This window comes from Bifidobacterium rousetti, assembly GCF_008698235.1.
GTDB lineage: Bacteria > Actinomycetota > Actinomycetes > Actinomycetales > Bifidobacteriaceae > Bifidobacterium > Bifidobacterium rousetti.
Window position 1 is genome coordinate 1 of the sequence record NZ_PEBH01000010.1, and the last position, 57,671, is coordinate 57,671.

Consider the following 57,671-nt stretch of genomic DNA (forward strand, 5'->3'; position numbering starts at 1 on the left):
ATCCCCGGCCCCGGCCCAGCAGCCGACGACGCAGACCGGTCCGATCCCGGCGCAGACCCCGGCCACCCCGGCCCAGCCGCAGCAGGTGCCGCCGTCCACGTCGCCGTTCACCTTCGCCCCGGCTCCGGGATACCCCTCGCAGCAGCCGTATCAGCCTCAGCCGTACCAGCCGTATCAGCAGCCCACATACGCGCCGGACCCGAACGATCCGGCGGGCGATCTCGACATCCCCGACTTCCTGCGCTGAGCCGCTGGCGCCGGGCGGAAAGACGAAAGCAACGAAAGGACAAGGACTTAAGACATGGCTGGGTTCATGAAGAACGCGATGTCCTATCTGGGCATGTCGGACGTGGCCGAGGACGATGACGACTTCGACGTCGCCGAGGAGCCGGAGACGCCCGTGGCGCCGGCTTCGACCTCGGCCCCGGCGTTCGACTCCGATCGTGTGGTGACCCCGATGCCGTCGACCAAGCCGGCGCAGTCGGGCCCGTCGCTGTCCGCGTCCTCCGGTTCCCGCGGCGCGAACCCGTTCCAGGCCCGCATGAACCGCATCACCACCATCCACCCGAAGTCCTATGAGGACGCGCAGATGGTCGGTCGCGCGATCCGCGACGGCGTGCCCGTCGTGCTGAACCTGACCGGCGTGCCTGAGGCCGTGGCCTACCGCATCGTCGACTTCTCCGCCGGCGTGGTGTTCGGCGTGCACGGTTCGATGGAGCGCGTCACGCCGCGCGTGTTCCTGCTGAGCCCCTCCCAGGTGAACATCAAGGTGGAGGAGCCGCTCGCCGCCAGCGGCGCGCAGGACCTGTTCGGCGACTGATCGACGCGTCGTCGACGTTCGTCAGCGTCCGCTCCCATACATTCGGCTCCCTTTTCCGGGAGCCGTTTGTGTTTGTTCCCAGCGAACGTTCCATGAATATTGGTACGGTGGCCGTATGCTTTTCATCATCCTGATGCGTCTGATCGACGGCCTCATCGACGCCTACATCACCGTGCTGTTCATCCGCATGATCCTCGACTGGGTCGCGATCCTCTCGCCGACGTGGCGTCCGCGCGGGTTCGTCTATACCATCATCGACATCGTCTATCGGATCACCGATCCGCCGCTACGTTGGCTGCGCCGCTACATCCCGTCGCTGCCGCTGGGGCCGGTGTCGCTCGATCTGAGCTTCATCGTCCTGTACTTCCTGCTGGTACTGCTGCGCGCGCTCATCTGACGCGCGCTCATCTGACGGAGCCCGTGACGGCGACAACATGCCTTGAATATCCCGCGAACACCACGAAAACTCCATAAAAGCTCAGGGTACGTGGTAAGGTCATGTGTGATACCAACGTAAGCGAGGCACAGCCCCAAAGCGAGGTGTAAGATTTATGGCTCTGTTGACGCCGAAAGACATCAGGGAGCGCACATTCCAGACGGTGCGTTTCAAGGAAGGATATGATGTCGACGAGGTCGACGATTTCCTTGATCAGGTCACCGAGACCGTTGAGGCGCTCGGCAAGCAGGCCGTCGCGGGAGGACAGGCGACCCAGTCGCTGGGCCCGGACGTCACCGCTCTCAATCAGAAGATCTCCGATCTCAACGCGCAGGTGCAGCAGCTGCAGGGCGAGAACAAGCAGCTGAAGGATGCAATGCAGCAGGGCGCCGGCAAGGGGGATCAGAACGCTCAGGTCGTCGCCGCGAAGCTGTCCGAGGCGGAGGAGTCCAACCGTGCGCTGACGTCGCAGAACGAGCAGCTCAAGGCCCAGACCGACCAGCTGAACGCGCAGATCGACCAGCTCACCGCGCAGGTCGCGCAGGCCTCCGGCAACCAGGATGCCGTCGCCCAGCAGATCGCCGCCATCCAGAAGGAGCGCGACCAGTTCCGCGCCCAGAACGAGGACCTGTCCCGTCAGGTGGCCGCCTTCCAGCAGCAGGCCGCCGGCGTGCAGCAGCAGGCGCAGCAGATCGCCGACCTGACCCGCAGGCTCGAGGAGTCCAAGCAGCGTGAGAACCAGCTGCGCGAGCAGGTCTCCAAGGTCGAGCCGAGCACCGAGACCGGCTCCCTGCAGAAGATCGCGGGCGCCGCGGCCGGTGCTGGCACCGAGCCCGAGCGCGCCACCGCCATGCTGACCCTGGCCATGCAGCTGCACGACCAGTACGTCGACAAGGGCAAGGCGAAGGCCAAGGAGATCTCCGAGAAGAGCCAGCGCGACTACAACGACCTCATCGGCAAGGCCAACGACTACTCCGACCGCACCCGCACCGAGGCTGACGACTACAACAAGCGCGTCCACTCCGACGCCGACGCATACTCCGACCGCACCCGTTCCGAGGCGGACGCCTACTCCGTCAAGACCCGTCAGGACGCGGACACCTACCTCACCGAGAAGCACAACGAGGCCGATCAGTACGAGGCCGAGGTGCAGCGCCGCGCCGCCGACTACGACAAGAAGGTCCGTGCGGACGCCGTCGCCTACGACAAGAAGCTGCGCGCCGAGTCCGATACGTACAGCAAGAAGACCCGTGCCGCGGCCGACGACTACGCGGATCAGGTGCGCACCAACCTGACCAACGAGTCCAAGCTCATCGAGGGCAACATCCAGGGTCTCAAGCAGTTCGAAGCCGAGTACCGCGCCCGCCTGACCGACTTCCTCGGCCAGCTGGTCAACCAGGTGTCGGATACGAACAATTACAGCCGAACCGAGCAGTCCGGCAAGTGATCTCGAGCTGAATCCACTCCATGGGACAGATTCGAAAGGGACGGCTGCGCGCACGCGTGGCCGTCTTTGCTTGTGTCGCCGTCGTCGCGCTGATCGTCGACCAGCTCACCAAACTGTGGGCGTTGGACGCGCTCGGCGACGGTCGTACGATCCCCGTCATCCCCGGCCTGCTGTCGTTCACGCTGGTGCGTAACCCCGGAGCCTCCCTCGGCTTCGGCTCCGGGTCCACGTGGATGATCTCGCTGCTGGCCATCGTCGCATGCGTGGCGTTGGTCGTGCTGGCCGTGCGCACCATCTCGCTGGGGTGGACCGTCGCGTTGTCGTTCGCGTTCGCGGGCGCGTTCGGCAACCTCATCGACCGTGTCGCCTACGCCGACGGCTTCCTCAACGGCAAGGTCGTCGACTTCCTCAACTACGGCTGGTCCGTGGGCAACGTGGCGGACGTGTATCTGGTCGTCGCCGGCGTCGTCATCGTCGTGATGCTCCTCACGAACGTGCCGTTCAGCCAGAAGGACCTCGACGAGAAGCGGGGTGCCGCCAGAGAAGGCGGGGCGGCATGAGCCGTCTGGTCCCGGCCCCCGATGCGCTGATCGGCAAGCGCTTCGACGTCGCGGTCTCCAAGATGCTGGGCGTCTCCCGCTCCAAGGCCGCCGAACTCATCGACTCCGGTCAGGCCCGTGTGCTCGACCGCAGCATCGCGAAATCGGGTATCCTCCAGTCCGGCGAGACCGTCGAATTCGACCTCGCCGAGGAACGCGAGGCGCCCGAGCCGATCGCCGAGGACATGGCCGTCGTCTATGAGGACGACGACGTCGTGGTGGTCGACAAGCCCGTCGGCGTCGCCGCGCACGCCTCCGTCGGCTGGACCGGTCCGACCGTGCTCGGTTCGCTGCGCGACCGCGGCGTACACATCACCTCGTACGGCGCCGCAGGACGCGAGGGCATCGTCTCCCGCCTCGACGTCGGCACGTCCGGCCTCATGCTCGTATGCAAGTCCGATCTCGCGTACGTCGAGATGCGACGGCAGTTCGCCGAACACGAGGTCGTCAAGACGTATCATGCGCTCGTGCAGGGCTCGCTCAAGCAGGACAAGGCGACGATCGAGGCGCCGATCGGCCGCGCGAAGGTGTCCGATTTCCGCTTCTGCGTGACTCCCGCCGGCAAGCCGGCCGTCACGCACTGGGATGTGATGGAGCGGTTCGGGGGAGAGGCGACGCTGGTGTCGGTCAACCTCGAGACCGGCCGCACGCATCAGATCCGCGTGCACTTCTCCTCGATCGGGCATCCGCTCGTCGGCGACCACATGTACGGCGCGAACCCGGTGCTCGCCGCCGAGGTCGGCCTCGACCGCCAGTGGCTGCACGCGATGCAGCTCGAGTTCCGCCACCCGCGCACCCGCGTGTGGACGACCGTCAAGTCGCAGTACCCCGCCGACCTCGCCCATGCTCTGGAGGTCATGCGCGCCCGCCACAAAAACGACGACGTGGTGGCCGCCGACTGACCCCCAACTCAGGCTCCCCTTGTCAGGGGAGCTGGCCCGCGAAGCGGGTCTGAGGGGTAGTTCATGTGGTGTGTTCCGTTACGGCATTGTCCGGTTAATACACCTGTAGAGTTGATGTCATCGGAATTGCGGTTCGTTGCATCGCAGCCTAGTACGTAATGGGAGGACTGTCGCGTGATCACAGGTCGCATCAAGAGCAAGGTGGATGATGTCTGGCAGCGCATGTGGGAGGGTGGCATCACCAACCCCATCGAGGTGATCACGCAGCTGACCTACCTCATGTTCATGAAGCAGCTCGACGACAACGACCTCGAGGCCGAACGTCTTGCCACCATGACCGGCCAGGAGTTCCACAGTGTGTTTCCCGACACTCCCGAAGGGCGGGAGATCCGCTGGCACGTATTCAAGACGATGCGCCCCGAGGACATGTTCGCCGTGGTGTCGGGCCGCGTGTTCCCGTTCATCAAGACGCTGCACACCGACAACGCGTTCGCCGAAAGCATGGAGGACGCCTCGTTCGGCTTCACCAAGCCGAAGACGCTGGAACGTGCCGTCAACGGCATCGACGACCTGCTCGACAACTATGTGACCGACCGGGACGATTTGGGCGACCTGTACGAGTACATGCTGAGCAAGCTCAACACGGCTGGCGCGAACGGCCAGTTCAGGACACCGCGGCATATCCGCGACATGATGGTCGCGCTCGTGGACCCGAAGCCCGGTCAACTGCTGTGCGATCCGGCGTGCGGTACGGCCGGGTTCCTCATCTCCGCCGCCGAATCGATCAAGGCGCGGTATGGCGACGACATGGATGAGAAGCAGTGGAACCTGTTCGAGGGACCTCAGTTCACCGGTTTCGACACGGATCAGACGATGGTGCGCATCTCCGCGATGAACATGCTGCTGCACGGTGTCACGCAGCCGGACATCCACAATCGCGACAGCCTCTCCCGCGCGAATACGATCCGCAACAGGTTCGACGTGGTGCTCGCCAATCCGCCGTTCACCGGTTCCGTGGACGTGGAGGGCGTGGACGACTCCCTCAAGGCCATCGTGGACACCAAGCAGACGGAACTGCTGTTCATCGGACTGTTCCTGCGCATGTTGAAGCCCGGCGGCCGTTGCGCGTGCATCGTGCCGAACGGTGTGCTGTTCCGCTCCAACGCGAAGGCGTATCGTCAGCTGCGTGAGGAGCTGGTGGAGCGGCAGAAGCTGGAGGCGGTGATCTCCATGCCATCCGGCGTGTTCAAGCCGTATTCGGGCGTGAGCACCGCAGTGCTCGTGTTCACCAAGACGGACACGCCCGGCAGCACCGGTGACGTGTGGTTCTACGACATGCGTCACGACGGGTTCACGTTGGACGACAAGCGCGACGAGGACACGATGCACAACGACATCCCCGACATCCTTGCGCGTTGGGCGGACCGTGACGGTGAGCGTGGGCGTGCGCGCACCGAACAGAGCTTTATGGCGCCTCGCGAGGAGATCATCGAGAAGGGTTACGACCTGAGCTTCAACAAGTACGTCGAGGTGGCGTACGAGAAGAAGGAGTATCCGCCGACCAGCCAGCTCATGGCCGAACTGCGCGACCTCAACGCGCGGTTCGTCAAGGGCATGGACGAGCTCGACGCCCTGCTCGCCAAGGATGGTGAGTGATGGATATGAAAAAAACTCGCTTGGGGGATGTAGTTACTGTCATCAACGGAAAAAACCAGCGTCTGGTGGAAAATCCTGCTGGTAAATACCCTATTTACGGTAGTGGAGGCGTAATGGGATACGCAGATTCCTTTATTTGTCCTCCAGATACTGTTGTTATAGGGCGTAAAGGAAATATCAACAAGCCAATATATGTAACAGAACCATTTTGGAATGTCGACACCGCATTTGGTCTTGTGAGTGATTCAAGCAAACTTCTACCAAGATATCTTTATCATTTTTGCCGTTTCTTTGACTTCGAGCGGCTCAATTCGACAGTGACTATTCCAAGTCTGACTAAAAGAAATTTACAGCAGGTGGAAATTCCCCTAGTTGATATAAGTGATCAGTATCATTTCGTGGCCATTCTTGATGTCATCGAACAGCAGATTACTTTTGCTAAGCAGATGCTGGCAAAGACCGACGAACTCGTACAGTCCCGCTTCATAGAGATGTTTGGCGACCCCATACAGGAGATCGACCGGTGGCCTCGTCGTAAGATGAATGATCTGTACGTCGTAACTTCGGCGAAGCGCATCTATGCCAAGGATTTGCAAACCAGCGGTGTCCCATTTTTGAAGCTTGGAGATCTGACCAGTCGGATCGCAGGAGACGAGTCGTTATGCTCCGGATATGTCGATTCTGAGACTTTTGCAAGGTTGAGAGCGAACGATCAGGTTCCGCAGGCAGATGACATTCTGGTAACCGCCCGTGGCACGATGGGACTGTGCTATGTGGTGAAGCCCACGGATGATTTCTACTTCCAAGACGGCATGATCACCTGGCTGAAGCAGCGGAAGGACAGTCCTGATCCGCTGTTCCTCGTTCATCTGTTCGCCATGCCATCATTCAGGAACCAGCTGTTGGGAATCACATCAGGTACAACGGTCTCGTATCTTTCCATCAAGGCGCTATCGAATACGGAGATACCTGTCCCGCCCATCGAACTGCAGCGAAAGTTCGCGGCGTTCGTGCGGCAGATCGAATCGCTGAAAACCGATCTGAACCAGCAGCTCGACCGCCTCAACACGTTGTACGATAGCCTTACACAGCGCTATTTCGCGTAGCCGGCGAAAGGAGTTGGCATGCCGATCGTGAGCATGTTCTACGGCATCATCGTGCGTATGTACGCAGATGACCACAACCCTCCCCATATGCACGTCGAATATCAGGGAACCAAGGCCGTGTACTCCCTTGAAGGCGATGTGTTGTCCGGTGAACTGCCCCGCAAACAGCACAGGCTAGTGGCGGCGTGGGCGGCGATCCACGAGGATGAGCTCAAAGCCTCGTGGGAAGTGTGCCATGCCGGCGAACAGCCGATGCGTATCGATCCGTTGCGTTAGAGGGAGCCGATGATGTCGTTTCTTGATTACCTGTGCGATGTGACCGAAGTGACGCCTCTGGACGGATACAGGCTGAAGGTCGCCTGCTCCGACGGCGCCCATGGCGTGTTCGACATGTCGAAATACCTCGATCAGGGTGACTTCCGAGCGTTGCGCGACAGGTCCGTCTTCCGTGGCGTGAGACTCGTGGCCGGCGCCCCGACTTGGCCGAATGGCATCGACATCGCCCCGGAACGCGTCCGTTCCGACATGGTCGTCGACTAGGGGAGTCGGCCGATAAAGGGCAGAGAAGGCAGGGAAGGCAGAGCGATGGGCAATTTCACGTACCTCCTGAACAACGCCGAATACGGGATGTTCGCACAGGCGTGCGTGGACGCGGAGAATGCGTTCTATCTCTCGCCGACGATCAGCGCGATGGCCACGCGCCGCGCCTTCGAACTCGCCGTCAAATGGATGTACGCCGCGGACAGCGCGATCACGCCGCCGTACAAGGACAACCTGCAATCCCTCGTGCATGAACCCACGTTCATCCAAGCCATCGGCAACGAACAACTGTGGCAGTCCTTCCAATACATCATCAAGAACGGCAACATGGCCACCCACCGCGAGGTGAGGATCAAGCCCGAGAACACGCTCTTCGCCCTGAAGCTCCTCTTCACGTTCACCCAATGGATCGACTACACGTACGGCAGCGATTACCGACGCCGCACCTTCGACCCGAAACAGATCCCCACCGTCACCTACACGCTCTCCGCCGAGGAGATCAAACGCAAGGAGGAGGCCGCCCGCAAGGAGTATCAGGCGCAGATCGGCGAGAAGGACGCGCACATCGAAGCCCTCGAACAGCGCGTGCGCGAGCTCTCCGAACAGCTCGCCGAGCGCAAGGCGGCCCCTCACACGACACAGGAGCCCGAGCCGTCGATCGACCTCAACGAGTACGAGACGCGAGTGCAGTTCATCGACCAGGACCTCGCCCGCGTCGGATGGGACATGGATCGCGACGTCATCCGCGAACGTCCCGTCAACGACATGGACGGAGAGCCCGGCAAGACCGGAAGAATCGACTACCTGCTCAACGGACGCAACGGTAAGCCCCTCGCCATCATCGAGGCGAAACGCACCTCGCGGGACGTGCGGGAAGGACTCACCCAGGCGCTCCGGTACGCCGACTGCATCGAACGCGAATATGGCGACCGGCCGCTCGTGTTCCTCTCCAACGGCTATCAGACCCAATACGTGGCCGGCGCCCATGGCAACCCGAGGCCCGTCGGCGGGGTGTTCTCCCGCGCCGATATGGAACGCATCATGCAACGCCGTAAGAGGGAAACACGACCCTCCACTGTCCCCGTCGACCTGAACATCGCAGGCAAAGGGCGTCCCTACCAGATCGAAGCCATCAGGGCGATATGCGACACGATCGAGCAGGGACAGCGTCGCGCCCTGCTCGTCATGGCCACCGGCACCGGCAAGACCCGCGTCTCGGCGGCGCTCACCGACGTGCTGATGAGAGCGAACCTCGTCACCAATGTGCTGTTCCTCGCCGACCGCGTCACCCTCGTCGAACAGGCCGCAAACGACTACGGCGAATACCTGCCCAACCAGTCGCTGTGCAACATGTGCGGCAAGAAACGCGACCTCACCGCACCCATCGTGTTCTCCACCTACCAGACCATGGTCAACGCCATCGATGCACAGACCGACGAAAACGGGCGCCAGGTCTTCTCTCCGGCACACTTCGACCTCATCATCGTGGACGAGGCGCACCGGTCCATCTTCAACAAGTTCCGCGTCATCTTCGACTATTTCGACGCGCTCGTCGTCGGACTCACCGCCACGCCGCGAGACGAGGTGGACCGCAACACCTACGAGTTCTTCCACGTCGAGAACGGGGTACCCACCTACGTGTACGAGTACGAGCAGGCCCTGAAGGACGGCGTGCTCGTGCCGTACCACAACATCGAGGCGTCCACGAAGTTCATGGACGACGGCATCGTGTACGACGATCTTCCAGATGACGAGAAACGACGCTACGAGGAGGATTTCGGCGAGAAGGAGCTCGGACTTGCGCCCGACGGTCGGGACATTGGCGAGGACGGTGAAGACGAAGAGGGCTGGAAGCGTGACGTGCCCGACCATGTGGACGCCGATGCGCTCAACCGGTTCGTGATGAACCCTTCCACCGTGGACGCCGTGCTTGATGATCTCGAGACCAACGGCATCAAGACGGCCGGCGGGGAACGTCTCGGCAAGACCGTCATCTTCGCCGTCAATCAGGCGCACGCCCACTACATCGTGCAACGGTTCGGCGAACGGTGGCCGAAACTCGCGGCTCAGGGATACATCGCCGCGGTCGTGCATGGCGACGACCATTCCCACCGTCTCATCAAAGATTTCAAACGCAAGCCCATGCCGGTCATCACCGTGTCCGTCGACATGATGGACACCGGCGTCGATGTACCTGAAATCGTCAATCTCGTCTTCTTCAAGAAGGTCCGTTCCAAGATCAAGTTCCTGCAGATGGTCGGCCGCGGCACGCGCCGTTGCGATGGCCTCGACTGCGTGGACGGCATCGACGGCGAATACGTGGATAAGCGTCGTTTCATCATCTTCGACTACTGCTCGAACTTCGCCTTCTTCCGCACCAACCCCAATACCGTCGACGTCAGCCCAGCCGGGTCGCTGAGCGAAGCTGTGTTCGCGCGCAAGGCGTCGATCGCGAGGACGCTCCAATCGGCGCCATACGCCGAAGACGCGGACCTGCGCGCATGGCGTCGGGAACTCGCCGATGACCTCCACGCCCGCGTGGCCGAACTCAACGACGCGACCGCGGCCGTACGGCTCAGGCGGGCCGCCGTCGAACCGTTCCGCGAACGGTCGCGATTCGATGTGATCAGCGAACTCGATCTGCATACGCTCACCGAGGATGTGGCGCCGCTCGTCCGCTACGACGAGTCCGATGAGGATGCGCTGCGCTTCGACTCGCTCATCTACGGCCTCATGCTCACGCGGATCAAGGACGGGTCCTCGAAGCGGAACTCCCGCTTCTTTGCCAGTCGCATACGCCGTTCCGTCTCCAGACTGAACGACCGCATGACCCTGGACCCGGTGCTGGAGCAGCGTGAACTCATCGAACACATCTCCTCCGACTCCGGGTATCTCATCGGAGCGGACCTCAAGGAGTTGGAACGCATCCGCGTCGCCCTGCGCGGACTCATCCGGTACACCGCCGGGGAAGGAGGACGACGCCTCATCATCACCGACCTGTCCGACCCCGTGACATGGCGAACGGAAGGTGAACCGTTCGACATGAGCGAGCACTACGAGGACTACAAGCTCAAGGTCAACCGCTACATCAACGAGCATCTCAACGAAGGGGTGATCGGCAAGATCCACCGCAACGAGCCGATCACGGCGGACGACTACGGCGATCTCCAGCACATCTTCGTCGAATACCTCGGCACGCGTGAGGACTACAAGGCCACCTATGCGGACAGCCCGTTCGGGCTGCTGGTGCGACGCATCGCGAAACTCGACCACAAGGCGGCCGAGGAGGCGTTCGCCGACTTCATCAACAAGCATCCGCTGAACCCCCAGCAGACCGCGTTCCTACACATGGTCGTCGCCTACATCGAAGCCAACGGGTATCTCGATCCAAGCGACCTCGGCAAACCTCGCTTCAGCCGACCCCGTCCCCTCATGCAGCTGTTCCCGGGCGGGCTCGCCGGGGACCTCATCGTCTGCATCAGACGGGTCATGGACAACGCGAAGATGCCCTCCGGCACGAAGTGACGGCAGACCCGACGGTATGCTGGAACGCATGGCTGATTCGGGAAACTTCGTGCATCTGCATAATCACACGCATTATTCGCTGCTCGACGGGGCGTCCAAGATCCCGGATCTGGCGAAGTACACGGCCGAACTGGGCATGCCGGCGGTCGCCATCACGGATCACGGCAACATGCATGGCGCGTACGAGATGTACACGAACTGCGTGGCCAACGGTGTCAAGCCGATCATCGGCATCGAGGCGTATGTGACGCCGGAGACCGCGCGTCAGGACAAGTCGCGCGTGCATTGGGGCACCGAGGAGCAGCGCAGTGACGACGTCTCCGGCGGTGGTCTGATCACGCATATGACGATGTGGGCGGAGAACGACGAGGGTCTGGTGAACCTCATCAAGGCGTCGTCGGTGGCGAACCTCGAGGGCCGCGTGCAGCGTTATCCGCGTATGGACAAGGAGGTGCTCGCGACCTATTCGAAGGGCGTGATCGCCTCCTCGGGCTGCCCGTCGGGCATCATCCAGACGAGGTTGCGTCTGGGGCAGTTCGATGAGGCGTTGCGTGCGGCGGGGGAGTTCCAGGACATCTTCGGGCGTGACAACTTCTACATCGAGCTGATGGATCACAACCTGGATATCGAGAGGCAGGTCACGTCCGGTCTGCTGGACATCGCCAAGCGGCTGAACGCGCCGCTGCTGGCCACGAACGACTCGCATTACGTGCATGCGGAGGACGCGGAGGCGCAGGACGCGATGCTGTGCATCAACTCGGGTTCGCATCTGGACGATCCGAACCGGTTCAAGTTCGACGGTACGGGCTATTACATCAAGCCGGCCGAGGAGATGCGTGAGCTGTTCCGCGAGTTCCCCGAGGCGTGCGACAACACGATCGAGGTGGCGGAGCGGTGCAACGTGATCTTCGACGATCACGAGGACGGCGCGTTCATGCCGCAGTTCGACTGCCCGGAGGGGTGGGACGAGGCGAGCCTGTTCCTCAAGAAGGTCGAGGAGGGCCTGGAGCGCCGGTATGACGGCAACGTGCCCGAATACGTCTCCAAGCAGGCGGATTACGAGTGCGGCGTGATCTGTCAGATGCAGTTCTGCGGCTACTTCCTGGTGGTGGCGGACTACATCCAGTGGGCGAAGGACCACGGGATCATGGTGGGTCCGGGGCGTGGTTCGGCGGCAGGTTCGATGGTCGCGTACGCGATGGGCATCACCGAGCTGGACCCGTTGAAGCATGGCCTGATCTTCGAGAGGTTCCTGAACCCGGAGCGTGTGAGCTTGCCGGATATCGATGTGGACTTCGACCCGGAGGGACGTCTGCATGTGATCGACTACTGCGGCGAGAAGTACGGGCGGGACAAGGTCGCCCAGTGCGTGATCTACGGCGTGATCAAGACGAAGCAGGCGTTGAAGGACTCGGCGCGCATCATGGGCTACGAGTTCGCGATGGGCGACAAGGTCACCAAGGCGCTGCCGCCGTCGAAGAACGGCAAGGACGCGAGCCTCAAGGAGATCTTCGACCCGGAGTCGAAGCGGTATGCGGAGGCGCGTGAGTTCCGCGAGCTGTACGAGTCGGACCATGACGTGCACATGATCGTCGACAAGGCGAAGACGATCGAGGGTCTGATCCGTCAGACGGGCGTGCACGCGTGCGCGACGATCATGGGTAGCGAGCCGATCACGGACACGTCCCCGTTGTTGGAGCGTACGGACGGCACGGTGACGACCACGTTCGAGTACCATACGTGCGAGACGCTGGGGCTGGTGAAGATGGACTTCCTCGGCCTGTCCAACTTGACGGTCATCCAGGACACGCTGAGGAACATCGAGGCGAACGGCAAGCCGGCGATCGACTACACGAAGATCCCGTTGGACGACAAGGCCACGTACGAGCTGCTGTCGCGCGGCGACACGCTGGGCGTGTTCCAGCTGGATTCCGATGGCATGCGCAGCCTGCTCAAGATGTTGAAGCCGGATAACTTCAACGACATCTCCGCATTGATCGCCCTGTACCGTCCGGGCCCGATGTCGATGGATTCGCACACGAACTACGCCAAGCGCAAGAACGGGTTGCAGAAGATCACGCCGATCCACCCCGAGCTGGACGAGCCGTTGAGGCAGGTGCTCGACGAGACGTATGGTCTGATCATCTACCAGGAGCAGGTGCAGTCCGCGGCCCGCATCCTGGCCGGCTATTCGTTGGGCAAGGCCGACGTGCTGCGGCGTGCGATGGGCAAGAAGAAGCCGGAGGTGCTGGCCAAGGAGAAGATCCCGTTCTTCGCGGGCATGAAGGAGCACGGCTATTCCGAGGAGGCGTCGCAGGCCGTGTGGGACGTGCTGGTCCCGTTCTCCGGGTACGCGTTCAACAAGGCGCACTCGGCCGCGTACGGCCTGATCTCCTACTGGACCGCGTATTTGAAGACCCATTATCCGGTCGAGTTCATGGCCGCGCTGTTGCAGGGTACGAAGGACAACAAGGACAAGACCGCGCTCTATCTGGGCGAGGCGCGGCGCATGGGCATCCAGGTGCTCTCGCCGGACGTCAACGAGTCGCAGTTCGCGTACTCGGCCGTGGGCGACGTGGTGCGTTTCGGCCTGGGCGCGATCCGCAACGTGGGCGAGAAGCCGGTGGCCGACATCATCGCCGAGCGGGAGAGCCCGCGCGGCAAGTACGTGAACTTCATGGACTTCATCCGCCGCGTGCCCCTGACCGCGCTCAACAAGCGCCTCGTGGAATCGCTGATCAAGGCCGGCGCGTTCGACTCCATCGACCCCAACCGCCGCGCCCTGTTCCAGATCCACGAGGCCGCGATCGACTCGGTCGTCAGCCTCAAACGCAAGCAGGCCGAAGGCCAGTTCGACCTGTTCTCCGACGACGAGGACGGGGGAGCGGAGGCGATGGGCGACGCGTCCGTCACCGTGCCCGACGTCGAGGACTGGGACAAGAAGACCAAGCTCAACTTCGAACGCGAGATGCTCGGCCTGTACGTCTCCGACCACCCGCTCTCGGGCATGACCGCCGTACTCGCCGGACTGCGCGAGATGTCCATCGCGCATCTGATCGACCGCGCCAGGACGATGGGCGAAGGCCAGCAGGTCACCCTCGCCGGCCTCGTCACCGGCGTCGACCGGCGCGTCTCCAAGAAGGGCAACGCGTGGGCGATCGTCACCATCGAGGATCTGGAAAGCTCCATCCAGTGCATGTTCTTCGGCAAGGTGTACGAGGCCGCGGCCGCCCAGCTCGCCGTCGACCAGGTCGTGCAGATCCGCGGACAGGTCGAGATGCGCGACGAGACCGTCTCCCTGCGCGCCACCGACATGCAGGTCCCCTCGCTCGAGGCGGAGGACGAACGGCCGTTCGTCATCACCCTGCCCGAAGTGGCGCTCGACCGGCAGCACATGATGAAACTCGGCCAGGTGCTCACCAACCACCCCGGATACTGCGAGGTCAAACTCGCGATCATGGACGAGAAGGGCAACGCGCAGGTGATGACCTTCGGCGACCGGTTCCGTGTCAAACGAGACACCTCCCTGTTCGCCGAGATCAAGATCCTCTTCGGCCCGAGCTGTCTGCCCGCCGCGTAGCGCCGGGACAACCGGAACGGGTCATGATCCCGGTTGCAGAACGGCGTACGATGGGCCTCGAACGGTCCGGGCGAGAGAAATCGGAACCGGCCCGGACCGGCATGCAATCATGCAAGGGGAGGTCCTGTCATGGCATTTGAAGCATCCGAGGAAACGACATTGCGTTCTCCGGAACTCGCGTTGAACGACGCGAACCACACCGTCATCCCGCAGATCGGATTCGGCGTGTTCCAGATCCCGCCCGAGGACACGCAGCGCGCCGTCGAGGAGGCACTGGCGATCGGCTACCGCCACATCGACACGGCGGCCGCCTACTACAACGAGAAGGAGGTCGGCGACGCGCTCAAGGCCACCGGCATGGCCGGCAAGGTGTGGGTCACCACCAAGCTGCGCAACTGCGATCAGGGCCGCGAACCGGCGCGCATCGCACTCGAGCGCTCGCTGGAGAAGCTCGGGCTCGACCACGTCGACATGTACCTGATCCACTGGCCGTTCCCCGCCGTCGACCTGTACCGCGAGACGTGGCGTTCGCTGCTCGACCTGCGTGACGCCGGACTCATCCGCGTGCCCGGCGTGAGCAACTTCCTGCCCGAGCATCTGCAGGCCATCATCGACGACTCCGGGGCCACCCCGGCCGTCAACCAGATCGAGGTCCATCCGCGCTTCAGCCAGCCGGACAACCTCGCCTTCTGCAAGGACCACGGCATCACCGTGGAGGCGTACAGCCCGCTCGGCCACGGCTCCGACATGGGCGCCGAACCCGTGCTCGAGGCCGCCAAGGCGCACGATGTCACGCCGGCGCAGGTCGTGCTGCGCTGGCATACGCAGGAGGGGCGCATCGTCATCCCGAAGTCGAAGCATCCCGACCGTATGAAGCAGAACCTCGAGGCGGCGTCGTTCGACCTCACGGACGCCGAGCTCGCGTCCATCGACGCGCTCCACGACCCGCACGGGAACGTGAGCGCGGACCCGGCGACGTTCGTGCAGTCCCAGTCCTGGGCCAACCAGCACTCGCGCGGCAACATCTGAGCTCATAGTTGGGGCGCCGCCGTTATGTGACGATGCGCGACACACTCAAGGCCGTTCGGCCAAGCCTACGGTCGCGCATCATCACATAACGGCGGCTTTAGTTTAGTGGTGAACTCACGTCACGCGATTCTGATTGAAAATCCCGTTAAGCGTCCGGTCACCACGGTTTTGAGGTTTGGTTCTGCTTGGCCTTTTTGTCGAGGTTCTGTTGGGTTGAGGTGCTGGTGTCGGTGGACTGCTGGTTCGCCTTGAGAAGCTGCTCGATCTGGGCCTTCTGCTGATCGGTCAGGGCCGGGCCGTCGTCCTTGCCCTGCGACTGGTCGGTGGCGGCTCCCGAATCGCCGTTCGATGATCCGCCGGAGCCACCGGAGCTGTTCGTGCCCTGTTGCTCGGCCAGACGCTGTTTGATCAGGGCAGTGAGCTTGCGGGAGACCTCGGTGTTCGTTGCGATCGACGATCTGACGTCGGGCAGCAGGACCGCGTCGAACGCGGCGGCGTCCTCGAACTGGGCGTCGGTCTGCTGCTGGCTGGCCTCGAGCGTGGCGAGATCCGCATCCTCCTTGACCGCCGCCTTGATGTTGCGGGTCAGCGTGGCGGTCGCCTGATTGAACTGGCCGACGGCCATGAGGTTCAGGCAGGCGAATCCGCCCACGCCGAGGACGGCCGCGGCGAGAACCGCCAGTACGATGCGCACCGGCAGGGACGCGCGGGCGCGGGGCTTCCCGCCGCCGTCCGTACGGAACTCCCGTGATGCCCGTGATTCCCGGGATCGTGCGTGCGTGCTCATATCAGCCTCCTCGACAGAACCAGTTGCGCGCCGAACTCCCACGTCAGCAGCACGGCCATCACGATGGCCAGCGGCCAGACGACCGGGGCGGTGCGCGTACGGGATTTGACGGTCTGCGTGAGACGCCACGCCTTGGACGCCTTGGACGATATGGCGTCCTTGGTCGTGTTCGTGGCGTCCATCGCCAGATACGTGCCGCTCATCTCGTCGGCGATGTCCTTGAGGTTCTGCTCGTCCATCTTCGAGATGCCCGGCTGGCCGGTGTCCGGGTCGGTGACCCACTCCTGGCTGTTCTGGCCGTTCTGCGCGGTCCCGTCGGTCACGCCGTCGGCGATCCTCGGGATGCGTCCGCCGGCGGTCGAGCCGACGCCCACGGTGAACGCGTCGGTCAGATAGCCACGCAGCGTGGAGAAGGTGCGCCTCGTCCTGGCGGAGGTCTGCTCGCCATCGGTGATGACGTACAGCACGATCGCGTCGTCGGGATGCCGGTCGCGGGTCTCCTTCAGCGTCGAGACCAGCTGGTCGAGCGGCGCGTCCAGCGACGAGCCGGACGACACGCTCGTCGCCTCGGGCGTGAGCGTCGCCGCCCAGTTGCGGATCGCCGGGGCGTCCGGCGTGAGCGGCACGTCCAGCGTGCCGGAGGCGCCGAACCGCATCGCGGCGAAACTCGCGTCCGGGTACAGTCCGGTCAGATCGTCGACGGCCTTGCGGGCCGCGTCCAGACGGGTGATGGTCTCGTCGGAGCCGTATTTCGCGTCCGCGACCGCCATCGAACCGGTCACGTCGACCGCCACGATCACATCCGTGGCGTTGACCGCGCGGGACGTGGTCGTCGACACCACCGACGGCGTCAGCACCATCAGCGCGGCCGTCACGCACATCAGCACGCGTCGCACGCACGCCGCGACCGTCTCGTCGCCGGCGGCTCCGCGCGCATGACGCACGATGCCGATCACGGCGAACACCAGCAGGACGGCGGCGACGAGCCCGCCGGCGATCCACCCGAGCGCGGGGGAGAGGGTCAAGGAACCAACATCGTTCATCGCTTCAGCCTCCAGACCGTCAACAGCCATGCGGCCAGCGCCACGACCATCGCGAGCGTCCACCATCCCGGCGCGTCGACGAGCGCGGCCTGATCGGTCTTCTGCTCCTTGGCCTTGCGCCGTCCGTCGATGTCGCGCACCAGCCCGTCCACGCTCGAACCGTTCGACTGCGTGAGGAACACGCCGCCGTGCGACTCGATGAGCTGCTTCATGCGCGTCGTCGTGTTCTCTCTCTCGCTCTCCTTTGGTCCGGAGAACAGGCCGTCGACCGTGATCCCGGCCTGCGCGGTCAGATCCAGCGCCTGCTCCAGGGTGTACGTCGGCGTGCCGGACACCACGTTGTCGGTGGCGAGCACGATCGACGCGGCGCGCGTGCGACCGGCGTCGCCTGACGAGCCGTCCGAGGAGCCGGACGAGCTGGACGAACCATACGTGAAACCGGGCAGCATCGCCGCGCACGACACCACGCCATCGCCGATCAGCGACGTCGTGTCCTTGCGGTTCTGCGTTCCCTCAAGCCAATCCGAGACCCGCTGGTAGTCGGCGTCGCTCATCTTGTCGATGTCGTCCTGCGATTCGACGCCCCTGAGCGTCTTCGACGCCTCCTCAAGCTGTTTGGCGACCAGATCGTAGTCGTCGGTCAACGGGAACACCGTGCGCGAGGTCGAGTTGAAGATGCTCATGCCGATGCGTTCGCCCTGGAACCGCGACACCAGATCACGGTAGGTGTCGATCACCTGACGGTCGTACGGCAACGTCGAACCGGAGACGTCGAGACACAGCACGATGTCGCGGCTCGACGAACGCTCCTCGCCGGAATCCACCGTCGACGGGCGCGCGACCAACGCGACCGCCAGCGCCAGCGCGAGCACGATGAACACCGCCGCGGCGCGGTTCAGCCACCGCCACTGACGGAACAGCTTCGACGCGGCCTCGGTGTTGAGATCGTCGTCCAGCGAGAACACGCGCATCGCGTCGTCCCCGCTTCCGTTTCGGCCGCGACGCGACAGCGCGACGATCAGGATGATGATCGCCACGACGGCGAGCGCACCGGCGAGCGCGGCCCAGGGCCATTGCCATGACAGCTGCATCAGCGGGACCACCTTTCCACCAGATTCGCCACCCATCCGGCGGCCTCCTCCACACTGGCCTCGCGGGCGTCGGGGTTGACGGCCGTATCCGCGAACTCCGGCGGGTAGAGGGCCGAGATCGTCATGCGCAGCAGGTCGAGCCCCTGCTTGGTCGATTCCGTGCGCGGTTCGCGGCGGATGTCCGCGAGCGTGTGGGAGGTGAGGTCACGCCCCGACGCCTCGGACGCGTAGTCGCGGGCGATGCCGGCCAGCGCGGCGAACGCCTCCTCGCGGTCCAGTTCGCCGGAGTCGTGCCGCGAGACCACCTCGTCGATGCGACGGTGCCATGCGCGGCGGTCCGCGGCACCCGTGTGGGCCCCGCGTGGCTGCGCCTTGGCCCGCGTCTTGCGCGGACGCGACAGCAGCACCACGGCGACGATGAGGATGACGGCCAGCGCGGCGCAGGCGCCGGCGACGATGGCGAGCATGGGTGTCAGGTCGAGCTGGCCGACCGGCGTGAGATCCGACGTCGTCATACCCTGCCTCCCGCGAGCGCGCGCGAGATCAATGCCACGAACGCGTCGAACATGGCCTCGCTGGATCCGGCGTGGATCAGGTGCCCGCCCACGCGTCCGAGCTCATGTTCCAGCGCGGCCGCCATGTACGCGCGATGCGTGTCCACCTGCTGCGCCGCACGGGGGTTCGCGAGGAACGCGGGCAGTCGTCGTCCGGACAGTCCGTCGAACACATGGGCGGAGATGCCCGCCGAGAACGGGTTGAGCGTCGCCACGTCGATGAGCACGATCGGATGCGTGCGGGCGATCAGCCGCAGCGTGCGCATATGCTCCTTGCCCAGCGCCTGCTCGTCGGTCGCGATCACCACCAGCGCGTCACGGTCCTTGATGCGGCGCGCGTAATCGAGCAGCGCGCCGATGTTGCGCCCGTGCGTCCACCTGCGGTTCAGCGCACCGTCCAGCGTGCGTTCGAACTGGGCGAACCCGCCGTGGAACGGCACGCGGGTGATGCTCGCCGCGTCGCCGAACACCAGCGAGACGTCGTCGGAACGACGCAGCGACAGCGCCGCGAACATGCGCAGCCCGTTCGCCGCGACCTCGTAGGCCCTCTCTCCCGACGCGCACGAACCGGTCATCTCGACGCCGGCATCGAGCAGCATCCACACGCGGGAGGTGACCAGACGCTCGCGACGCACCACCATGGGCCGTCCCTGACGGGCGCTGGTCTTCCATTCGATGAGACGCGCCTCGTCGCCGGCCTCATAGGCTCGCACGTCCATCAGCTCGTCCGAGCCGCCGGCGCGTCTCGACGTATGCTCGCCCTCGACCACGCCCAGCGCCCTGCGGACGGTGGGCAGCGTCATCCGCGTGCCCAGCGCCTCGATCCTGGCCCTGATCGGATCGTCGATCATGGAACGGGAACCGCCCTGACGATGCTGTCGACCACCTGATCGGCGGTCACGCCGTCCGCCAGCGCCTCGAACGTGAGCAGCACGCGGTGGCGCAGGATCTCGCGCATATGCGCCTTGAGATCCTCCGGGACCACATAGTCGCGTCCCGCCAGCAGCGCGCTCGCCTGACCGATGCGGATCAGCGCGATCGAGGCGCGCGGCGAGGCGCCGAGCCTGACCAGCGAACCCAGCGACGCCACCGGATGCGAGCCGGCGCCGCGCGAGGTGGCGGTCACATCGGCCGCATAGCGCATGATCGCGTCGGAGACGTGCACGCGGCGGGCCGAGGCGCGCAGGAACTCGACGTCGCGGATCGTGATCTGATCGGCCGTGAGCTGCGAGGGGTCGAACACGTCCGAGCCGCGGCGGGTAAGCAGCGCCAGCATGCGCGTCTCCTCGTCCGGCGTCGGATAGGTCATCATCGCCTTCATCATGAAACGGTCCATCTGGGCCTCGGGCAGCGCGAACGTGCCCTCCTCCTCGATGGGGTTCTGCGTGGCGATCACCATGAACGGACGCGGCAGGGGGATGCGCTGGCCGCCGATCGTCGTCGCGCCCTCGGCCATCGCCTCGAGCATCGCCGACTGCGTCTTCGCGTTCGAGCGGTTGATCTCGTCGAGCAGCACGAAATTGGCGTGGATCGGGCCGATCTGCGTGGTGAACTTCTGCGTGGAGAAATCGAAGACCTGCGTGCCGACCAGATCGGAGGGCATGAGGTCCGGCGTGCACTGCACGCGCTTGAACGTGCCCGACACGGAGGTCGCCAGCGTCTGCGCCGCCGTGGTCTTCGCCAGGCCCGGCACCGATTCGATGAGGATGTGGCCGCCGGCGACCAGGGTCAGGATCAGCGATTCGCGAAGATTGTCCTGGCCGACGAGCGTCTGGGAGAAACGGGCGCGGATGCGGTCGGCGAGCTCCTTGGAGCGCGCGACGTCATCGGCGGTCAGCGCGCCCGCCGACGCGGGGGATTGCATCGTCGGCATGGTCGGCATCGTCTGCATGGTCGGCATCAGAGGCGGTTGCGCAGGCTGCGAGGGCGTCTGCGGTTTGGGAGGGAAAATTGCCATGCGCTCCACTGTAACTAGGTGCGGTGACTGGGGTGGTGGGGAGGGGAGCGGATTATGCGATGCCCGACACACTCAAGGCACCCGGCTTTCGCCGGGCCTCGCAGCATAGCTGCTCGCCTCGCCTATGTGCAGTCCACTGGACTGCACATGTAACGGCTCAGCAGCCAGGCCTACGGTCGGTCATCGCATAATCCGCTCCCCACCAAGTTGCGTTTTCTCCGCACGGGTTAAGCGCGGGGCGAATTTTCCGGGAGGGGCTAGGGGAGTTGCCAGTCTATGGGGGTGGAGCCCATGGCGGTGAGGGCCTGGTTGGCTCGGGAGAAGGGGTGGGAACCGAAGAAGCCGCGGGAGGCGGACAGGGGGCTCGGGTGCGGGGATTTGATGATGACGGCGTTGGTCAGCAGCGGCTCCAGAGTCTGCGCGTTGCGGCCCCACAGGATCGCGACCAGCGGCCGCGGCTTGCCGCTCTCCGGGTCGACGCGGTCGTTGAGGGCGCGGATCGCTGCCTCGGTGACCTTCTCCCAGCCCTTGCCCTGATGGGAGTTCGGGCGTCCGACGCCCACGGTCAGGCACCTGTTGAGCAGCAGCACGCCGCGTTCGGTCCACGGGGTCAGGTCGCCGTTGGACGGTTCGGGCACGCCCAGATCGGAGACGAGCTCCTTATATATATTGATCAGGCTTTTGGGCAGTGGGCGCACGTCCGGGGCCACGCAGAAGCTCAGCCCCACCGGATGACCCGGCGTGGGGTAGGGGTCCTGACCCACGATCAGCACCTTGATCGAATCGAAGGGGATGGTGAAGGCGCGCAGGATGTTGTGGCTGGCGGGCAGCCAATGACGCCCGGCGCGGTTCTCCTCACGCAGGAACTCGCCCATGCGGTGGATGTCCGGTTCGACGTCCGCCAACGCGGCGGCCCAGCCGGGTTCGACCAGTTCACTCAGTGGTTTGACGCTCATGGGGTCCACTCTACGCGCGTCGCGGCCCCGAACGTGCATATCCGGTGGCGCACCGTGCGCCGTCATTGCATCCGGGGCGGCGCTGACGTTACACTCATGGGTAGTTCATATGGATGGAGGAATCACGAATATGGCGCACAGTGACAAGGACAACGGCGGATCCTACGAGCCGGACGTGTTCGACAACCCGCCGAAGGGGCCCGCCGGGGTGCACCGGGGCAATCGTTCCCTGTCCGCCCGCATCGCTCCGTTCATCGCCGTCGTGCTGGTCGCCGCGTTGGGCGGATTCGCCGCGTGGGGCGTCTTCTCCGGTGAGGTGAATCACATTCCATGGCCGTGGGCGTCCGATTCCTCGCAGAGCGCGTCGGCCGACGCCTCCTCGTCGGATTCGTCGTCCAAGTCGTCCGGCTCCTCCTCGACCGGAACGGATTCGTCGTCCAAGGACTCCTCGTCCGACTCGTCCGCTTCCTCCGATTCCTCTGACTCTTCCGGCAAGTCGGCGTCCTCCTCCGATTCGTCGGCGACCCAGCAGGATGCCACGGACCAGCAGTCCTCCGCCGACGCGCAGGCGCAGCAGGACGCCGCCCAGCAGGAGGCGCAGCAGCAGGCCCAGGCTCAGGCCCAGGCGGCCGCCCAGCCGGACAAGTCCGCCTCGGTGCGCGTGATCAACGGCACCCGCACCTCCGGCTACGCCGCGTCGAAGAAGAACACGCTCGCTGCCGCGGGCTACACGAACGTCGTGGCCGCCAACCCCCAGTCCTCCCTGCCGAGCTCCACCGTCGTGTGGTATCGCCGCGATGCGGACAAGGCCACCGCCCAGGACGTGGCCTCCACGTTGGGCATCTCCAACGTGCAGCAGTCCACGGCCATCTCCGCCTCCGTCGTGGTGGTGCTGATGAGCTGATCCCCATTCGTCAGGTCCCGTGGCCCCGTCTTTGAGCCGGCCGTACGGGGTCCATGAGGTCGTGAAGATTCCATGAATCCCGCCCATGCGTGGACCCCGCCTTGTCGTTGTTTTGGGTCGCGTCTATACTGACCCTTTAGTCGCGAGGCGGGGGGAGCGCGGTGTTGTGGTTGTAAGTCCCTCCGTGTCGGGAGAGATATAGAGCTCACACAGCTAAGGGAAGTGCAAACATGGCGCAAGGAACCGTAAAGTTTTTCAGTAACGGCAAGGGGTATGGCTTCATCACGCCGGAAGGCGGCGGCGATGACGTGTTCGTCCACTACTCGGTGATCCAGGGCGAGGGGTTCAAGACCTTGGACGAAGGAGACAAGGTCGAGTACGAGGCCGAGAAGGGCCCCAAGGGCATGCAGGCGACGAAGGTCACGAAGCTGTGATGATGTGATCTCGAGCGAGTGGTGCATCGCCCGGATATAAATGAAGAGTTCGTGAGGTTGAGGCTTCGGACACCTCAGGTCGCCCCGGTCAGTACGACGGGGCTTTTTTCATGCCTTTTTCGCCGTTCGGCGCATGCCGACGTGTGCCGGCGCACGTCCGGATTCATGCCCAAAGCGCAATCGCCGAACCGGATGTTGGCACTCGACGAGGCAGAGTGCTAATGTCTGGGTTAGCACTCGGAGGTCGAGAGTGATAACCCGCAGCTGACGGCGGGCGGTCATGCGAAACCGTACGGGTGGATAACCGGAACCGAATGAAGCCATTTGGAGGACACAAACCATGGCAAAGATCATCGCGTATGATGAGGAAGCCCGTCAGGGCATGCTGGAGGGCCTCGACAAGCTCGCCAACACCGTCAAGGTCACCCTTGGCCCGAAGGGCCGCAATGTCGTGCTCGACAAGACCTACGGCGCTCCGACCATCACCAACGATGGCGTCTCCATCGCCAAGGAGATCGATCTCGAGGATCCGTACGAGCGCATCGGCGCCGAGCTGGTCAAGGAAGTCGCCAAGAAGACCGACGACGTCGCCGGCGACGGCACCACCACCGCGACCGTGCTGGCCCAGTCCCTCGTGCACGAGGGCCTGAAGAACGTGGTCGCCGGTTCCAACCCGATCGCGCTGCGCCGCGGCATCGAGAAGGCCTCCGACGCCATCGTCAAGGAGCTCATCGCCGCCGCCAAGGACGTCGAGACCAAGGAGCAGATCGCCGCGACCGCCACCATCTCCGCCGCCGATCCCGAGGTCGGCGAGAAGATCGCCGAGGCCCTGGACAAGGTCGGCCAGGACGGCGTCGTGACCGTCGAGGACAACAACCGCTTCGGCCTTGACCTCGAGTTCACCGAGGGCATGCGCTTCGACAAGGGCTACATCGCCCCGTACTTCGTCACCAACGCCGACGACCAGACCGCCGTGCTCGAGGACCCGTACATCCTCCTGACCTCCGGCAAGGTCTCCAGCCAGCAGGACGTCGTGCACGTGGCCGAGCTGGTCATGAAGACCGGCAAGCCGCTGCTGATCATCGCCGAGGACGTCGACGGCGAGGCGCTGCCGACCCTGATCCTCAACAACATCCGCGGCACCTTCAAGTCCTGCGCCGTCAAGGCCCCGGGCTTCGGCGACCGCCGCAAGGCCATGCTGCAGGATATGGCCATCCTCACCGGCGCTCAGGTCGTCTCCGACGAGCTGGGCCTGAAGCTCGACTCCATCGACACCTCCGTGCTGGGCCACGCCAAGAAGGTCATCGTCTCCAAGGACGAGACGACGATCGTCCAGGGCGCCGGCTCCAAGGAGGACATCGACGCGCGCGTCTCCCAGATCCGCGCCGAGATCGAGAACACCGACTCCGACTACGATCGCGAGAAGCTGCAGGAGCGTCTCGCCAAGCTGGCCGGCGGCGTCGCCGTCATCAAGGTCGGCGCTGCCACCGAGGTCGAGGCCAAGGAGCGCAAGCACCGCATCGAGGACGCCGTGCGCAACGCGAAGGCCGCCATCGAGGAGGGCCTGCTGCCCGGCGGTGGTGTCGCCCTCGTTCAGGCCGCCGCCAAGGCCGAGAAGGACGAGTCCGTCACCTCGCTGACCGGCGAGGAGGCCACCGGTGCGGCCATCGTGTTCCGCGCCATCGAGGCTCCGATCAAGCAGATCGCCGAGAACTCCGGCGTGTCCGGCGACGTGGTGATCAACAAGGTTCGCTCCCTGCCGGAGGGTGAGGGCTTCAACGCCGCCACCAACACCTACGAGAACCTGCTGGCCGCCGGTGTCACCGACCCGGTGAAGGTCACCCGTTCCGCCCTGCAGAACGCCGCCTCCATCGCCGGCCTGTTCCTGACCACCGAGGCCGTCGTCGCCAACAAGCCGGAGCCGAAGACCGCCGCCCCGGCCGCCGGCGCCGACATGGGCTACTGATCGGCCGATCACGGACTAGCCGCATAGCGCGCATAGCGTAAGTGGTCCCGATCCCCGCATGGGGGTCGGGACCACTTGTCGTTTCGGGATGGGACGTGTTCCGTCGGCGACGGTTTCGCCCGGAAGGCGCTAAGGTGGGGTACATGATTTTCGTACGATTCGCGACGCCGGATGCATCCCGGCACGGTATCCGCAGGGCGTTCGCGGGTTTCGCGACGCTGCTGATGATGATCTGCCTGACGCTGGCGGTGGCGTTGGCGGCGGCATTGCCCGCGCCGTCGGCGTTCGCGGTGCAGACCGGCACGATGACCAATGAGATCACCGATCCGCAGAACCTGCTCGGCTCCAACGTCTCCACGGTGAGCGACAGGATCAAGCAGACCGAGGAGGAGACGGGCGTGCATGTGCACCTGCAGTACGTCGAAAGCTTCGGCGCCGACGACAAGCCGTCCCAATGGGCCAAGCAGGTGCTCGAGGCGACCAATCCCGAACCCAACACCGTGCTGCTCGCGGTGGCGTCGGGCGACGGGAACCTCGTCGTCGCGGTCTCGTCGAACTCCGACGAGTGGCTGCGCGACGAGAAGACGGTGGACGAGCTGAGCCGCGCCGCGACCGCGCCCCTCGCGAAGCAGGACGATCAGGACTGGTCCGGCGCCGCCATCGCCATGATGGACGAGATCAAGCAGCAGAAACAAACCTCCACCAACTCGCGCACCATCAGGATCGGCCTGATCGTGATGGGCTGCGTGCTCGTCCTGCTCGTCATCGTCATCGTGACGACGGTGACGCTGCGGCGCCGGAACAAGGCGAGGCGCGGTTCCGCGTCCAAGTCTAAGGCCAAGGGCAAGGCCGGCAAGACCGAGGCCGGCAAGACCGAGACGGGGAAGGCCGGTGATACACCGGCGACGTCGTCGGCGCAGCCTACGGGGCAGTCCTCGGAGCAGACCGCGGGGGAGACGACCATGACGGACCTGCTCAACGCCATCGAGCGGGAAGGCAGGTCCGGCGATGCCAAGCCGATGACCCGCCGCCAGCTGCGCGAAGCCCGCAAGTCAAAGAAGGGCTTCTTCAAGAAGTAAAGCCCCGCCTTCTGGCCCCCTCTGACGAGGGAGCTGTCAGCGAAGCTGACTGGGGGAGAGACAGACACCCGCAATCAACATACCCGCAAAGGCTAAAGAACACACAGATCCCTTTCAGGAAACCTCCAGACAAAGAGGCCAAGCTGGAAGCCATGAGCAAGCCTATTGAAGCAAACATCGTCGTGGTCGACGACGAACCGTCCATTCGTGAGCTGTTGGTCGCCTCGCTCCATTTCGCGGGCTTTGAGGTGAACACGGCGGCCTCCGGCTCCGAGGCGATCGAGGTCATCGAGAAGGTGCAGCCCGACCTCATCGTCCTCGACGTCATGTTGCCGGACATCGACGGCTTCACCGTCACCCGCCGCATCCGCCAGGAGGGCATCGACGCCCCGGTCCTCTTCCTCACCGCACGCGACGACACCCAGGACAAGGTCATGGGCCTGACCGTCGGCGGCGACGACTACGTCACCAAGCCGTTCAGCCTCGAGGAGGTCGTCGCCCGCATCCGCGCCATCCTGCGCCGCACCCGCGAGCAGGAGGAAGACGACCCGATCATCCGCGTGGCCGACCTCGAGATCAACGAGGATTCGCACGACGTGACCCGCGCCGGTCAGGCCATCGACCTGAGCCCCACCGAATACAAGCTGCTGCGCTACCTGATGGACAACGCCGGACGCGTGCTGTCCAAGGCGCAGATCCTCGACCATGTCTGGCAGTACGACTTGGGCGGCGACGCGGCCATCGTCGAAAGCTACATCTCCTACCTGCGCAAGAAGGTCGACGGCATCGAGGTCACCGACGAGAACGGCGAGAAGCACAAGGCCACGCCGCTGATCGAGACCAAGCGCGGCATCGGCTACATGATCCGCGAACCGAAGTCATGATCGTCCATCCGAAGAGCATGACACCGGGGCCGGCGGCGTCCGCCGGGCAGAGCGCCGCCGGCGGAACCGGTGCCAACCCGGGCGGTGCCAAGCCTGCCGGAGGACGCGGTGCCAAGCCCGCCGGCAAGGGCCCCATGCACCGTTTCGTCCGGTTCTTCCTCGACAGGATCGATCGCGTTTCGCTGAGCGCCAAACTCGTCGCCTGCACGCTGGTCATCCTCATCGTCGGCACCATCGGCATCTCCGCGACCATCAGGCAGCTCGTCAGCGGTTATCTGCTGGAGAAGACCGACACGCAGATCATGTCCCAGAAGGACATCGTCTTCCAGTACGTCCAGCAGAACCCCTCGCAGAAGAACAGCGGGCTCAACAGCTACTTCGTCGAAGTGCGCTACGCGAAGAACGGCAAGCTCACGGGCGTCACGAAGACCCCGTCGTACCCGGTGCTCGAAGGCAACGTCGTATCCGTGCCGCAGCTGCCGTCGAACGGCCAGCTGAACGACTCCATGCTCGGCAAGCCCTTCACCACCAGCGCGAAGGTCGTCACCATCCAGTCGATGACCCCGGATACGGGCGCCGATCCGAACGCCACGGACGGTTCATCCGGCGCATCGGGCGCGTCGGGCGACGGTTCGACGAGTCCGCAGGGGTCCGACGCCTCCGCGGGCGCGGGCGCGAGCTCCGGGGCGAACGGGACGGCCGACGGCAATGCGTCCGATCAGTCGACGCAGTCGGACGGCGCCGCCGGTTCGTCCGGCTCATCCCAGTCCACCACGTCGTCCACACCGAGCAAACGCACCCTGCAGGCCGCCGGTTCGCCGTGGCGCGTGGCCGCCTTCCAGTGGGAGGACCCCGCCTCGGGAGAATACCTGGGCGTCGTGTTCATCGGACTGTCCCTCGCGGACCAGATCGACATCATCAACACGCTCACGCGATACTGCGTCACCGTCGGCATCGCGATCGTCCTGCTCGGCGGGTCGTTGTCCGCGCTGATCATCCAGAACACGCTCAACCCGCTCAAGCGCATCGAGAAGACCGCAGCCAAGATCGCGGCCGGCGACCTGAGCCAGCGCGTGCCGTCCGCCCCGGAGAACACCGAGGTCGGGTCCCTGTCCGCGTCGCTGAACATGATGCTCGGGCGCATCGAACGCAGCTTCCACGAACAGGAACAGACCACGGCGAAGATGAAGCGGTTCGTCTCCGACGCCAGCCACGAATTGCGCACGCCGCTCGCCGCCATCCACGGCTACGCCGAGCTGTACACGATGCAGCGTGACATGCCCGGTGCGCTCGAACGCGCCGACGAGTCGATCGCGCACATCGAGCGCTCCAGCCAGCGCATGACCGTGCTCGTCGAGGACCTGCTCTCGCTGGCGCGCCTCGACGAGGGTCGCGGCATCGACATGACCCAGACCGTATCGCTCACCACGCTCGTGACCGACGCCGTCGACGACCTGCACGCGCTCGATCCGAACCGCGAGGTCACGCGCGGCACGGTCGTGTTCGAACCGTCCGCCGACATGATGCATCCCAGCGGCCTCGGCATCGAGGGGGAGCGGATGGCGCCTGTCGAGATCACCGGCGACGGGTCGCGTCTGCGTCAGGTCGTCACCAACATCGTGGGCAACATCCACCGCTACACGCCGGACGATTCGCCCGCGAGGGTGGGAATCGGCGTGGTGACCGCCTCGATCACGCCGGAACAGCTGTCGCGCATGCCATCCAATGACGATTCGATGCGGCGGTTCCTTGAGGCCGCCGAAGTCGGGCATTCGATGCACACCGGCACCAACTACGCGGTGCTGCGTTTCGAGGACCACGGTCCCGGCGTGCCAGCCGAATCGCGCGCCCAGATCTTCGAACGGTTCTACACGGCCGATCCGTCCCGCGCGCGGGAGAAGGGCGGCACCGGTCTGGGACTCGCCATCGCGCAGTCCGTCGTCAAGGCGCATCACGGCCTGATCTGCGCCACGGAGACGCCGGGAGGCGGACTCACCTTCACCATCATGCTGCCGTTGGGGCCCGCGACGTCGGATCTCGCGCCGGTCGCGGGCTCCACGGGCGCGGAGGCTGGTGCGGCGTCGAAGCAGGGCAGGAAGGAACGCAAGGACAAATCCGGCAGGACCTCCTGGTTCTCCCGCTGAGCCGAGTCGGGCTGAGTTGAGCTGAGTTGAGCTGAGCCGTTTCTGTGGTCCCTCGCCCGCGTGATATTCGCCACGGGCGAGGGAACCAAATCGTGTGACGGGGCGATGCGGTAGAATAAATCGGCTTAGCAATATCTGGAGTAGGAAAGCGAGAGTGTACGATGCCCACCGGTCGAGTTCGTTGGTTCGATGCCGCCAAGGGATATGGCTTCATCACCAGTGATGAAGGCGGGGACGTGTTCCTGCCCGCGGCCGCGCTGCCAGCCGGCACCACCACGTTGCGCAAGGGCGCAAAGGTAGAGTATTCCGTCGTCGAGGGGCGCAAGGGCCCGCAGGCCATGGACGTCACCCCCATCGCCTCGGCGCCGTCCCTGGTCAAGGCCACGCGCCCGAAGCCGGACGACATGGCCGCGATCTGCGAGGACCTCATCAAGATGCTCGATTCCGCCGGCAACACGCTGCGCCGTCACCGCTACCCCTCCACCGCGGAGAGCCACAAACTGGCCACGCTGCTGCGTGCCGTGGCGGATAATTTCGACGTACAGGACTGAACCACCATATGAGTGACACCAGCGAAACCAACATCACCGACGCGGGAGAGATGGCCGTGAACGAATCCGTGTCCCCTCGTGAGAGCGAACGCGAGCCGCAGGTCGATCCCCGCGACCTCGCCCGTTCCGTGGCCATCGAAGTGGCCGAGGAGCCGGAGCAGGTTGGCGATGTGGTCGACGCCATCGACCTCGGCGACGGCGTGACCGACTTCCGCATGACCGCGCACATCCGCGGATACGAGGGATGGCAGTGGTCCGTGACGCTGTACCACGACGAGGAGCTCGACCGGTGGACGGTCAACGAGTCCTCGCTCATCCCCACGTCCGACGCGCTGATGCCGCCGGCGTGGGTGCCGTGGAAGGACCGGCTGGAACCCACCGATCTCGCCCCCACCGATTCGATCGGCACCGACCCCGATGACCCCCGTCTCGAGGACGGTTTCCGCCGTACCGAGCCGAAGGGTGACGCCGCTGATTCCACTGATTCCGCCGCTGACGGCGAGGGCGCGGTTGAGAATGAGAACACGACCGATGATGCGTCCGACGTCGCCGCGGACTCCGCCGGCGAGAGCGGTGTCGATGATGGTGATGCCGACGCTGCCGCCGCCTCCGATGGCGAGGACGCGGTCAGGCCGGTCGATTCCGAGGAGGACATCGACGAGGCGGTCGAGGAGTTCGACCTGTCCCGTCGCCATGTGATGTCGCCGCTCGGCCGTGCGCAGACGGCGAAACGCTGGTACGAGGGGCCGCGTGGCCCCAAGGCCATGAGCACGAAGACCGCCGCCGGTAACTTGTGCTCGACCTGCGGGTTCTTCGTGCCGCTCAAGGGCGAACTGAACCTGCTGTTCGGCGTGTGCGCCAACAAGTGGAGCCCGGACGACGGCCGCGTGGTCTCGCTCGACCACGGCTGCGGCGAGCACTCCGAGATCGAGCCGCCGGAGCCCACCCATCTGTGGGTGCAGTCCAAGCCGGCCTTCGACGACCTGCACATCGACATCGTCGCTCAGCGCCCGCGCGAGGACCGCTCCCAGATCGAACTGCTCGAATCGCAGGACGATACCGCGGACGAGGTGGACGATACCGCTGACGATACGGATGACGCGGATGAGGCCGTTGAGACGGACATCGAGGAGAACACCGAGATCGACGCCGACTCCGAAGACGTCACCGACAACACCGTCCCCGACGACGACACCGTCCCCGAAGTGGAGGCCGTCATCGACCTGGCCGGCGAAACGGAAACGGACTCCGAGTCAGACCCGGACGACGAGGATGACACGGACGACATTGACGATGTCGATTCCGATGGTTCCGTGGACTCCGCAGATTCCGAGAACGAGGATGACTCCGGTGATGAGGATGATTCCGAATCCGCTGAGGGCGAACCTGCCGAGTCGGAGGGATCTGATCTGCCCGACGTCGATGACGACCCCGACGAAACCGTCACCGAACGGGCCGAATAACTGATAGAGACACCGAAGGGCTGTGTCGGTCATACCGACACAGCCCTTTTTCATAGATGGCAATAAACTCGCATGAGGAATGTGGTAGCTGAGCGAGATTTGCTGCCGTTCAGCGCGGGAATACGCATTATCTACGTTGAGTGGCAGAATCCGCTGCCGCTCAACAAAGATTTTCCTTTTTGCCGCGTTGAACGGCAGCACCACCCAGTCCATATGAAAACATCATGGCCAGAAACGGCCATTTTCCAACGATCTGACCGCAGCCATTCTTCGCGGTGCGATCGTATGCTGCCGTTCAACGCATAAAACCGCATTATCGACACTGACCGGCAGCAATTCGTGTTGGTCAGTGCCAGTCAGCGATGCAATTCCATTTCCTCACGCCGGGCGGCAGTCGGGTGGAACAGATGTGCCAGCGTCGAGGACACTGGCATGGTGAACAGAATGGACGCGACGCGCCATTCCAAGTCATCGAATCGTCAAATTCGTTGACCTCGCTGTTCGCGACGAGATAAGACTTTGCGTTTCTGCTAAGAGCAGCTGTCTCAGACGATCACTCGTTTGTCGGCGTCTGATCAGAGCCGAACCATTTCTCGTCGATGGCCTTAGATGTACCATCCTTGATGACTTCCTTCAACGCTTTGTTCACGTCGTCGCGCAGCTGGGTTTGGTCCTTGGAGAAGATGAGATAGCTGTAGCTGTCGGGAGAAAGTTCCTTCTGGGCGTCTTCGGACAGTTCGACTTGCTGCGCGTCGAATCCGACCTTCTTCTTCAGATAACCGAACGTGGGTTCGTCCAGCAGATAGGCGTCACCAGTGCCGTTTTCCACCTGTCGAATCGCGTCAGCGGTAGACAGCGGACTGTACACGAGATTCGACGCCTTATCAGGATGTTCTTTGTTGTATTTCGCCAATGCGAGTGACACGTTGCACCCTTCTGAACAGACCAGCACTTTCAATCCCGCCAAGTCAGCCAGTGAATTCAGCTTCGTGATTCCCGCGCGCTTGGAGAATACAGCGACGTAGCGGTTCGAATAGATCGGATCGCTGTACAGGTATTTCGCTTCACGCTCCTTGGTTTTACTCATGTTGTTGACGCCTATCTGATAACGTCCGGCGTCTAAGCCGGTGAGTAGCCCGGAGAAATCGGCAACATTCCACTTGAGTTTGTACTGTGGAAGATGCTTGAAGATTGCTTCGGTGAGCTCGATGTTCTGCCCGCTTACCTGTCCGCTTGCATCCTTGAACGTGAACGGCGCCGGCAAGCCGTAGGTTACGGCCTGAACGGTCCGGACTCCATTCTGCGTGTCTCCGGCATCATTGGACGATGAGCCGCTTCCGCAGGATGCCAAAGGCATGATCAAGGCCAAGCATGCAATAGCGGACAGAACCTTTCCGATTGTGCGATTGCTCATTTCGATGGACTTCCCTCTCTCGTATGTATTCCGCATTCGGGCATCCCCCTACCCAAAGCGTCAACGACAATGCTATGTCCCGATGATCATGCGACATGTCTACGTCGCATATCGGATATTAATAACCGGTTATCAAACCGGGGAAGAGCACCGGACATATGAGCCGGTATAGATTTTTCGTATGAATTCTATTGCATGCCCATATGTTGCCGTGTGATTATCTGGATGGGATGCAGACGATTGAGGAGGTGCGTCGATCGGCTGCCATTAATCTCGACGAACATCAGGGGGAACGACGATGGTGGGAATCACACTCGGCAGCCATAGGGTGGCTCAGGCATGCGGAGTACTGTTGAAAACCGACCGCACGGATAACGGCAACGCTACAAGCGATGGCTTGTTCGTCTGCCAACCGACGTATTTCGATCACAGATTCGGCTACGGAGAGGGAAATGTTCCGGTCATTCCGAACAGATACCGTCTGATAGGTGCACTCGAATGCGGTTGGAACCGGAGAGAACGAATCGCGATACGACTGCTCGGTCTGGACAAGGTCATCGCTGTAGAGAACCTTGAACCAGGGGATGCGTATGGATGGGCATTGACTCCGGACGGTTTGGGTTCCAAATTCGGTTACACAAGACTAAGTGAGTTTTATCGCGCGGGTGACCCCGGCTACACCGGTAAGGCGACATCACCTGCCGTGGTGGATGAGCTGACCGGCAAGGTCGTTTCGAATAACTACCACACGTTGCCGCTCGACTTCGAAACAGTTTGGAAGCCGTATTGGAAAGAGGACGCCCCGGACCTCTACCCCGAACCGTTACGCGCAGACATCGACCTGCTGAACCAGCAGATCTATGATGATATCAACAATGGCACGTATAAGGTCATCTTCGATGACTCGCTTGACGCTGCTCGCCGCGCCTATAAGGTGTTCGATGCCAGACTTGACGATTACGACTACCGTCTAAAAACACGGCGCTACCTGTTCGGCCCGAATCTGACTGACAGTGACATCCGCCTGTTCCAGACTTTATCCGCCTACGAATCGGTGTACCGTCCCGGCATTGCGCGGCGACTGGGCGATGATGCGCTGCATGTGTGGGATTACCCGAACCTGTGGGCGTACAGCCGGGATCTGTTCCAGACGCCGGGGTTCATCGATGACGAGGAGAAATACACGCTCGGCTTCATTCCTGACGACAACGGTGAATACTTCCTCTATTCGAAGCGCGATCTTGGTTTCGATTCACCGTTCGCGGGAGAGACCGAGGCGGGAACGCCGGAATACCTGCAACGTTGGCTTGAGCCAGTGGATCGGTCGGGATTGTCGGGGGACAGCCGGTACTCCGGCCCCGGCACTGCGGGGCTGGAGAAGCTCTGGAAATTCGCACGATAGGCTCGCGTGGGACGGATACATGTTCCTATTTGTCTAACCGATCCGGTTTGTTATCGGATTTGTTGTCAAAATGAAAAGGACCGTGAAATGTTGGAACTCCAGCAATTCACGGTCCTTTGCTCTCAAGTGCCCTCGGTGGGACTCGAACCCACACTGCGCAGATTTTGAGGCTGCTTCCTCTACCAATTGGGATACGAGGGCGATCCCGTGCAATTCGCGCCAAGCGGCTGAAAGCACTCGAGACAATGTACCACATTTTCGCGACCCGGGTCACATGACGGTGTCGCAACATGCTCGTGACATGCCTACAGCGTGCCTGCGGTCGCATCGAAACTCCCCGAACTACAATGGTTCCTAGGGTTTTCCTATGGGAAACGATCTAGGAGGGACCATGACCAACGAAACATACCGTCCATTCGACCCCTGGCGTCCTGCTCCGCTGAAGGAGGAATCCCGCAGGCAGGTGCTGACCAGCCATTACTTCAACATCGACGACGTGAAGTTCGAATCCGCGCAGGCGGGCAGCATCGAGCGCACCGTCGTCCATGTGAACAACGGCGACTCCGTGGCGGTCGTCGCCCTGACCGATGACGGCAGGATCCCGATGGTCGAGCAGTACCGCATCCCGATCCACCGCTGGACGCTGGAGATCCCCGGCGGCCATGCCAACACCCCGGACGAGCGTCCGCTCGACGTCGCCAAGCGCAAGCTGCGCGAGGAGGCCGGCTACGAGGCCAAGTCGTTCCGTCAGGTGATGCGCTACGTCAACACGCCGGGCTTCACCACCCAGTACACGTCCCTGTACTACGCGACTGGCCTCACCTCCGTGCCGGCGGACCGCACCCAGATCGGACCGGAGACACCGCGTTCTGAGGTCCGTCTCTACACCGTGGACGAGGCGTACCAGATGGTCGTCAACGGCACCGTCATCGACGCGAACTCCGTCATCGCGATTCTGCGCATGCATTCGGGCCTGTCCGAAGTCGAGGGTGACTGAGCGGTCGGCCGGAGAGCCGTCAGGGGGAGTCGTCAGCCGGCGACCCGTCGGATCGGGTCGCTGGCACGTCGTTCTACGGCCAATCGTGCTTATGCGCTAAAATCACGGAGAATACAGAATCAGATACAACGCACGTAGAGGAAAGGGACTGGCATGGTTGCTAGGAAGACCGCTGATCAGGCTCCGCAGATGGAACCGGTGCTCACCGAGGAGGAGCTCGAGGCCGTGGCTCGTGGCGATACCAACATCAGGGAGGCGGCGGCCCCCGAGCAGGACGAGAACCGCAAGCGCACCGTCGTCGTGGCGGAGGATGAATCCGTCAACCGCATGGATCTGGTCGGCATGCTCGAGGACAACGGCTACGAGGTCGTCGGCGAGGCCGCCAACGGCGAGGAGGCCGTCGAACTGACGCGTGCCAAGCGTCCGGATGTGGTGTGCATGGACGTCAAGATGCCGCGCATGGACGGCATCACCGCGGCCGGCATCATCTGCGACGAGAACATCGCCCCGGTCGTGATGCTCACCGCGTTCTCGCAGCCCGATCTCGTCAAGAAGTCCACCGGCGCCGGCGCGATGGCCTACGTCACCAAGCCGTACGAGGAGTCGAAGCTCATCCCGGCCCTCGAGGTCGCGATGGGCCGCTTCGCCGAGATCAACGATCTGCTCGACAACGTCGAGCGCAGCGAGAACAAGCTCAAGGAGACCCAGGAGGAGCTCGCCAAGGCTCAGGCCGACCTGCAGAAGGCCCAGGACACGCTCGAGGAGCGCAAGCTCGTCGACCGCGCCAAGGGCCTGCTCATGGACAAGGCCGACTTCTCCGAGCAGGGCGCGTTCCGTTGGATCCAGAAGACGTCGATGGACCAGCGCATCCCGAAGAAGCGTCTGGCCATGGCCATCATCGCGAAGTACGGCGACCCCAAGCCGGAACGCGACGAGCACTGAGATCCCGTGCGCGATCGCACGGATCCCAAGGAACCCGTAAGGAACCCACGTTAAGGAATCATGGCGGATACCGAATCCACTGAGACCATCGAAACGCGCGGAACGCTGCTGGTCGTTGACGGCCATTCGCTGGCGTTCCGCGCGTTCTTCGCTCTTCCGGTCGACAACTTCTCCACATCCTCCGGTCAGGCCACCAACGCGGTGTGGGGCTTCTCCTCGATGCTTTCGCAGGTCATCGAGTCGGAGCACCCCGATCGCCTCGCCGTCGCGTTCGACGTGAAGGGCGGCACCTTCCGCAACACGCTGCTGCCCCAGTACAAGGGCACGCGCGAGGCGGCCCCCGAGGAGCTGCTCACCCAGCTGCCGCTCATCCAGCGCCTGCTGGAGGCGCTCGGCGTCACCTACATCGAAAAGCCCGGTTATGAGGGCGACGACGTCATCGGCACGCTTGCCACGATGGGCGAGCGCGCCGGATACCGCACGCTCGTCCTGTCCGGAGACCGCGACGCGTTCCAGCTGATCGACGACCGCGTCACCGTGCTGTATCCGGGTCAGCATTTCAAGGATCTCAAGCACATGACGCCCGATGCGGTCGTCGCCAAGTACAAGGTGACGCCCGCCCAGTATCCGGATCTGGCCGCGCTGCGCGGCGAGACCGCGGACAACATCCCCGGCGTGCCGGGCGTGGGCGACGGGTTCGCCGCCAAGTGGATCAACCAGTACGGCTCCCTCGACGCCATCCGCGAGCACGCCGACGAGATCGGTGGCAAGAAGGGCGAGGCCCTGCGCGCCAACCTCGACCAGGTGATGCTCAACCGCAAGGTCAACGCGCTCGTGCGTGATCTCGACCTTGGCGTCACGGTTGACGATCTGACGTTCGGTTCGCCTGATTCCGCGGGCCTCGACCGGCTGTTCAAGGAACTCGAGTTCGGTCCGCGCACGAAAAGCAAGGTGCTCAGGACCTTCTCGAACGGTGACGCGAAGACGTCCGGTCCCTCCCGTCCGGCCGCGGGCGGGGCCGCTGCGGGCGATGGTGCCGACGTGTCGGGAGACGATGCGTTCGCGTCGTCGCTGCCGATGCCCACGATGGATCGCGCCGCGACGCCGACGGACGTGGAGGCGTGGGAGCGCGCGTATCTGACGTCGAATCCGGATGACGGGAAGGGGGATGCCCCGTCGGCCGCCCTCATCCTCCACGCCGAAGGCGACGCACGCCCCGGCAGGGCCTCGCTCGGGGCGCTCGCACTGGTCGCCGGCATGGACGCCGAAGGCAGGGGAGGCAAGGCCCTCGTCGTCGACGCCCCGCTTGCAGGAGGTGCAGGGGGTGCAGGAGATGCCGGTGAAGCCGGCGCCGCCGGGAAAGACGATGGCATGGCCGCCGCGCTGACGGCGCTGCTTTCCCGCCACGCCGGCATCCTCGCCGTGCATGGCTACAAGGAGCATCTGCATCTGCTCGCCTCCGTGGGAGTCACGATGCCGCGCCCCGCGTTCGACACCAAGCTCGCCGGCTACCTGATCCGCCCCGACTTCCACGCGGACACGCTGGAACAGGCCGCATCGCAGTTCCTCGACATGCAGTTCGAGGAGGAGAAGCGGCAGGCCACGCAGGGGCTGCTCGACTTCGGCGACGAGACGGCCACCGGCGATGGCGGCACCGGGGATGGTGCCGGGGACGGCACCGGCGAGGCCGACGAAGCCGCGGCCGAGCGTGATCGGCGCGATCGGACGATGCTGCGCCACGCCGTCATCGTCGCCGCCCTGACACGCGAGCTTGAGCCCAGAGTCAGAAAATACGAGCAGATGAAGCTTCTCGCCGACATCGAACTGCCGGTCTCCGAGGTGCTGTTCGGCATGGAGAACGAGGGCGCGAAGATCGACATGCGCCGTCTCGACGGCCTGCGCGACATGTTCGCCGCCGAGGCGAACCAGGCGCAGGAGATCGCCTGGGACAACGCCGGGTCCCGTGTCAACCTGCAAAGCCCCAAGCAGCTCGCCAAGGTGCTGTTCGAGGACATGGGCCTGAAGCCCACCAAGCGCACCAAGAGCGGCTCGTACACCACGAACGCCGACGCGTTGCAGACCCTGTACGTGCGCAACGTGGACAACGAGCGCGCCAGCGGCTTCCTCGGCGCCCTGCTGCGCCACCGTGAGACCAACAAGCTGCGTCAGATCGTCGCCACGCTCATCGACGCGGTCAACCCGGCCGACGGGCGCATCCACACGACGTTCGAGCAGACCGTCGCCGCCACCGGGCGCCTGAGCTCGGTCGACCCGAACCTGCAGAACATCCCCAACCGCAACGCCGCCGGACGCGAGATCCGTTCCGCGTTCGTGCCGGGGGAGGGGTTCGAGTCGCTGATGAGCTGCGACTACTCGCAGGTCGAGCTGCGCATCATGGCGCACCTGTCCGGCGACGAGGCGCTCATCGAGGCGTTCAGAAGCGGCGCCGACTTCCACCGCTACGTCGCCAGCCTCGTCTACCAGATCCCGGTCGACCAGATCAGCGCCGACCAGCGCAGCCATGTGAAGGCGATGAGCTACGGACTGGCGTACGGTCTGAGCACGTACGGCCTGTCGCAGCAGCTCAAGATCAGCCCGAGCGAGGCCGAAGGGCTCAAGGCCAAGTATTTCGCCACCTTCGGCAAGGTGCACGATTTCCTCGAATCGTGCGTTTCCGAGGCGCGCGAACGCGGCTACACCGAGACGATGTTCGGCCGTCGCCGCTACTTCCCGGCCCTGCGATCCACCAACCGCGTGGCTCGTGACGCCGCCGAACGCGCCGCGCTCAACGCCCCGATCCAGGGCACCGCGGCCGACATCATGAAGATCGCGATGATCCGCGCCGATGAGGCCCTGCGCTCCGCCGGACTCGCCAGCCGGATCATCCTGCAGATCCACGACGAACTCGTCGTCGAGATCGCGCCGGGGGAGGCCGACAAGGCCACCGAACTCGTGCGAGAGGCGATGGAGGGCGCGGTCAGCCTCGCCGTGCCGCTGGACGTGTCCACCGGCATCGGATCGGACTGGCAGCTCGCCGCGCACTGACATATCGCGCTGACACACTGCGCTGACACGCCGGCGCCGGCGCACCGGCGGCGGAACGAAGGAGGAACCGGAATCATGCCGAATCTGAAACAGGTCATCGACGTACTGGAGACGCTGTACCCGCTGCGGTACGCCGAACAGTGGGACGAACCGGGGCTCATCGTCGGTGACCTCGTCCGGCCGGTCACGCGCATCGCCTTCGCCGCCGACCCGACGTCGGCGGTCGTCGACGAGGCCATCGAGCGTGGCGCCGACCTGCTCGTCACCCATCATCCGCTGTTCTTCCGATCGGTGCATCAGGTCTCCGGGCTTGGGTTCCGCGGCGCCATCGTCGACAGGCTGTCACGCGCCGGTTGCGCGCTGTGGGTCGGACATACGAACGCCGACGCCGCATACCGTGGCGTCGCCCAGGCCGCCGCGGACGGGTTCGGGCTCGTCGACCAGCGTCCGCTCACGCCCGTCGACGACACGTCCTCCGCGCACGCGGTCGGCTTGGGCCGCGTGGGGCGTCTGAGCGAGCCGGTCAGCCTCGAGACGTTCGCGCGACGCGTGGCGGCCGCGCTGCCGGTCGACACCGCGCTCGGCGTGCAGGTGTGCGGCGACCCGGACACGCCGGTCTCCACCGTGGCAGTGCTGCCCGGCTCCGGCGACTCGCTGTTCGACGAGGTGCGCGCCGCCGGCGTCGACGTGTACGTGACCAGCGATCTGCGTCATCACCCCGTTACCGACGCGATCGAACAGGCCCGGTACGAGGCGGCGATGCGCGCGGACGGCATCGTGCTCGATCGCGGCGGGAAGCCCGGCGACGGGCAGGTGCGTCCCTGCTTCATCAACACGCCGCACTCCGCCATCGAATCGATGTGGTTGCGCTACGCCATCGAGGACGTCCCGGCCGCGATCGAACGCGAGTGCGGGGAACGCGTGGACGTCGACTGGCTCCGGCGCAACACGGATCCGTGGACGTTCGGCATATACGGAGGCCGCGTCTTCGCGCCGGAGCCCGCGAAGCCGGAATCAGTGGAATCGGCGGAATCGCCGGAATCGACCGATCGGAAGGCGGCATGACCGACATGACAGTCGCGACGAACACATCGACCGCGCTCGACGCCAGCTCCGACGGCATCGACATGAACACGCCCGCGACCGTGATCGACAGCCGCGAGGTGTACCGCGGCGCGATCTTCCATGTGGACGACATGACCATCGCCCTGACCACCAATTCCGGCGATCAGGTGCGCATCCGGCGGCAGGTGCTCCGACACGCGCCCTGCGTGGTCATGCTCGTGCACGACACGGCGACCGACCGTTACCTGATCGAACGCGAATACCGCGCGGGCAGCGGAATCTTCGCCTACGGCCTGCCCGCCGGGCTCATGGACGACGGCGAGACGGTCGAACAGGCGGCGCTGCGCGAGCTTGCCGAGGAGACCGGCATCGCACCCGCATCCCCGGACAGCATGCGCATCGACCACGTCGGCGACTACTACTCGTCCGAGGGCATGACCGACGAACTCGCCCACATCATGGTCGTCCATCTCGACTCGTGGACGCGTCGGGACACCCACTTCGACCCCGACGAGCACGTCGAATCCGCGTGGGTGGACTGGGACACCCTGACCGCCACACGCGTCACCGCCTCCAACTCGATCATCGCGATCCAGCACGAGGCCCTGCGTCGCCTGTCCACACGGACGGGGGCATAGGACAGGTAAAACGTCCAAAACGAACACCCACTGTTCATACAACACCACACATTCATTCGATTGGAGGTGCGATACTGGTGAGTATGCAGATACGACCGGGTTTAACCTATCCGCTCGGCGCCAGCTACGACGGCGCCGGAGTCAACTTCGCATTGTTCTCTCAGGTCGCCGACAGCGTCGAGCTGTGTCTCTTCGACGATGACGACCATGAGACGCGCATCCAGATGACCGAGCAGAACTCCTACATCTGGCACAACTACATTCCCGGCCTCCAGCCGGGACAGCGCTACGGCTTCCGCGTGCACGGACCGTACGACCCCAACCAGGGCCTGCGCTGCAACCCCTCCAAGCTGTTGCTCGATCCGTACGCCAAGGCCATCGAAGGCAACATTGACGGCGATGAAAGCCTGTTCTCCTACCGGTTCTCCTCGCCGGACAACCCGTACAACGTCAACACCCTCGACTCCGCGGCGCACACGATGAAGTCCATCGTCGTCAACCCGTACTTCGACTGGGGCAACGACCAGCACCCGCGCATCCCGTACCACGACTCCGTGATCTACGAGGCGCATGTGCGCGGCATGACCAACCTCAACAAGGACGTGCCGCCGGACATCCGCGGCACCTACGCGGGCCTCGCGTACCCGACGGTCATCGAATACCTGAAGAAGCTCGGCGTCACCGCCATCGAGCTCATGCCGATCCACCAGTTCGTCAACGACTCCTTCCTGCAGGAGAAGGGCCTGTCGAACTACTGGGGATACAACACCATCGGCTTCTTCGCCCCGCACAACGCCTACTCGTCCGCGGGCGAGCGCGGCCAGCAGGTCAACGAGTTCAAGTCCATGGTCAAGGCCTACCATCAGGCCGGCATGGAGGTCATCCTCGACGTGGTGTACAACCACACCGCCGAAGGCAACCACATGGGCCCGACCCTGAGCTTCAAGGGCATCGACAACCGTTCCTACTACCGTCTGGTCGACAACGACCAGCAGCACTACTTCGACACCACCGGAACCGGCAACTCGCTGCTCATGCGCTCGCCGCACGCCCTGCAGCTCATCACCGACTCCCTGCGCTACTGGGTGTCGGAGATGCACGTCGACGGCTTCCGCTTCGATCTGGCCGCGACCCTGGCCCGCCAGTTCCAGGAGGTCGACAAGCTCTCCGCGTTCTTCGACATCGTCGAGCAGGACCCGGTCATTAGCCGCGTCAAGCTCATCGCCGAACCGTGGGATCTCGGCTCCGGTGGTTACCAGGTGGGTGGATTCCCGTCCAGCTGGTCCGAATGGAACGGCCGCTACCGCGACACCGTGCGCGACTTCTGGCGCTCGCAGCCGTCCACGCTGCCCGAGTTCGCCTCGCGCCTCATGGGTTCGTCCGACCTGTACCAGATGAACGGCCGCCGACCGGTCGCCTCAGTGAACTTCATCACCGCGCACGACGGCTTCACGATGAACGATCTCGTGTCGTACAACGGCAAGCACAACGACGCCAACGGCGAGGGCAACCGCGACGGCGAGTCGAACAACCGCTCGTGGAACTGCGGCGTGGAAGGCCCCACCACCATCCCCGACGTCAACGAGCTGCGCCAGCGCCAGATCCGCAACATGTTCTCCACGCTGCTGATCAGCCAGGGCATCCCGATGATCTGCGGCGGTGACGAGGTCGAGCGCACCCAGCAAGGCAACAACAACGCCTACTGCCAGGACAATGAGATCTCGTGGACCGACTGGGATCTGGACTCCACGCGCGAGGACATGTTCGAGTTCGTCTCGAAGCTCATTCACCTGCGCCTCGATCACCCGGTGCTGCACCGGCGTCGCTTCTTCACCGGACGCGAGCCGGGGGAGGACACCGAGACGATCCCGCAGGTCGAATGGTTCGACCACACCGGCTCCATCATGGACATGGAGGACTGGCAGAACACGCACGCCTTCTCGATGATGGTGTACCTCAACGGTTCGGACATCCCCGAGCTGGACTACTACGGCAACCCGATGGTCGACAACGACTTCATCCTCATCTTCAACGCGCACTACGAGCCCATCCAGTTCACGTTGCCCGAGGAGCGTTACGGCCACAAGTGGAAGCTGATCGTCGACACGCACAACCCGAAGGGTCCGGTGCTGAACTACGAGGCCGGGTTCACGATCACCGCGCAATCCCGCAGCTTCATGCTGCTGATGAGCGCGGAGCGACCGAAGCAGCCGCGCAACTTCTGAAGCGTTTCTGTCTCCTGTCTCCTTCCTGTCCGCTGGCTGTCTCTCTGACGAGAGGCCGGCCAGCGGACAGTCGGGGCGAGGAGCGGAAGCACACTCCCGTTGGTCGGCCCCCTCTGACGAGGGGGCTGTCAGCGGCAGCTGACTGGGGGAGAGAAGTCGGCATCGAAATATCGGCGCGACACGCGGTTTGACGAATCGTCAAACTATGGGTAAAGTCTCCATCTGTTGTCTGATCGACACCTGCCCGGGTGGCGGAATGGTAGACGCGCTAGCTTGAGGTGCTAGTGCCTATTTTTAACGGGCGTACGGGTTCAAGTCCCGTCTCGGGCACGGATAACATGCGACTGAGGCCTCGTGGAAACACGAGGCCTTTTCGTATTTCTGTATCACTCCACTCCGTGCCTTGTCGTCCTGTATGTATGCCTGTACGGATGAGGGTCCGATGTGATGGATAGTCTGATGCTGTAGCGTTCGTTGCAGAACAAGGGAGTTGTCGTGGAACGTACCGTAAAGATCGGGGCGAGTGTCGAAGGGTCCTTTGACGCGGATCAGCTCACCGTGACCGTGACCATCGAGGAGAGTCTGGACACCAAGGAGGAGTGTTCCAAGGCGTACAACATCAACCTCGCCGCCGTTCGGGATGGGCTCGCGAAGGCGGGGGTGCCGGATTCCGACGTGTCCACCAGACGGTTCACGCTCCGGCCGCATACCGAACGCCTGTACTGCAAGAAGGGCAGGAACGACTACTACTACGCCAAAACCGTAGTCGAGGGATACGAATACTCCGGCGAGGTCGTCGTCACCACGTCGGAGTTGGACAAGGCCGCGCCGATCTGGCTGGCGTTGTCCGACTGCGGTTCCGCGGTCACCTTCGACATGGATTTCGGCATCGCCGACGAAACGCCGGCGCGCAACTCGCTGCTTGAATACGCCGTGCAGGAAGCCAGGAAGAACGCGGAGATACTCGCCAAGGCGTCCGATGCCGAACTCGGCCCCATCGCATCGATCGAGCACGACTTCAGCAGGGGCGGACGGGGATACCGAGATGATCGCATGTACGCGCCGACTGGATTCGCAGGTGTCCCCGATGAATCGGCAGCTCCGGAGTTCATCCCCGAACCCATCCGCATCTCATGCCGGGTGGATTGCATCTGGACGTTGCAGTGAACCAACCATCATGAAACCCCGGGGTCGGCGTATGCTCTGGCGTATATTCTGGCAGCCGCGGTTGTCTACTTCAGGTATTCGTTGCTGTCGAAGTAGCCGGCGATGTCGTTGCTGTCGGCAATGAGTGTTGGTGCGATGGCGAGCGTGTGGTGCGCATCTTCCGTGCCGCAGTACACCGTGTCATGCTCCAGAAGCCTGTTGTCGAAGAACATGCGCACGCCGTCCAGGAACAGCGGGCCGACCATGCCGACGTCGTACCCCGTGCGCTCCTTGACCAGCTCCGGTGAGGCCAGATGGATCTGGTGCAATCCCAGGGCGTGGCCGAGTTGGCGCCATTTCAGGTGCCCCGTGGCGGAAGCGACGACGGCGAACACGCCCTCCTTGGCCTCGACGATGTAGGTGGCCGCAGCCTTGGCGATGTCGAACACCTTCGCGCCGGACTCCAGGTCAATGATCGCGATTTCATGTTCTATGATTCGGGCCTGATCGGGATGCAGCTGCGCGAACTGCCTGATCTGTTCATAACTGGCCATATCGTGCCTCCGGTCAATGATATTTTTCTACTTGGGATGGTATTCCGGCGTCGCATGTCAATACAGCTGGTCGTGCGATCCGGTACGGGTCAGCACCAGTTGTAGCTCGTCGCGTTCGATGCGGTAGATGAGCAGCCAGTCTCCCTCGATGTGGATCTCCCGATACCCTTTCCAGTTGTTGACCAGCGCGTGATCGCGATATTTGGTCGATAGCAGCTCGCGGTCTTCTGTCATCAACGCCTCTACGGCGCGCCGCAGCTTGTCTTGGTCGTAATGCTTCTTCAGCAGTCCTTTGAAGTCCTTTTTGAACTGCGTGGTGCGGAAGACGGATCTAAGCATCCATCAGGTCCTTCATCAGATCGTCCACAGACGAGAACGCGGCACCTTCCCGGGCGTCGGCCTGACGACGGGCCTCCATGTTCAGCGGGTTCTCCCTCGTGGCGCGGAACGGCATACCGTTGTCGGTCAGAGACTGGCGCAGGAACATGTTCAATGCGGTTGATAGGTCCAGTCCCATCGACTCATACAGTTCCTTCGCCTGCCGCTTGACCTGCGGATCCGTGCGGAAAGTGATCGTCGCGGTATCGGCCATCGTAAGCTCCTCACCAAAGTAGTGCCAATGTATGAACATTGTAACACATTGGGAGGTGTCGGGGTGAGATCAGAATTGCTTGCGTCGCAGAATCTCGAGATAGTTTTTACGGAAGTCACGCCGGTCTTTGAACATCTTCCGGTCGGTAGCGGTCTCCTCGCCGGCATCGAATTTCATTGCCGTCAGTTCGATGGTGCACATCAGATCGGCGGCCTGTTCCAGACGGTAGTCCTTCGGCTGCGCATCACGATATACGACAGCCTCCTTGGACAGCGCATAGCCGATGGACGCTTTCAGCGCGTTCGATACGATTTGCTGCCCATTGTCGTAGTACACCTTGATTGTTCTGTATGACTGGAATTCGCTAAGATGCGATAAGAATGCCGGGGGAATACCCCCGGCGACTTGGAGCCTTGCCCTTACGGGACGAAGCGTCACCATTATGACAGAACCAGCTCTGACATGCAAGAGCCAGGATTCATGATGGCTATACTAATGGCGAATGCCCCGGAACGTCACTCATGCGAAACATCATGAAACACTGGTGCTTTTTCTTTCCAGCACATCTAATTGAGGCTAAGGTGTGCGGTCATTGTTACTGAGTGTTACCGCGCAGGGGGCACATATCAAGAAAAAAGCCCTGCTTTCCAAGCGGGAGTAGGGCTTTCGGTCGGGCCGGCGGGATTTGAACCTGCGACATCCTGTTAGGATCGGGGGTTCTTGGCTCGGGCCGCCGGTCTTGGCTCACCTTGAAACCGTTGGAATTATGCCGTTCTTGAGTTTTGAATTTCTTTGTTCAGACCACCCGGATTGGTAAGTCGTGACGGTCATTGTTAGCAAAATGTTAGCGTCCCAGACCATCGAAACAGCTTAAACACTCGGCGCGTCGAAACACTGCTCCAGATGCTCTGTTAGCATCACTGCCCTTCATGATGACGATCTTCTCCGAACGGGTGATTGAAGAGAACTTGACCCGCTCTCCCCATTCACCCTAATTGGAGCTGAATGCGGAATAATCGACCCGTCTCCAACGACTGTCGTTCAAGTGTGGCGGATATCGCCATGAACGGGACACCCGAAGTCAGCGCTCAGCCCAGCGCAGCCGAGCGTAGGCGAATGCGCAGATGAGCAGCAGGGCGGCCGCGATGAACACGGCGCGCAGGGAGCCGTCAAGCGAGGGTGTGAAGGTGGCGACCACACCGAACACGGCCACGCCGATCGCGCCACCGACCTGACGGAACGTGTTGAACACCGCGCTGGCGATACCCGCCTGCTTCTGCTCCACGCTCACCAGCACCAGTCCAGACAGTGCCGGCGTGACCAGTGCGCCGCCAAGGCCGACGACGCTCAGGGCGACGGCGATCACCCATGCGGGCATTGGAGCCGGCACCAGCACCGCGGCAAGGAACCCGACGGCCATGGCAATCAGTCCAATGGACACGGTGAACCGGGTGCCCATCGAGTTGATGACCTGCCCGCTGAACACGTTGGTGACCACCATGACCACCGCGGAGGGAATGAACACCAGCCCGGCGGCGAACGGGCTCATGCCCTGCTCGCTTTGCAGGAACAGGGTGGAGATGAAGACCATGCCGAACCAGTTGAAGATCATGATGAAGCCCACGATCAGCGAGATGAGCATGCCGTCGTTGCGGAACAGGTTCAGCGGCACCATCGGATGCCCGACCTTGGCTTGTGCGATCACGAACAGCACGAGTGCGGCGACGCCGACAGACAGCAGCGCGAGCGTCACCGGCGAGGAGATGCCCAGGGAACCGATTTCGATGACGCCGGCCACCAGCGAGGCGAGACCAATCAGCGCGAGCGTCTGGCCGAGCCAGTCGAACGAGATGGCACGGGTGGGCGATGGTGCAACCTTCGGTGCAAGAGCGAGCACAATCAGGCAGAACGGCACGTTGACCGCGAAAATCAGGCTCCAGTGGATTGGTGTGAGCAAACCGCCGAACAGTGGGCCGAACGCGGATGCCGAAGCCGAGCCGGCGCCCCACAGGCCGAGGGCGAACGCACGGCGGCGCGGATCGGGATTGGCCTCGTTAATCAAGGCCATCGACGCCGGCAGGATCAGGGCTGCGGCCACGCCCATCAGGCAACGGCCGACGATGAGCACCAGCATGGTCCACGCGAAGGTGCTCAGCAGGGATGCCGCTCCGAACAATGCCGTGCCGAAGAAGAACATGCGCTTGGCGCCGAACTTGTCAGACAGACTGCCGGCGAGCAGCAGCAGCGAGGCGAACAGCAGCGTGTACCCGTCGATCATCCACTGCTGCAACGCCATATTGCCGCCAAGGTCGGCGGTGATGGTCGGCAGTGCCACGTTGACAATCATGGTGTCCATACCGGTCAGGAAGAACGCCAGCGAAGTGGCGAAAGTGGTCAGCCCGGCGCTGTAGCGGGCCGAGCGACGCGATGCGCGACGGGTTTCACGCTCGAGGCTTTCGTCTTCGCACACAAGGCCGAGGGCTGCGGATTCGTTGATTGATGTCATACTCACCTATATCCCATTGGTTTACATGTTTCCGTTTGGTTATTGCAGTAGCTATGGTATTCTTCAAGACATCAGTAAAACAGCGGTTTATAAATGCTTATGGTTTACATCCTATAAACCTTTGGTTTATGGAGGTCGCAATGTACGACAGAAGACTGGACGCGGTGATCGCCGCCGCGCAGACCGGCAGCTTCGCCAAGACCGGCCATCGCCTGCATATTTCCACGCCGGCGGTGGCCAAACAGGTCAATACGTTCGAAAGGGAATACGGTCTGACGCTGTTCGACCGATCGCGCAGCGGCGTGCAACTCACCAAAGCCGGCCGAGAGTTCGTCGAGGACGCGCGGATGATTGTGCGCCAATGCGAGGAGATCCTGCGCCGTGCGCAACAACGCGGCACCGACGGCATCGCCACCGTTCGTCTTGGCGTTTCCATCCTGCGCCCCGGCCGCCGTATCCTCGACCTATGGCAACGCGACGCCGGCAAGCACACCGACATCCGCCTGGAACTGGTGTCGATGCCCGACGACTCCGAAGCCATCAACGACATCATCACCCATCTTGGCGAAAACATCGACCTGATCTCCACGGCGTTCGACACCGGCTATTGGAACGACACATGCAGCACCGTCGCCCTCGATTCCGAGCCACTGTGCGTGGCCGTGCCACGCAACCACACGCTGGCGAGACGCGCACGACTCACATTGAAAGACCTCGAAGGCACGCGCATCCGCATCCTCAAGCGCCATCGCGGCGCCAACGACACGGCTCGGGACTTGTTGGAACAATGCCCTGCCATCGATCTGATCGACATCGACCGCTACGACCTTGACACGTTCAACGACTGCGCCGAATCCGGCGACCTGCTCATCTCCAAACCGATGTGGGCCGGCATTCACCCACAGCTCGTCAACGTAGCCGTGGACTGGCCCGAACCGGTCATCATGCACTACGGGCTGCTCTATCCGCTCGATGCCACCCCGGCAATTCGCACGTTTATCTCCCGCATCGCCGCACTATCCGGCCTTACTGGCGAACCCCGTGCACTACCTCATTCATGATCCTTGGGCCTTTGTCTTCCGGCTCCTGGCTTGCGGGATTGGTGACATCCGCCGTCTACTCGATAGACCGTGGCTCGTGTTCGAGCACGAGTTTCATCTTGCTGTTGTCCATCAGCCACGAGTACAGGTTCCGGTCCAGAATCATCGCCAGATCGAAACAGGCCCGCACCGCGTCCGCCAGTGTGATGCGCCGGTTCTCGCCCGGCAGCGGGACGCCGTTGACGAGCGGCTCGTGGTGGGCGACCCGGTTGCGCAGGGCATGCACGGTCTTGACAATTCTCCAGCAGATTGCGCCAGAACCCGAACGTCAACGCCGCGACGAGATGGCCATGCGTGTGCCATTTCTTCTGCTGGATGGTGAGATGGCCCCATGCCTCACGGATCTGACGCTGAGTACGGTCGTCGAAACGCAGCCCCGCCCATGTACCAGTCCTCGGTGCCGGCCTGCTCCAAGGCGATGAGGGACAGCTGCCGATCCATGTGGTTGCGCAAGGCGACTTCAAGGATGGCGATGTCGCCCATGCACGCGCTGGCCATGTCATGATCCCACAGGTACAGTCGCAAAGCCGGGCATGAACGTCTCCGTGCTTCGGAGTCATGGGATGAGAGCCGTTGGTGGCGGCGATGGCGACGACGCCGAGCAGGACGCTGACGCCGAGGCTGGTCGGGCCCACGTAGTCGGCGGGGGATGTACTTCTTGAACGCCTGTACGAGTGCGGGCGCGACGAGGGCGACGATGCCGGCCGCGAGGGGCAAGATCCAGACATCTTCGGCCGGAATCCGTCAGGCGTTGTCTCTGACGATGGTGACCACGTCCCTGTTGACTTCTCGGATGCGGGGGTCCGCGAGCATCTCGTCGGTGGTCATCCACCGACAGTCCTTGGAATCCACGTGGAACCGGTCGGTCTTCCACGCATCGGGCATGCGCGTGATGTCCGCGCGGTAGAGCGTGTAGTGGTAGACGCGGGTCTCCTCGTGCTCGGTGGAATACTTTTCCCTCGTCGCTCCAGTTACACGGGTAAGGGTGAAGTCATCCCTCGGGATGTCGAAGCCGTTGGACAGGTAGTCGGTCAGCATTCTGACATTTTCCGACTCAAGCTCATTGGTCGCACGGTTCGGAAAGAAATCGCAATCCCAGCCGGTATCATGGTACAAGAGGTACTTGTTGCCGTTACTGATGGCAATCAGACTGCTGTATTTCTCCGTTCCTGCCATGTGCTCCAACTCCTGGTACATTTTCTCGGCGGTATAGCCATTCTTCCAAGCCATGATAGTGGATTTCGCCGAGTATACCGTGACCGCTGTTGCCATTATGGTGAGTACCACGGTTAGCCACAGCCATAGCAGCTGTGTGGTCACAGCGGCTAATATGAGGAATATGCCTTCCACAGTGGCGATTGTGGTTGATGCCTTCGTTCCTCGTCCTATGTTCATGCGATGGCTCTGAAGGTATTTTGCAAACGTTCGGAATCGATCTTCAGCAACATATGATCATGATACGTGCCATGCCGGTGCGTCTTTGTCTATTTGACACAGCACACTGAAAGCGCAATGACCATGCGATTCGATTCTCGTGGAGTGATGATGGCTTGCCCGCTGTCCCTTGGTCGGGACAGCGGGATTTGAACCCGCGACATCCTGTTTGGGCGGGCGTTTGATTGGCTTGTCCGACTGGATTTGACTGGGCTGAATATCGTTGGAATCAAGCCGATTCTGGATTTTGGGAAGTTTGGTTGATCGGACTGGGATTGGTTCATCGTGACGGTCATCGTTACCATCTCGTTACCGTCCTTGTCGCATGCGGGAGGGGAGGAGTGTCGGGGTGTTGCAAGAGGTTCGAATTGCGCCGACAGACAACAGTGTTCCCGACCAAAATGCAGTCGAGACGCTGGAGAAACCATAACTATGGGCGCTTTGCGCGAAGCTCCTTCACTCTTGACTGGCTGTGAATCCAGTCGGCGGCTTTCGGGTCGATGACGCGGGCGATCCAATCGAGATTCGCACACTGCCCGTCGAGATACCGGTCTTCGTCCATGAGGTTGTCGAGCACCAGATGCTCCTGGTGCGATAGCCGGTTGCGCAGGTCGCGCATTGTCTTGACGTGATTTTCGAATACGGCGCGCTTGCGCGATGGGTAGTTCGGCATGCCGCCGTTCGCCGGATCCCGCAAAGCTCTCCACACGGTCTGTTCCAATCTGGAGGAGAGCAGGAAACACCATGAGCCGAGCGACATGTCGGCGATCACGTGTCCAGGCGTGACCGGTTTGCCTGAATGCCGTATCTGCCGCTCGATCTCCGTAACCGATGTTTCGAACCGTCTTGTCTTGGATGAGTTGAACCGGAACCTTGCGTCGTCCCTGTACCAGTCCTCGTGTCCGCAGGCTCTGGCGAGGCGCTCGGACATGAAATTGCGCAGTAGCACCTCCACATGAGCGATGTCTTCGAGCAATGCCTTGGAAATCCGTCCGTTCCACACGTACAGGTCGATCACGTCGCAATTGGTTGTCTGCGCGGAGCGCACGTACGTGCTCATGCGTTCGGTCGAGAACCATCGTTGCAGGTCTTCAAGCGTGACGGGTTGACTTTCAGGACTCATGGCGGCTATACTACTAGCGAATGCCCCGGAACGTCACTCATGCGAAACATCATGAAACCCCGGGGATTTTTCTTTCCTGCACAGCCAATTGAGGCTGAGGTCTGCGGTCATCGTTACCCATCGTTACCACAGCGGTCTTCCGCTTCGAACAGTGAAGCCTCAAGTCCCAAGCGGGAGTAGGGCTCTCCGGTCGGGACAGCGGGATTTGAACCCGCGACATCCTGTTTGGGCGGGCGTTCGATTGGCTTGTCTGGCTGGGTTTGAGTGGGCTGATTTTCGTTGGAATCAAGCCGATTCTGGATTATGGGAAGTTTGGTTGATCGGGCTGGGATTGGTTCATCGTGACGGTCATCGTTACCATCTCGTTACCGTCCTTGTCGCATGCGGGAGGGGATGGGCATCGGCGTGTCGCAAGGGGCCGGATCACATCCAACATGGGTGACTTGACTGGTTAGCCCCTTGTCCGTATCAGTATGTCCGTTCCGGCTTGACATACATGGATATTGCATCATCAGTGTATGAGATCAGGCCATCAGGATTCCATTCGTCTTCGGTGACTATGTTGGTTACATCATCACCCGTTTCAGCATCGATCAGACTGACCTCAAGTCCGGCATCTCTCCAGTTATCGCGCAGCAATGCCGGATCGCAGAAACTATCACTAGCAGCTTGTTCTTCTGCATACTCGTGGCTCGGGCGAGACTCATGCTGCGATGACTCCAAAGCCGGCGCAATGTATTTGTCGTAATTACCTCCACCCGGCAAAAAAGTGAAAGGCATAATTACTAACCAAAATAAGAACGGAACGCCAAACAGAAGAAGCCATGGGGCTATCGCCTCGATGAGTCCGTCCATGATTTGCGACCCAACGGAAGGTTTCTTATTTCCATAAGTGATGGGTATCGTCTCTTCGGAGGCATTTACACATGGTTCATCATAATCGAATGAGGATCCACCGGAAGATGAGTAGGAAGAACTGCTGCGGAAAGATCTCTTCACGGAACTTTTGTATGAAGGAGCGTATGGGGAGGTATTCCTAGCAGTAGGCATACCAGTCTTTCGACTCTTCAGGTTATCGCTGTCCAAAGAGCGCACAGCAGTTGAAATCGGATTATGCACTGCGGTGCTGACCGACCGAACTCTGTAGGATGCCTTGCGAACGGATTTGGGTATGACCGCCTTGCGGACGGTTCTTCTTACCGGACGCGTAGCTGTATGGATAGGATGCCGAACGGCATTCTTAATCTTGAAAGCTTTTCGAATAGCCCCATGTGTTCACCCTTTCTCGGCTTACTCAACTCGCTATCCCTATGGTACGAACCAAGCAACCCATGATGCCCTTCATCGTGTGTTGCTTGGTTCGTACAACAACGAGATTGATACGCACCCTACCGTAGCTCTAGTAGGATTCAGGATCGCGCATATCGACTTCGCGTACTTCGCCGTAGATGGCGGCGATGTCGTTGAGGTTGATGCGGAACTGGCTTCGGGCGTGTGGCGTCCATTTGCGTCGACGCCCAGAATGAAACGTGACAAGCCAAAAGAGGCGGCATGTCAACGGATTGGCCTTATAATTCTCTGGTGACTGTTACCTCTGACTGCTGGGAGGCCTTCAAGTGAAGAAGCTTACTTGTGAAATGTGCAACAGCACTGACTTGGTCAGACAAGATGGAGTGTTTGTCTGCCAGTACTGTGGCACAAAGTACTCCGTAGAAGACGCGAAGCGAATGATGGCCGACGATGGCCCCGTTGAAGTTACAGGTACCGTTAGGGTCACAAAAGACCTCGCAGGTCTTCGCAAACTCGCCGATGAGTCATTCGATAGAGCCGATACAAAGACGGCACTCAAGTACTACACGCAGATAATTGAACAAGATCCTGAGGACTATATGGCAAACTTCCGTCGTCTGCTATGCCAAGCAGGAGAAGGAACAGCGGCATCGCCTATGCTGCACCTGCCCGCATCCGAAGCAGCGAATTTCTTTAACAAACTCAGCGAGGATACCTCTCTGTCAGAAGAAGAAAAAGCTGCCAAGGCACTTACTTCCATCGTCCTCATCAATAATTATGGTATGGCCTGCTGGCAAGCAAGAGATTCGTTCTTCACTACAAGACGTAATGCCGGGAATACATCCAACATAATGTGCACCACCAAAGACGCATACAATGTATTTTTGAATATGACCACCGATGTCTCAAGTAGTTTGATTCAAACAATGGAGGGCGCAGCTCCATATTTTGATAAATATGGAGCTGACTTCAAAGAAACATGTCAAACCATACTCAATAATGCCGAAGATATACTTAATAAGTTGTCAAGCAATTACGCGACAGTCGCAAATGTGACTTATACATTGGCTGATCTTACTCTAACAGACAACGGTCGTAACATCGTATATGAACTAGCGAAAAGGCTCCATACCGTTTATCTCCAAATCGACCCTAAACACAAAATTCCCAGTAGTCTGAAACCTCCATCAGAAGGTGGAACTGGGGTAAGTGAGGAAAGGCAAAGCGAATGGTGCTATGTAGCGACTTACGTCTACGGCTCTTATAACTGCCCGCAGGTATGGGTTCTTCGTCGTTTTCGTGACCGCATCCTTGGTAGATCATTGATTGGAAGACTGTTTATCCGTCTGTATTACGCAGTTAGTCCACGCCTGATAACAATCTTTGGGAACACCAGCGCATTCCGTAAGGTAATTAGAGTCATCTTAGATAAATTTGTTAACTATCTAATGATGCGAGGAATGTCGAATACACCTTATCAAGATCGCAGTTGTCGTAGATAAATCAAAAAGAAGGAGAATTATGGGCTTGATTAGGGCAGCACTCGGCTCCGTGTCTGGCAATCTTGCGGATCAGTGGAAAGAGATGTTCTACTGCGACTCTCTTGACTCGGATATCTTAGTAGCTAAAGGAATAAAACGTCAAAATCAGCGTACGTCTAATGTTAAAGGCGATGAAAACGTAATTACTTCCGGCTCGCTAGTAATTGTCAATGCAGGGCAAGCAGCGGCTATTGTCGAGCAAGGAAACGTCGTTGAATTTGTCGCTGAGCCGGGTGAGTATCAATACGACAATACGATTTCCCCCACATTCTTTGAGGGTGAATTGGGCGACTCGGCGAAGGCCTCTTTTGGCAACGTAGCCAAACGTTTCTCCTATGGTGGCGACACAGGTGTAGATCAACGTGTCTACTACTTCAATCTAAAGGAGATTGTCTCGAATAAATATGGGACAGCCACTCCTATACCTTTTAGGGTTGTTGACACCAACATTGGTTTGGATATTGATATAGCTCTTCGCTGCAATGGAGAATACTCTTTTAAAATCATTGATCCAATTAAATTCTATGAAAATCTGAGCGGGAATATCGAAGACAGATATGATAAAAATCGGATAACTAATCAGATGCGTAGTGAGCTGCTAACGGCGCTTCAACCCGCGTTAGCTCAATTATCTTCTGCTGGTATCAGATATTCGGAGATCCCTCTTCATGCACAAGAACTAACACGTATTCTCCAGCATCTTCTTTCGGAGAAATGGGAAGACCTGCGAGGTATCCGAATTGTTTCTTTTGGCATCAATTCCATCGCACCCGACGAAAAAGATGCCGAACTCATCAAACAGCTTCAGCGAGATGCGGTTATGAGGGACCCTACAATGGCCGCCGCAACCTTAACTAAAGCCCAAGCTGAGGCCATGGTGAAAGCTGCCGAAAACCAAGGTGAAGCAGGTGCGTTTATGGCATTTGCCAATCTAGGGATGGCTCGTGCTCAAGGTGGATTCTCTCCTGACGCACTTTATCGCATGCAGAAAGAGAGTAATGTGCCTACTTCAAGTGCATCAACACCCTCGTCAAATAACTGCTCGTGGATATGTAGGAAATGTGGATCTAACAATAGAGGGAAATTCTGCAGTGAATGCGGAAGCCCTCGCGATGATAAGCAGCAATGCTCTTCATGCGGATGGAAATCCATGGATTCAAAGCAAGTAAATTTCTGCCCTGAATGTGGTGCTAAATTAAATTGACTTGATTTTTTGTGTGCAGTTCGCTTTCAAACTATTAGAGCTGCACGCAAATTTATTTACAAGGTTGTATGACTCTTATATCAAAACGTCATTATTCTTTACTCAGCTTGCCGCTGAACGCCTGGTTCACCAGCGTGTAGACGGCTTGGGCGACGCCGATAACGCCGGTGAGGACGATGTCCCAGCCGTAGCCGTGGAAGCCGTTGGTGGCGGCGATGGCGACGACGCCGAGCAGGACGCTGACGCCGAGGCTGGTCGGGCCCACGTAGTCGGCGGGGGATGTACTTCTTGAACGCCTGTACGAGTGCGGGCGCGACGAGGGCGACGATGCCGACTGCGAGGGGCAAGATCCAGACATCTTCGGCCAGAGTCCGTCAGGCGTTGTCTCTGACGAACGTGGAAATCCCCCGTCAAAGTCGGGACAGCGGGATTTGAACCCGCGACATCCTGCTCCCAAAGCAGGCGCGCTACCAAGCTGCGCTATGTCCCGTCGTGCTGCCCATCTCTGGGAGAGCACAAACAGCCATTGTACAATACAGGTGGACTCGACGCGAAAGCGTCGTCATGAGGCGCAAAGATGTTGACGCGCAAGTGACAGGGGAGGCAGAACATGGGTCGTCATCAACGTGCGGAGACCGGCGGCCTGATCTCGTTCATCCTGTGCGCATGCGCCGGCGCTGTCGGCATGAACCTCTATCTCCAGTACGCGTCCGCCATCTGGCAGGTGTCGCAACGACGCTTCGGCGTCTGCGCCGGCATCGTCGCCGCCTGCGCCGTGCTCTCGTTCTGCGCCGGATACATCTCCAACTCCCGCTCGATGACCCTGAAGAACGGCTGGCTCGCGCCGGTACGCCGCATCATCGAGACGCTCGCCCTCTCCACCGTGTACGCCGCCACCACGTTCCTGTCGTCGTTCGCCCTGCTCGGCGCGATCAACGAGATGATGGGCACGCTGTTCGTCGGATACATGTCGTCGGTGTGCGCCGCGTTCGCCGGCGTCGTCGGCTACATGACCTTCGTGCAGGCGGAGATGATGAGCGCGAAGACCCTCGCCTCCCTGCTGCCGTTCTTCGTGATCGCCGGCGTAAGCGTCGCGGGCCTCACCACCGACGACCCGTACTGGTACCACAACAACTTCTCCCAGCTGGGGGACCGGACCACGTTCGCCGCGACGATGTTCAACTCCACGCTGATGCTGGCGGGCGTGTGCATCATCATCGTCAGCTACTTCGCGGTCTCCGAACTGCTCACCACCGAACGGCTCCTGCGCCTGTGGCACGACCACACGCGCGACGACCCGAACCGCGGATACGACATCCCCCATTTCGTCACGCGCATGACCGTCCTGTCCGTGCTGCTCACGCTCTCCGGACTCGCGTTCATCGGCATCGGCGCGTTCCGCTACACGCCGCACAACCTGATGCACAACATCTGCGCGAAGGGACTGCCGTTCATCATGCTGCTCCTGTTCGTGCTCCTGCCGTGGCTCGCGCCACGCATCGGCAAGGCCGTGATGGTCGTCTCCGACCTCGCTGCCCTGCTGTGCGCGGGATTCTGGGCCAACATGATGCTCGGACACAACACCCTGACCAACGTGGAGGCGCTCGCCGGCCTGCTGTTCCTCGGCTGGTTCATCGTCTTCTCCCGGCAGATCGCCGCGATCGAGGCCGACCGTGTGACGATGCAGCTTGTGCACAGTCAGACGCAGGAGCAGCTCGGGGAGGAAGCGGACGCGTCGGATGCGCAGGACGCGCAGGCCGGTGCGATGCCCGAATCCCGCATCGCCTCCGATCGGTAGGCTCCGGGGGAGTCTGGGCGCCCGTCTTGGCCATGAGGCTAGGCGATGAACCGCAGGTAGGTGCGATCGTCGAATGAGGCGAGTCCAGCCGTGAAACCCTTCGTGGAACAATATTCGTGGATGAGCTGCGGGTCCTCGCGCCGCAGCCGATCCAGCTCCCGTTCCGAATCGGCCAACGTGGGCCTGAGCAGGGGATAGCCGT

The 57,671-nt window shown here is 62.0% G+C and carries 51 protein-coding genes, 3 tRNA genes and 2 pseudogenes (1 of these 56 running past the window's edge); 34 read left to right on the forward strand and 22 right to left on the reverse strand.

Features of this window, described 5'->3' with window-relative positions; all coding sequences use genetic code 11:
• From CSQ85_RS10075 to CSQ85_RS10135, 13 genes and pseudogenes are all read left to right on the forward strand, one after another.
• Positions 1-247, forward strand: a pseudogene (locus tag CSQ85_RS10075) (cell division protein FtsZ); the annotation flags it as partial.
• 54 nt (positions 248-301) lie between these two features.
• Positions 302-820: a cell division protein SepF gene (locus CSQ85_RS10080; protein WP_107041192.1), complete on the forward strand. Its 519-nt coding sequence runs from the start codon at positions 302-304 to the stop codon at positions 818-820.
• 115 nt (positions 821-935) lie between these two features.
• Positions 936-1,217 (forward strand): YggT family protein, encoded by a 282-nt coding sequence (locus tag CSQ85_RS10085; RefSeq protein WP_107041193.1) that lies wholly within the window; start codon positions 936-938, stop codon positions 1,215-1,217.
• 154 nt (positions 1,218-1,371) lie between these two features.
• Positions 1,372-2,703 (forward strand): DivIVA domain-containing protein, encoded by a 1,332-nt coding sequence (locus tag CSQ85_RS10090; protein ID WP_150383943.1) that lies wholly within the window; start codon positions 1,372-1,374, stop codon positions 2,701-2,703.
• 20 nt (positions 2,704-2,723) lie between these two features.
• Positions 2,724-3,263, forward strand: coding sequence for a signal peptidase II (gene lspA / locus CSQ85_RS10095; protein WP_150383944.1), 540 nt, complete (start codon positions 2,724-2,726; stop codon positions 3,261-3,263).
• Positions 3,260-4,204 (forward strand): RluA family pseudouridine synthase, encoded by a 945-nt coding sequence (locus CSQ85_RS10100; RefSeq protein WP_150383945.1) that lies wholly within the window; start codon positions 3,260-3,262, stop codon positions 4,202-4,204. Before lspA ends, CSQ85_RS10100 begins: the two co-directional genes overlap by 4 nt.
• Before the next feature lie 174 nt (positions 4,205-4,378).
• Positions 4,379-5,860, forward strand: coding sequence for a class I SAM-dependent DNA methyltransferase (locus tag CSQ85_RS10105; protein ID WP_150383946.1), 1,482 nt, complete (start codon positions 4,379-4,381; stop codon positions 5,858-5,860).
• Positions 5,860-6,966: a restriction endonuclease subunit S gene (locus CSQ85_RS10110; protein ID WP_150383947.1), complete on the forward strand. Its 1,107-nt coding sequence runs from the start codon at positions 5,860-5,862 to the stop codon at positions 6,964-6,966. Before CSQ85_RS10105 ends, CSQ85_RS10110 begins: the two co-directional genes overlap by 1 nt.
• Positions 6,967-6,984: 18 nt before the next feature.
• Positions 6,985-7,242, forward strand: coding sequence for a DUF4160 domain-containing protein (locus CSQ85_RS10115; protein WP_150383948.1), 258 nt, complete (start codon positions 6,985-6,987; stop codon positions 7,240-7,242).
• A gap of 12 nt (positions 7,243-7,254) precedes the next feature.
• Positions 7,255-7,506: a DUF2442 domain-containing protein gene (locus CSQ85_RS10120; RefSeq protein WP_107041250.1), complete on the forward strand. Its 252-nt coding sequence runs from the start codon at positions 7,255-7,257 to the stop codon at positions 7,504-7,506.
• Between the two features lie 45 nt (positions 7,507-7,551).
• The gene (locus tag CSQ85_RS10125; RefSeq protein WP_150383949.1) at positions 7,552-11,031 is read left to right on the forward strand and encodes a DEAD/DEAH box helicase family protein; all 3,480 of its coding nucleotides are present in this window, start codon (positions 7,552-7,554) and stop codon (positions 11,029-11,031) included.
• Positions 11,032-11,059: 28 nt separating this feature from the next.
• Entirely contained in the window at positions 11,060-14,611 is a 3,552-nt protein-coding gene (gene dnaE / locus CSQ85_RS10130; RefSeq protein ID WP_190973006.1) for a DNA polymerase III subunit alpha, read from the forward strand.
• Positions 14,612-14,740: 129 nt separating this feature from the next.
• Positions 14,741-15,640, forward strand: coding sequence for an aldo/keto reductase (locus CSQ85_RS10135; RefSeq protein ID WP_150383951.1), 900 nt, complete (start codon positions 14,741-14,743; stop codon positions 15,638-15,640).
• 157 nt (positions 15,641-15,797) lie between these two features.
• On the opposite strand, the gene CSQ85_RS10140 is transcribed toward CSQ85_RS10135, so the two are convergent.
• The 7 genes from CSQ85_RS10140 to CSQ85_RS10170 all read right to left on the reverse strand — a co-directional run bounded on the left by CSQ85_RS10140 (position 15,798) and on the right by CSQ85_RS10170 (position 22,028).
• Positions 15,798-16,427, reverse strand: coding sequence for a DUF6466 family protein (locus CSQ85_RS10140; RefSeq protein ID WP_150383952.1), 630 nt, complete (start codon positions 16,425-16,427; stop codon positions 15,798-15,800).
• Positions 16,424-17,470, reverse strand: a complete 1,047-nt coding sequence (locus CSQ85_RS10145; RefSeq protein WP_150383953.1) for a vWA domain-containing protein — start codon at positions 17,468-17,470, stop codon at positions 16,424-16,426. Before CSQ85_RS10145 ends, CSQ85_RS10140 begins: the two co-directional genes overlap by 4 nt.
• Positions 17,467-18,561: a vWA domain-containing protein gene (locus tag CSQ85_RS10150; RefSeq protein WP_150383954.1), complete on the reverse strand. Its 1,095-nt coding sequence runs from the start codon at positions 18,559-18,561 to the stop codon at positions 17,467-17,469. The genes CSQ85_RS10145 and CSQ85_RS10150 overlap by 4 nt, the downstream gene beginning before the upstream one ends.
• Complete coding sequence (locus tag CSQ85_RS10155; protein WP_150383955.1) at positions 18,561-19,076, reverse strand: hypothetical protein; 516 nt, start codon at positions 19,074-19,076, stop codon at positions 18,561-18,563. The genes CSQ85_RS10150 and CSQ85_RS10155 overlap by 1 nt, the downstream gene beginning before the upstream one ends.
• Positions 19,073-19,966: a DUF58 domain-containing protein gene (locus CSQ85_RS10160; protein ID WP_150383956.1), complete on the reverse strand. Its 894-nt coding sequence runs from the start codon at positions 19,964-19,966 to the stop codon at positions 19,073-19,075. Before CSQ85_RS10160 ends, CSQ85_RS10155 begins: the two co-directional genes overlap by 4 nt.
• Positions 19,963-21,072 carry an AAA family ATPase gene (locus CSQ85_RS10165; RefSeq protein WP_150383957.1) on the reverse strand — a complete coding sequence of 370 codons (1,110 nt, stop codon included), beginning with the start codon at positions 21,070-21,072 and terminating at the stop codon, positions 19,963-19,965. The genes CSQ85_RS10160 and CSQ85_RS10165 overlap by 4 nt, the downstream gene beginning before the upstream one ends.
• Before the next feature lie 257 nt (positions 21,073-21,329).
• Positions 21,330-22,028, reverse strand: a complete 699-nt coding sequence (locus CSQ85_RS10170; RefSeq protein WP_150383958.1) for a uracil-DNA glycosylase — start codon at positions 22,026-22,028, stop codon at positions 21,330-21,332.
• 130 nt (positions 22,029-22,158) lie between these two features.
• Between CSQ85_RS10170 and CSQ85_RS10175 the strand changes: the two genes are divergently transcribed.
• From CSQ85_RS10175 to CSQ85_RS10210, 8 genes are all read left to right on the forward strand, one after another.
• Positions 22,159-22,932, forward strand: coding sequence for a LytR C-terminal domain-containing protein (locus CSQ85_RS10175; RefSeq protein WP_150383959.1), 774 nt, complete (start codon positions 22,159-22,161; stop codon positions 22,930-22,932).
• Positions 22,933-23,162: 230 nt separating this feature from the next.
• The gene (locus CSQ85_RS10180; RefSeq protein ID WP_107041209.1) at positions 23,163-23,366 is read left to right on the forward strand and encodes a cold-shock protein; all 204 of its coding nucleotides are present in this window, start codon (positions 23,163-23,165) and stop codon (positions 23,364-23,366) included.
• A 340-nt stretch (positions 23,367-23,706) separates the two neighbouring features.
• The gene (groL, locus tag CSQ85_RS10185; protein ID WP_107041210.1) at positions 23,707-25,332 is read left to right on the forward strand and encodes a chaperonin GroEL; all 1,626 of its coding nucleotides are present in this window, start codon (positions 23,707-23,709) and stop codon (positions 25,330-25,332) included.
• A 143-nt stretch (positions 25,333-25,475) separates the two neighbouring features.
• A complete protein-coding gene (locus CSQ85_RS10190) occupies positions 25,476-26,411 on the forward strand; it encodes a TPM domain-containing protein (protein WP_223846937.1) in 936 nt (311 codons plus the stop codon).
• A 152-nt stretch (positions 26,412-26,563) separates the two neighbouring features.
• The gene (locus tag CSQ85_RS10195) at positions 26,564-27,295 is read left to right on the forward strand and encodes a response regulator transcription factor (RefSeq protein ID WP_150383960.1); all 732 of its coding nucleotides are present in this window, start codon (positions 26,564-26,566) and stop codon (positions 27,293-27,295) included.
• Positions 27,292-29,439, forward strand: coding sequence for a sensor histidine kinase (locus tag CSQ85_RS10200; RefSeq protein ID WP_449495017.1), 2,148 nt, complete (start codon positions 27,292-27,294; stop codon positions 29,437-29,439). The genes CSQ85_RS10195 and CSQ85_RS10200 overlap by 4 nt, the downstream gene beginning before the upstream one ends.
• Positions 29,440-29,600: 161 nt before the next feature.
• Positions 29,601-29,990, forward strand: coding sequence for a cold-shock protein (locus tag CSQ85_RS10205; RefSeq protein ID WP_150383961.1), 390 nt, complete (start codon positions 29,601-29,603; stop codon positions 29,988-29,990).
• Between the two features lie 50 nt (positions 29,991-30,040).
• Positions 30,041-31,453: a DUF3027 domain-containing protein gene (locus tag CSQ85_RS10210; RefSeq protein WP_150384026.1), complete on the forward strand. Its 1,413-nt coding sequence runs from the start codon at positions 30,041-30,043 to the stop codon at positions 31,451-31,453.
• Between the two features lie 553 nt (positions 31,454-32,006).
• Here CSQ85_RS10210 and CSQ85_RS10215 read toward each other — a convergent pair.
• Positions 32,007-32,867 (reverse strand): transporter substrate-binding domain-containing protein, encoded by an 861-nt coding sequence (locus CSQ85_RS10215; protein WP_190973007.1) that lies wholly within the window; start codon positions 32,865-32,867, stop codon positions 32,007-32,009.
• A gap of 298 nt (positions 32,868-33,165) precedes the next feature.
• Between CSQ85_RS10215 and CSQ85_RS10220 the strand changes: the two genes are divergently transcribed.
• On the forward strand, positions 33,166-34,269 hold the full coding sequence (locus CSQ85_RS10220) for a glutathione S-transferase family protein (protein ID WP_150383963.1): 1,104 nt from the start codon (positions 33,166-33,168) through the stop codon (positions 34,267-34,269).
• A 127-nt stretch (positions 34,270-34,396) separates the two neighbouring features.
• Here the strand turns inward: CSQ85_RS10220 and CSQ85_RS10225 are convergent.
• Positions 34,397-34,470 (reverse strand) — tRNA-Leu (locus CSQ85_RS10225).
• A 190-nt stretch (positions 34,471-34,660) separates the two neighbouring features.
• Between CSQ85_RS10225 and CSQ85_RS10230 the strand changes: the two genes are divergently transcribed.
• The 8 genes from CSQ85_RS10230 (at position 34,661) to CSQ85_RS10265 (ending at position 44,348) form a co-directional block, all read left to right on the forward strand.
• A complete protein-coding gene (locus CSQ85_RS10230) occupies positions 34,661-35,266 on the forward strand; it encodes an NUDIX domain-containing protein (RefSeq protein WP_150383964.1) in 606 nt (201 codons plus the stop codon).
• Positions 35,267-35,419: 153 nt separating this feature from the next.
• Positions 35,420-36,208 carry an ANTAR domain-containing response regulator gene (locus tag CSQ85_RS10235; RefSeq protein ID WP_107041217.1) on the forward strand — a complete coding sequence of 263 codons (789 nt, stop codon included), beginning with the start codon at positions 35,420-35,422 and terminating at the stop codon, positions 36,206-36,208.
• A gap of 60 nt (positions 36,209-36,268) precedes the next feature.
• Complete coding sequence (gene polA, locus CSQ85_RS10240) at positions 36,269-39,253, forward strand: DNA polymerase I (protein WP_150383965.1); 2,985 nt, start codon at positions 36,269-36,271, stop codon at positions 39,251-39,253.
• Positions 39,254-39,328: 75 nt separating this feature from the next.
• Positions 39,329-40,318 carry a Nif3-like dinuclear metal center hexameric protein gene (locus tag CSQ85_RS10245; protein WP_150383966.1) on the forward strand — a complete coding sequence of 330 codons (990 nt, stop codon included), beginning with the start codon at positions 39,329-39,331 and terminating at the stop codon, positions 40,316-40,318.
• A 5-nt stretch (positions 40,319-40,323) separates the two neighbouring features.
• Positions 40,324-40,956 carry an NUDIX hydrolase gene (locus CSQ85_RS10250; protein ID WP_150384027.1) on the forward strand — a complete coding sequence of 211 codons (633 nt, stop codon included), beginning with the start codon at positions 40,324-40,326 and terminating at the stop codon, positions 40,954-40,956.
• Between the two features lie 83 nt (positions 40,957-41,039).
• Positions 41,040-43,181 carry a glycogen debranching protein GlgX gene (gene glgX, locus CSQ85_RS10255; RefSeq protein WP_150383967.1) on the forward strand — a complete coding sequence of 714 codons (2,142 nt, stop codon included), beginning with the start codon at positions 41,040-41,042 and terminating at the stop codon, positions 43,179-43,181.
• A gap of 242 nt (positions 43,182-43,423) precedes the next feature.
• A tRNA-Leu gene (locus CSQ85_RS10260) sits at positions 43,424-43,511 on the forward strand.
• A 165-nt stretch (positions 43,512-43,676) separates the two neighbouring features.
• Positions 43,677-44,348: an SIMPL domain-containing protein gene (locus CSQ85_RS10265; RefSeq protein WP_190973008.1), complete on the forward strand. Its 672-nt coding sequence runs from the start codon at positions 43,677-43,679 to the stop codon at positions 44,346-44,348.
• A 65-nt stretch (positions 44,349-44,413) separates the two neighbouring features.
• Here the strand turns inward: CSQ85_RS10265 and CSQ85_RS10270 are convergent, their stop codons facing one another.
• The 5 genes and pseudogenes from CSQ85_RS10270 to CSQ85_RS10290 all read right to left on the reverse strand — a co-directional run bounded on the left by CSQ85_RS10270 (position 44,414) and on the right by CSQ85_RS10290 (position 47,979).
• The gene (locus CSQ85_RS10270) at positions 44,414-44,881 is read right to left on the reverse strand and encodes an aminoacyl-tRNA deacylase (RefSeq protein WP_150383969.1); all 468 of its coding nucleotides are present in this window, start codon (positions 44,879-44,881) and stop codon (positions 44,414-44,416) included.
• Positions 44,882-44,938: 57 nt separating this feature from the next.
• Entirely contained in the window at positions 44,939-45,220 is a 282-nt protein-coding gene (locus tag CSQ85_RS10275) for a type II toxin-antitoxin system RelE/ParE family toxin (RefSeq protein ID WP_150383970.1), read from the reverse strand.
• Positions 45,213-45,473 carry a type II toxin-antitoxin system RelB/DinJ family antitoxin gene (locus CSQ85_RS10280; protein WP_150383971.1) on the reverse strand — a complete coding sequence of 87 codons (261 nt, stop codon included), beginning with the start codon at positions 45,471-45,473 and terminating at the stop codon, positions 45,213-45,215. Before CSQ85_RS10280 ends, CSQ85_RS10275 begins: the two co-directional genes overlap by 8 nt.
• Before the next feature lie 69 nt (positions 45,474-45,542).
• Positions 45,543-45,851 (reverse strand): annotated as a pseudogene (locus tag CSQ85_RS10285) (DUF3800 domain-containing protein); the annotation flags it as partial.
• A 703-nt stretch (positions 45,852-46,554) separates the two neighbouring features.
• Positions 46,555-47,979, reverse strand: coding sequence for an MFS transporter (locus CSQ85_RS10290; protein WP_150383972.1), 1,425 nt, complete (start codon positions 47,977-47,979; stop codon positions 46,555-46,557).
• A 128-nt stretch (positions 47,980-48,107) separates the two neighbouring features.
• Between CSQ85_RS10290 and CSQ85_RS10295 the strand changes: the two genes are divergently transcribed.
• Positions 48,108-49,040, forward strand: coding sequence for a LysR family transcriptional regulator (locus CSQ85_RS10295; protein WP_223846938.1), 933 nt, complete (start codon positions 48,108-48,110; stop codon positions 49,038-49,040).
• Positions 49,041-49,095: 55 nt separating this feature from the next.
• Here the strand turns inward: CSQ85_RS10295 and CSQ85_RS10300 are convergent, their stop codons facing one another.
• The 5 genes from CSQ85_RS10300 to CSQ85_RS10320 form a co-directional block, all read right to left on the reverse strand.
• Positions 49,096-49,305: a hypothetical protein gene (locus CSQ85_RS10300; protein WP_150383973.1), complete on the reverse strand. Its 210-nt coding sequence runs from the start codon at positions 49,303-49,305 to the stop codon at positions 49,096-49,098.
• A gap of 110 nt (positions 49,306-49,415) precedes the next feature.
• Positions 49,416-49,562, reverse strand: coding sequence for a hypothetical protein (locus CSQ85_RS13185; protein ID WP_190973009.1), 147 nt, complete (start codon positions 49,560-49,562; stop codon positions 49,416-49,418).
• Between the two features lie 261 nt (positions 49,563-49,823).
• Positions 49,824-50,474: a DUF1206 domain-containing protein gene (locus CSQ85_RS10310; protein ID WP_223846939.1), complete on the reverse strand. Its 651-nt coding sequence runs from the start codon at positions 50,472-50,474 to the stop codon at positions 49,824-49,826.
• A 469-nt stretch (positions 50,475-50,943) separates the two neighbouring features.
• Complete coding sequence (locus tag CSQ85_RS10315; protein WP_150383974.1) at positions 50,944-51,636, reverse strand: Abi family protein; 693 nt, start codon at positions 51,634-51,636, stop codon at positions 50,944-50,946.
• Between the two features lie 468 nt (positions 51,637-52,104).
• On the reverse strand, positions 52,105-52,635 hold the full coding sequence (locus tag CSQ85_RS10320; protein ID WP_150383975.1) for a hypothetical protein: 531 nt from the start codon (positions 52,633-52,635) through the stop codon (positions 52,105-52,107).
• Between the two features lie 728 nt (positions 52,636-53,363).
• Between CSQ85_RS10320 and CSQ85_RS10325 the strand changes: the two genes are divergently transcribed.
• Together CSQ85_RS10325 and CSQ85_RS10330 are read left to right on the forward strand one after the other, a co-directional pair.
• Positions 53,364-54,428 carry a CFI-box-CTERM domain-containing protein gene (locus tag CSQ85_RS10325; protein WP_150383976.1) on the forward strand — a complete coding sequence of 355 codons (1,065 nt, stop codon included), beginning with the start codon at positions 53,364-53,366 and terminating at the stop codon, positions 54,426-54,428.
• 19 nt (positions 54,429-54,447) lie between these two features.
• The gene (locus CSQ85_RS10330) at positions 54,448-55,671 is read left to right on the forward strand and encodes an SPFH domain-containing protein (RefSeq protein ID WP_150383977.1); all 1,224 of its coding nucleotides are present in this window, start codon (positions 54,448-54,450) and stop codon (positions 55,669-55,671) included.
• Between the two features lie 91 nt (positions 55,672-55,762).
• Here the strand turns inward: CSQ85_RS10330 and CSQ85_RS10335 are convergent, their stop codons facing one another.
• Positions 55,763-55,936: a hypothetical protein gene (locus CSQ85_RS10335; protein WP_223846940.1), complete on the reverse strand. Its 174-nt coding sequence runs from the start codon at positions 55,934-55,936 to the stop codon at positions 55,763-55,765.
• 151 nt (positions 55,937-56,087) lie between these two features.
• Positions 56,088-56,161 (reverse strand) — tRNA-Pro (locus CSQ85_RS10340).
• A gap of 120 nt (positions 56,162-56,281) precedes the next feature.
• On the opposite strand from CSQ85_RS10340, the gene CSQ85_RS10345 reads away from it, so the two are divergent.
• Complete coding sequence (locus CSQ85_RS10345; protein WP_107041224.1) at positions 56,282-57,469, forward strand: ABC transporter permease; 1,188 nt, start codon at positions 56,282-56,284, stop codon at positions 57,467-57,469.
• A gap of 38 nt (positions 57,470-57,507) precedes the next feature.
• On the opposite strand, the gene CSQ85_RS10350 is transcribed toward CSQ85_RS10345, so the two are convergent.
• Positions 57,508-57,671, reverse strand: the end of a protein-coding gene (locus CSQ85_RS10350; protein ID WP_150383978.1) for a hypothetical protein. The gene runs 727 nt beyond the window's last position; the window shows 164 of its 891 coding nt (coding positions 728-891); its start codon lies beyond the right edge, outside the window; it ends in the stop codon at positions 57,508-57,510.

What these genes read in the sequence shown, in the direction of transcription:
- CSQ85_RS10145 (WP_150383953.1), bottom strand. Translation starts at nt 17,470, where the DNA reads ATGAACGATGTTGGTTCCTTGACCCTCTCCCCCGCGCTCGGGTGGATC.
- CSQ85_RS10200 (WP_449495017.1), top strand. Translation starts at nt 27,292, where the DNA reads ATGATCGTCCATCCGAAGAGCATGACACCGGGGCCGGCGGCGTCCGCC.
- CSQ85_RS10115 (WP_150383948.1), top strand. Translation starts at nt 6,985, where the DNA reads ATGCCGATCGTGAGCATGTTCTACGGCATCATCGTGCGTATGTACGCA.
- CSQ85_RS10345 (WP_107041224.1), top strand. Translation starts at nt 56,282, where the DNA reads ATGGGTCGTCATCAACGTGCGGAGACCGGCGGCCTGATCTCGTTCATC.
- CSQ85_RS10190 (WP_223846937.1), top strand. Translation starts at nt 25,476, where the DNA reads ATGATTTTCGTACGATTCGCGACGCCGGATGCATCCCGGCACGGTATC.
- CSQ85_RS10250 (WP_150384027.1), top strand. Translation starts at nt 40,324, where the DNA reads ATGACAGTCGCGACGAACACATCGACCGCGCTCGACGCCAGCTCCGAC.
- CSQ85_RS10125 (WP_150383949.1), top strand. Translation starts at nt 7,552, where the DNA reads ATGGGCAATTTCACGTACCTCCTGAACAACGCCGAATACGGGATGTTC.
- CSQ85_RS10295 (WP_223846938.1), top strand. Translation starts at nt 48,108, where the DNA reads ATGGAGGTCGCAATGTACGACAGAAGACTGGACGCGGTGATCGCCGCC.
- CSQ85_RS10330 (WP_150383977.1), top strand. Translation starts at nt 54,448, where the DNA reads ATGGGCTTGATTAGGGCAGCACTCGGCTCCGTGTCTGGCAATCTTGCG.
- CSQ85_RS10165 (WP_150383957.1), bottom strand. Translation starts at nt 21,072, where the DNA reads ATGGCAATTTTCCCTCCCAAACCGCAGACGCCCTCGCAGCCTGCGCAA.
- CSQ85_RS10210 (WP_150384026.1), top strand. Translation starts at nt 30,041, where the DNA reads ATGGCCGTGAACGAATCCGTGTCCCCTCGTGAGAGCGAACGCGAGCCG.
- CSQ85_RS10280 (WP_150383971.1), bottom strand. Translation starts at nt 45,473, where the DNA reads ATGGCCGATACCGCGACGATCACTTTCCGCACGGATCCGCAGGTCAAG.
- CSQ85_RS10155 (WP_150383955.1), bottom strand. Translation starts at nt 19,076, where the DNA reads ATGACGACGTCGGATCTCACGCCGGTCGGCCAGCTCGACCTGACACCC.
- CSQ85_RS10315 (WP_150383974.1), bottom strand. Translation starts at nt 51,636, where the DNA reads ATGAGTCCTGAAAGTCAACCCGTCACGCTTGAAGACCTGCAACGATGG.
- CSQ85_RS10230 (WP_150383964.1), top strand. Translation starts at nt 34,661, where the DNA reads ATGACCAACGAAACATACCGTCCATTCGACCCCTGGCGTCCTGCTCCG.
- CSQ85_RS10270 (WP_150383969.1), bottom strand. Translation starts at nt 44,881, where the DNA reads ATGGCCAGTTATGAACAGATCAGGCAGTTCGCGCAGCTGCATCCCGAT.
- CSQ85_RS10245 (WP_150383966.1), top strand. Translation starts at nt 39,329, where the DNA reads ATGCCGAATCTGAAACAGGTCATCGACGTACTGGAGACGCTGTACCCG.
- CSQ85_RS10170 (WP_150383958.1), bottom strand. Translation starts at nt 22,028, where the DNA reads ATGAGCGTCAAACCACTGAGTGAACTGGTCGAACCCGGCTGGGCCGCC.
- CSQ85_RS10085 (WP_107041193.1), top strand. Translation starts at nt 936, where the DNA reads ATGCTTTTCATCATCCTGATGCGTCTGATCGACGGCCTCATCGACGCC.
- CSQ85_RS10080 (WP_107041192.1), top strand. Translation starts at nt 302, where the DNA reads ATGGCTGGGTTCATGAAGAACGCGATGTCCTATCTGGGCATGTCGGAC.
- dnaE (WP_190973006.1), top strand. Translation starts at nt 11,060, where the DNA reads ATGGCTGATTCGGGAAACTTCGTGCATCTGCATAATCACACGCATTAT.
- CSQ85_RS10175 (WP_150383959.1), top strand. Translation starts at nt 22,159, where the DNA reads ATGGCGCACAGTGACAAGGACAACGGCGGATCCTACGAGCCGGACGTG.
- CSQ85_RS10110 (WP_150383947.1), top strand. Translation starts at nt 5,860, where the DNA reads ATGGATATGAAAAAAACTCGCTTGGGGGATGTAGTTACTGTCATCAAC.
- CSQ85_RS10150 (WP_150383954.1), bottom strand. Translation starts at nt 18,561, where the DNA reads ATGCAGCTGTCATGGCAATGGCCCTGGGCCGCGCTCGCCGGTGCGCTC.
- CSQ85_RS10180 (WP_107041209.1), top strand. Translation starts at nt 23,163, where the DNA reads ATGGCGCAAGGAACCGTAAAGTTTTTCAGTAACGGCAAGGGGTATGGC.
- groL (WP_107041210.1), top strand. Translation starts at nt 23,707, where the DNA reads ATGGCAAAGATCATCGCGTATGATGAGGAAGCCCGTCAGGGCATGCTG.
- CSQ85_RS10205 (WP_150383961.1), top strand. Translation starts at nt 29,601, where the DNA reads ATGCCCACCGGTCGAGTTCGTTGGTTCGATGCCGCCAAGGGATATGGC.
- lspA (WP_150383944.1), top strand. Translation starts at nt 2,724, where the DNA reads ATGGGACAGATTCGAAAGGGACGGCTGCGCGCACGCGTGGCCGTCTTT.
- CSQ85_RS10290 (WP_150383972.1), bottom strand. Translation starts at nt 47,979, where the DNA reads ATGACATCAATCAACGAATCCGCAGCCCTCGGCCTTGTGTGCGAAGAC.
- CSQ85_RS10100 (WP_150383945.1), top strand. Translation starts at nt 3,260, where the DNA reads ATGAGCCGTCTGGTCCCGGCCCCCGATGCGCTGATCGGCAAGCGCTTC.
- CSQ85_RS10325 (WP_150383976.1), top strand. Translation starts at nt 53,364, where the DNA reads ATGATGGCCGACGATGGCCCCGTTGAAGTTACAGGTACCGTTAGGGTC.
- CSQ85_RS10120 (WP_107041250.1), top strand. Translation starts at nt 7,255, where the DNA reads ATGTCGTTTCTTGATTACCTGTGCGATGTGACCGAAGTGACGCCTCTG.
- CSQ85_RS10140 (WP_150383952.1), bottom strand. Translation starts at nt 16,427, where the DNA reads ATGAGCACGCACGCACGATCCCGGGAATCACGGGCATCACGGGAGTTC.
- CSQ85_RS10195 (WP_150383960.1), top strand. Translation starts at nt 26,564, where the DNA reads ATGAGCAAGCCTATTGAAGCAAACATCGTCGTGGTCGACGACGAACCG.
- polA (WP_150383965.1), top strand. Translation starts at nt 36,269, where the DNA reads ATGGCGGATACCGAATCCACTGAGACCATCGAAACGCGCGGAACGCTG.
- CSQ85_RS10275 (WP_150383970.1), bottom strand. Translation starts at nt 45,220, where the DNA reads ATGCTTAGATCCGTCTTCCGCACCACGCAGTTCAAAAAGGACTTCAAA.
- CSQ85_RS10310 (WP_223846939.1), bottom strand. Translation starts at nt 50,474, where the DNA reads ATGAACATAGGACGAGGAACGAAGGCATCAACCACAATCGCCACTGTG.
- CSQ85_RS10215 (WP_190973007.1), bottom strand. Translation starts at nt 32,867, where the DNA reads ATGAGCAATCGCACAATCGGAAAGGTTCTGTCCGCTATTGCATGCTTG.
- glgX (WP_150383967.1), top strand. Translation starts at nt 41,040, where the DNA reads ATGCAGATACGACCGGGTTTAACCTATCCGCTCGGCGCCAGCTACGAC.
- CSQ85_RS10160 (WP_150383956.1), bottom strand. Translation starts at nt 19,966, where the DNA reads ATGATCGACGATCCGATCAGGGCCAGGATCGAGGCGCTGGGCACGCGG.
- CSQ85_RS10235 (WP_107041217.1), top strand. Translation starts at nt 35,420, where the DNA reads ATGGTTGCTAGGAAGACCGCTGATCAGGCTCCGCAGATGGAACCGGTG.
- CSQ85_RS10135 (WP_150383951.1), top strand. Translation starts at nt 14,741, where the DNA reads ATGGCATTTGAAGCATCCGAGGAAACGACATTGCGTTCTCCGGAACTC.
- CSQ85_RS10090 (WP_150383943.1), top strand. Translation starts at nt 1,372, where the DNA reads ATGGCTCTGTTGACGCCGAAAGACATCAGGGAGCGCACATTCCAGACG.
- CSQ85_RS13185 (WP_190973009.1), bottom strand. Translation starts at nt 49,562, where the DNA reads ATGGGCGACATCGCCATCCTTGAAGTCGCCTTGCGCAACCACATGGAT.
- CSQ85_RS10220 (WP_150383963.1), top strand. Translation starts at nt 33,166, where the DNA reads ATGGTGGGAATCACACTCGGCAGCCATAGGGTGGCTCAGGCATGCGGA.